Genomic DNA, 57,671 nt, shown 5'->3' with positions numbered 1-57,671 from the left:
CATAGCTACTTCTGTCTTACCAAATCCTACATCTCCACATAATAAGTGATCCATTGGTTTTGGCTTTTCCATTTCTCGTTTGATTTCTTCTGTAGCTTTTATTTGATCTGGTGTTGCCTCATATTCAAAGGCTTCTTCAAATTCTCTTTGTAGATCATCATCTTTACTGAACGCAAAACCAATATCTTCATTTCGCTTCGCATATAACTCAACTAATCGAGACGCAATTTCTTCAACCTTTTTAGAAACCTTTTCCTTCGTCTTTTTCCATTTGTTAGAACCCAATTGCGATAATTTGATGCCCACACCTTCTTTGGACACGTATTTTCTTACCAACTGAAATTGTGATAATGGGACAAATAATTCATCGCCTCCATTGTATAAAACATGTAAATAATCTAATGTCTTTCCTTTTATTTTTCGCGTTGTAATTCCAACATATTGACCAATACCATATTGTTCATGTACAACATAATCGTTTGGTTCTAGTTCAAGAATATTCTGTAAAATCTGACCTTGTTTAAATGTTTTCTGATAACGCTTAATTTGACTAGGATGATGAAATAATTCCTGTTGTGTATAAACAGAAATATCTTCATATGTAAATCCTTCATAAAAGTCATCTTCAATAAATGTGATATTCCTATGAATTGAATAAGCTTTTAAGGCTTCTTGCACTTTTTTTGTATGTTCCTCATCCAAAGAAATATAGATATTTTCCCCTTTTAGATTTTCTAGAATTTGAATCAATGGTTGATCTGATTTTTCTAATGTCTCTATTTTTGAGAAGATTGGATGTTTAAAATCTAAGAAATCATGGAACATCTGAATCGTATGTTCTTTTTCAAATGTAAATATGTCATGGAACATACCATACTTAGGTAAATATTGATGGGATTCAACCATTTCCTGAATAAAAGATATCGTTTCTTCATTCAATTTTTTATATCCACTTTCCACTTCTTCCTGACTTGAGAAAATAATGTGTCCATTGACATAGTCAGTTAATTTATTAGCATTTAAATAACTAAAATAAATATACAAATGTGGATCAATATCATAATTTTCTATAGAAATCTTATCTTTTTCAATATAATCCAATAAGAAGTCATAATCATCTTGAATTAATTTTGCCTGTTGTTTTTCTAATTCAGAATCAATTTCTTTTTGAAGATATTCAATCTGATCATCTGTAAACAATAAATCTGTAGCTGGATTAATCAATACTGAATCTATTGTTTGAATTGTTCGCTGAGTTTCTTCGTGAAATAAACGAATGGATTCAATCACTGTATCAAAAAATTCAATACGAATTGGATGTTCATATTCAAGGCAATATACATCAACAATTCCTCCACGACTTGCGTATGTACATGGACGATCTACATAATTGACCTTTGTATAGCCGGCACGATTTAGTTTTTGTTTCAATTCTGCAATCGTAATTTCTTGATCTACTTCAAATTTGAAACAAAGACTTTTAAATAATTCTTTATCGGGTAAGTAACGCAAAAAGGCCGCCGTATTACATACAATAATACGTGGCTTATCTTCTTTCACAAACTGAGTTAATACATAGAGTTGTTCTTGTTTATCTTCTGGACTTGAAGCGATGGCTTGTACACGCAAAGATTCTTCCATCACAAATAATAATGTATCATTAATAAGTGGTTTCAATCTTTGATAGAGTTGTTGCGCTTCATAACGATTTTTCTTAACTACAATTCGTGTTTGTTTATCCTGCATAAAAGCACTGGCCATACATAAAGCTTCTTCATTTGGAAATAAGTTACCAATATTATTGCCAAATTGAAGCATTTGTTGAGCTACTGGATTGGACTGTAATTTATTTAATATTGTATCTTTCAAAAATACCACCTTCTACTTCTTATTATACCTGTTCATTGTGTCACTAAAAGAGTGTTTTATTGAAAATTTAGCTGCTTTCGCGGCTTGTTCTAAAGCATGATTTAAATCCTCTTGTTGTTCTTGAGGAAATTTACCTAGTACCCAATCTACAACTGGAATCAATTTATCTTTACCAATTCCTATGCGAATACGATCAAATTCCTGTGTGCCAATATGAGAAATAATACTCTTGATTCCGTTATGACCACCAGCACTACCTTTTTGACGCAAACGAAGTTTTCCAACAGGCATATCCATATCATCATATAATACAAGGATATCTTCAGAAGGCACTTTATAGAAATCCATGCATTGTCTTAATGCGATACCACTATTATTCATATATGTGGTTGGTTTTAATAAAATTATGTCTTCTCCATCAATTTTCTTTTTCGCAAAATAAGCCGAAAACTTTTCCTGATTAAAATCCATTTCTAGCATTTGTGCCAATTTATCAATCGCCATAAAACCTGCATTATGACGTGTATTTTCGTATTCTCTACCAATATTCCCTAATCCAATAATAATTTTCATGAAGCCCTCCTTCAAAAAAATAACGGGATAATCCCGTTATTCTTCATCTTTTCCTGGTGTATATAAAATGTGTAAACGGCGTCCTTCGCCTTCACCTTCACTCTTAGTAGAAATATCGTTCATTCCTGCTAAAGCATTGTGAATTGCCTTTCTTTCATCGGCTGGCATTGGATCTAATACTGCATCTACTTTTGTACGACGTACATCTTTTGCGATGCGAACTGCCATTTTACAGATTTTTTCGTATCTTTCTTCCTTATAACCATTCACATCGATTAAAAGTCCGATACGCTTTTTGAATGCTGCACTTACTGCAGCTTTAACTAAACGATTGAATGCTTGTAAAGACTTACCCGCTTTACCAATCATAATCGCATTGTTTTTTGTATTTACAGTAATACGATAGAAACCATGATCATTTTCAATTTCAACAGTTCCATCTAATTCTGCATTGTCAAAATATGTTTGAATATATGACTTAATGAAATCTTCAATATCTTTTGGGCAATATGCTTCAATTTCAATTGTTTTTCCGATTCCTAAAAAACCACTTTTTTCTTCTGTAACTTCATAATGAAGTTCTTCTTTTGTACATCCTTTAGCATCGCAAGCAGCTGCTAAAGCTTCATCTAAAGTTTTTCCAGTAAATTTAGCGAATTCCATATGTTATACCTACTTTTTGTTCATAACTTTGTGTAGGATCAATGATTGACATACACGAATTACACTTGATACTAACCAATAGAATGACATCGCCATTGGCCATGAAATATACATAATACAGATCATTGCTGTCATAAAGTACATTGACATGTTCATGCTGTTAGCCATAGGATTTGTTTGTTCCTGTGCATATTTTTTAACTTTAACGTTATCTTTCTTATCTTGCCATTTCTTTAACCATTGAGGTATTTTCATTGATACAATATAGAAGATAACCATCAACACATAAATTGAGATATATGCGATATCGAATGCTTTAAATCCATCAAGTGGAGTACCTGCTAAAGAAATACCCATAAAGCTTCCGCTAACAACACTTACTGAACGCATTGTTGCATAATACATACCCATCATAATTGGTAGCTGAATGAAAGTAATTAACATTGAACCAAATGGGTGAATATCGTATTTTTGATAAATATTCTGCATTTCTTGAGCCATCTGCATTTTAGAACGTTCATCTGTTTTATCTTTATATTTATTTTGAATCTTTTGAATTTCAGGTTGAATTTCCTGCATTCTTTGTGTAGACATTTGTGATTTACGTGTAAATACAAATACAAGCATCTGAATTAACAATGTTGTTAAAATGATACCTACACCGGCATCTGTTTTTGATGAAATTAAGTTAATAATTTGTGCGATTGGCCAAACAATTAAACCTTCAAACCATCCTTTAGACATAGAATTTTTAAAAGTTGTTGGTTGAATTGTATATTGTCCATCTTTGATATTCTTTTTAATTTCTTTCTTTAATTTCTTATCAGAAATGTCTTTGTAATTGATTTTACTTGCATCAATTGTAGTTTCTTCACTTGCAATAATTTGGTCTGCTAATGTTTTTCCATCTCTACCTCTTGGATTTGCACAAGCCGTACATGTTAATAATACCAACATACATAGAAAGACCAATTTTGCTTTTTTCTGCAAAAATTGTTTCATTTTTTTATTCCTCTACTTTTTCAAAAATCTTTTATTTATCCGATTTTGATTTTCTTTCATTTCGTTTTTATTTTCTTCGAACGACTTATTTGCGTAGGCAGGTCGGACTATAATAATAAGATCATATCCCTCTTCAAATGTAAAAATATCATCTACTATACTACGAAGCTGTCTTTTCACTTTATTTCGACAGACCGCATTTCCTAATTTTTTGCCAACACTGATTCCGACTCTTGCATGGTCTAGTTTACGTTTTTGAAAATAACAAACAAAAGACGACGACTTAACAAATTGTCGATTCTGGATGATGGAAGAAAACTCATAGTTTTTTAATACACGAAATTCTTTTTTCATGTTATTTCCCTATCCAGACAAAAAAATCACCTAGCAGGTGATTTCTATGCGGATAAAACCTTTCTGCCTTTCGCTCTTCTTCTAGAAAGAACGTTACGTCCACCAACAGTTGCCATACGAGCACGGAAGCCATGAACCTTTTGGTGTTTTCTCTTACTTGGCTGATATGTTCTTTTCATCTTGATTACACCTCTCAGTCTTTTTCTTCATTCTAAATTTTCAAATAAGATTGCTCAGACATTATAAACATAAATTAAAATGATTGTCAATAAAATAATTGTCACTTATGCTTACTTTTCAGTATTTCATATACTTTTTGAATTAAACGATACATAAATGTATAAACCGGTATATCAAATTCTCCTATCATTTCATTTATAGTTGGATTAAAGTTATCTTTAAATTTTGTCAATCCATCATCTAAAGATCCTTCTACACCACCCATATTACTCCATAAACATCCTCTATCAAATGCTCATTTAAAGTTTTCAACATATTCTTTATATTGAGGCATAAATTTTTTGAATCTTTCGTCCATTCCTGCATACAACATTTCACAAGTATTTCCAAATTGAATACTTAAAATACCTGCAATCGCAATTTCTTTATCTTCTTGACCAAATTCATCAAAAATTTTCTTATATTCATTAATATCTTTATTTACACTTTGTAACTGATCTTCTAAACGATGTAACTTCTTTTTAGAATTTTCAGGTGTTGCAGCCATTTCTTTTTCAAGCTGTATCTTCTTTTCCTTTGCCTCTTGATCTAATTGATATACGTTGCAAGTCGCTAAAAAAGATGACGCTTCCTTCAGAATAATTTTCTAATAATGTCTTGAAATATTCTTTATCTCTTAACGCAACGCCTTTTCTTGATTCCGTCAATTCTACAAGTCGGCTGAATTCATCTAGCAATTCACCTTGTCCATGAATAATTTGAACATTTCTACGCTCTGCATCCTTAATTAAACGTTTCGTATGTTTTGGCAATGTTTCCTCTATATTTTCATATGAATATACATTCGATTGAAATCTAGGCTGTACTGTATCCGCAATACTCATTGTATAGCCATGATGTATAGCTTTACAGCTTTTGAATATTTTTAAATATGTATCTGTATCTTCGTATCGATTTGTATTATATGATTTTGAATCATAATCATTAACATGAATAGCTGGATCAAATTTAATAAAGATACAATATTCTTTTTTGGCGACCTTTTTTAATTGATCAAAATAATATTGAACAAGCACGTTATCCCTATAATCCATAATAGGACATCTGGGTAAATAGTACATACAAAATGATAATGGCAATCTTTTGATCAACACTAAACCTGTTGCGAATAATACATTGTCTTTATACACACCTGTATACATGTGATCCCAATTACTTTTTACTTTTGCCCAATTATAGCTTTGTAGTAAATTACAATATTCATGTTTTTTCACAAATTCATCAAATTCTTCACGGTTTATATCTTTAAAAAATAAATACGACATATCAAATTCCATCCTTACTAGGATATAATAGATAGTCGTACTTAAATCATACTTAAATTATTTGTGCTTTGCGTTTCTTTCCTTAATCTTCTTATAAAATTTAAATGCAACATTATACAATAATGAATTAACCGGAATATCAAATTCACCAATGTATTCATTGATTCTAGGATGATATATTTCTTTAAAATCAACAAGTCCTCCCTTAAGAGTTCCTTCAATTCCACCCATATTACTTGTTTTGCATCCAAGTTCAAAACATTTTTCCATTGTTTTATACCAAGTTAAATAGGGGCCCATCAAACGTTTAAAATCTTCATTCATTCCTGCATATAAAATTTCTGATGTATGTCCATATTTTACAGTTAGTGTTCCACAAACACAGACTGTTTCACCATATGTTTTCACATCTTCTTCATATTTACTGATTTTCTTCTCTAATGAGTCTTTTAATTCTTCCAAGGTAAAACGTTTCTTCTTTGCGTTCTCTGGACAACTTTCTAAATCTAGTAAACACTGTTCATATCTTTCTTTTGTCTCTTTTAACATGTCGTGGATATGGAAATAGGCTAAAGTGATAAATGCATCATCTGCATATGTATCTAAAAGTAATTCATAATACTCTTTTGTTCGTAAAGAAATTCCTTTTCTTTCCTCTGTACATTTCATGACTTTATCAAAGTCTTCTAATAATTCTTTGTGTCCAAATTGAATATCTAAATTTTGTTTCTGAGCAATTTTAATATTCTTTTTCCCTTTTTTAGATAGATTGTCCATTCCAAAATCATCCGCATACTCTACCATATTGTATCTTGGTTGAATGGTTGTATCAAAATCTTTATTGAATCCATAATGAATGGCTTTACATGATTTAATATTTTCAAACTCTTCCTTATAATTAAATTCTTTTCTTTCTTCGTCTAAGTGGAAGCTTGAAATTAAAATACTTGGATCAAATTTAATAAATAAACAATGTTCTTTTTTGGCAATTTTCTTTAATTCTGTAAAGTAAAAATTCAATAACTCTTTATTTTTATAATCTAAAATTGGTCCTCTAGGCAAATAAAACATAGAAAAAGAAAGTGGTAATGGACGAATCAATACCAACCCAGCAGCTACTAATGTATCCTTTTCATAAACCCCTGTATAAATGGAGTTCCAATTATTTTTTATATTTGCCCATTTGTAGCTTTGAAGCAAACTACAACTAGGATGATTTTCTACAAAGTAATCGTATTCTTTTTGATTTATATTCGATTTAAAAATATACATATACTTTTATACCCCTTTATATTCTTGCACTTCATTATAACATTTTATTAGTTTTACACAAAATGGTCTATATATTATCCACATATTATATACATGGATCTGTATTCTATTTTATTTTAATTCAAAATATACATATAAAATGTATATAAAATCATAAGTTATACAGTGGATAAAGACATTCTAAATCCATTCTCTGTATAACTTGGGAAAAGTCATTGAGAGCCTTTGTTTATCAATGATTTTCTATATATTTAATATGAATATAAAGTGAGTTATCCCGATTTTGTTCATTTTTTTTGCACATAAGTCCACATTGGGAAAAAATTTATCCCAAAAGAATAAATGGGGATAAGTGTAAAAATCGTGTATAATAGTAATACTGCAAGGAGGTTTTACTATGTCTACCATGTCTTATGCATCGATATGGAATGAAACTTTACAAAAAATACAAGAATCCAACTATTTTGATAGTCATACATTCAATTCATGGATTTCAAAAACAACTCTATTTAAAATAGAGGATAATATAGCTTACGTAGCCTATCGTTCTACAATCACTTTTAGTATTTTAAAGAAACAGAAAGAAAAAGAACTGTTTGAATCCACTTTAAGTGAGGTCTGGGGCGATACATTAACAATTCAGTTTATCCACCAAAGAGAGATGGAAAAGATGATGCCTGAAGAGGTTGTCAAACAAAGAACGAATGTTTTATTAGAAAATAAATTCAATCCTTCTTATACATTTGAAAATTTTGTCGAAGGTAATTCTAATGCGGAGGCTTATGCCGCATGTTTAGCTTGTTGTACACAAACGACTTCTCATCCATTCAATCCCCTTATGTTGTATGGTAATTCTGGCTTAGGTAAAACCCATTTACTACATGCGATGGGAAATTATTTAGCTAAGGAACATCCTGAATGTAAAGTAATTTATATGTATAGTGGAGATTTAGTTTCTTTATTGATTGAAGCTATGAAAACCAAAAATGTTCATGGCAATACTGTAGAAAGAGTCAAGGAACAACTTCTAGACTGTGATTATTTCTTAATTGATGATATTCAAAATTTGCAGCAACATTCTAGCAGTCAGGAAATCTTCTTCACTGTCTATAATCAGTTGATTCAAAAGAATACACAGATTATTATCACAAGTGATATGCATCCTAGTGAAATTAGTGGATTACAGTCTCGTTTAATTTCACGCTTTGTTTCTGGGCTTACAATCAGTATTTCTAAACCAGAATTCGAAACTAGCAAAGCGATTTTAAAGAAGAAAATCGAAGGTCGTGAAGAAAGTGTGAATATGAGCGAAGATGTTATTGATTATTTAGCTGGTAAATATTCAAATGACGTAAGAAATCTAGAGGGAACTTTAAATCGCTTGATATTTAATGCGACACTATTTAATCCAGATGTAATCGATATGGATTTTACGCGTAAAGTATTAGTTAAAGAACCTATTGTATCGCAATCGGATGAATTGACAATTAAAAAGATAAAGAAGGCTGTAACACGTTTTTATGGCTTATCTTACAAGGATTTAGAGGGTAAATGTCGTCAAAAATTTATTGCGAACGCAAGACATATCTGTGTTTACTTATCTAGAGACTTGCTTCATAAATCTTATGTATCTATTGGGCAAGAATTAGGGGGTCGTGATCATACGACAATTTCTAGTTCGTATGAGCGTGCTAAGAAATTGATTCAAAAAGATGAAGCTTTTAAAACAGCTGTTGAAAAAATTCGTAGCACTTTGGATTCTTAATTTATACACTGTATTCCTCATGGAATCCACATCCCAAAAATTAGCGTAGAGTACGTTTTTTAAAGGGTCTGTGCAATTTTTACACACTTATACAGTCCCTTATATTATAATTTATATATAAATATATTAATAAAAGGAGGATTTTATGCATTTTTCTATTGATCGAAAATATTTTTATGACAAGCTATCTATTGTTTCTAGAGCTATTAGTGTCTTTTCTCCATTACCTGCACTATCAGGTATTTGTATTGATTTAAAAGATGGTTCAATGATTTTAACTGGTAGTGATTCAAATATATCCATTCGTACTATAATTGTCCCTGGTGAATTGAATAATTTAGATATTGAAGAAGAAGGATCTATTATTATTGATTCTAAGTATTTGTTAGAAATTGTTCGTAAGTTGGATTGTAAAAATATTGAAATTGAAGTCATTGACTACTCTTTAGTTCGTATTTCTAGTGATAATGGTCAATTTAACTTAAATGGTATTCGTTCTAATGAATATCCTGATATTGATTTTACACAACCTAATCATCATTTTGTATTGAAGGCAACAGATTTAAAATCAATCGTTTCACAGACTGCATTTGCGTGCAGCGACAAAGATCAACGTCCAGTATTAACGGGGGTAAACTTCAATTCACAAAGTAATATGTTGTATTGTTCTGGAACAGATTCATATCGTTTAGCTAGAAAAACAATTGAATTGAATTCAAGTCAAGATTTTAATATCACAATTCCTAGTAAATCTTTAACTGAGGTTGTTCGTTCTATTTCGGATGATGATACAATCGATATTTATGCAGATTTTAAAAAAGCACAGTTTGTATTTGATAAAACAATTATCCAAACTCGTTTAATTGATGGAACTTTCCCAGATGTACAAAGAATTATTCCTACAAGTTGTGTATCTAAGATGTTGGTGGATTCATATGAAATTGCAGGTACAATTGATCGTACTAACTTCATTCGCAATGATAAAGTACATTTAATTAAATTGGAATGTTCAACAGCAGAAACTCATGTTAAGACGTATTCAAGTGAAATTGGAAACTCTGATGAAGTATTGACTAAGTGTGAATATGAAGGAGAAGATATTTCATTGACATGTAATGGTACATATATGTTGGATGCGATCAAGGCATTGGGATGCGAAAAAGTATTAATTGAATTTTCTGGATTTATGAAGCCTATCAAGGTATCAAATCCGGAAGATGCTTCAGTCTTAATGATTTTAGTGCCAATTCGTAGTTATGATTAAAGAAAATGCCGTTTAAACTCGTTTTAAACGGTTTCTTTTTTTATCGGTATCTCTGTACGCATAGCTATTTATGTCGTTTTATGATATAATTATAGTGCGAAAAGAGGTATTTTCATGGAATTTGAACTTATAGATGAGTATATTACATTAGCACAATTGCTAAAAGCTTGCGATGTTGTCTATAGTGGTGGACAGGCCAAGGAATATTTAGCAAACATGGAAGTATTAGTCAACGGCGTTAATGAAAATCGTCGTGGAAAAAAGATCTACCATGGAGATATTGTAGAAACTAATGGAATAAGGATTGAAGTGAAATGAATGTTGAAAAGCTGACATGTTTTCATTTCCGTAATTATGAAACCATGTCTTTTTCTTTTACACCAAAGTGCATTCATTTTTTATATGGAAAAAACGCACAGGGCAAAACGAACTTAATTGAAGCTATTTATTTTTTAAGTCATTTGCGTTCGTTTCGAACAAATCAATTGGACAGTATGATCATGCATGGGTGCAAAGAATTTTGTGTTCAGGCAACGGTGGAGTCTAATCACAGAAAAGAAGAATTGAAAGTGATTGTGGATCATCAAAAAAAGCATTTGTTTCGTTTTCAAAATCCAGTTAAGAAGTATTCGGATTTTATTGGAATTGAAAATGCGATCTTATTTTGTCCAGACGATTTATCTTTATTTACTTCATCTCCAAAAAATCGAAGACGATTCATTGATATGGAGTTAATGAAATTGTCAAAAACGTACACGGTTACGTTATCTTCGTATCAAAAAATTTTAAAGCAGAGAAATCAAGCTTTGAAACAGAGTAAAGTGGATGAGTGTTTAGTTCAAATTTATTTGGATCAGATGATAGATGTTCAAAAAATCATTATGAAACAAAGAAATGAATTTTTGAATTCTTTGATGATAAAAGCGCGTGAGCTATATCCATTCTTTTCAAATGAAAAAGAATATATAGATGCTAAGTATATAACGTTTATTGATTTGGATGGAGATATGAAGGAAGCTTATGCCAAGGTTTTTGAAAAAGAAAAAAAATATCATCAGACTTTGATTGGAATTCATAGGGATGATATTTTATTTGAATTGAATGGAAAACCTGTATGTGAAGTGGCCAGTCAGGGGCAGAAAAGAAGTTTTGTACTGGCACTTAAATTGGGGCTAGCCCAAATTATTTATGAAAAGAGTGGGCAATATCCAATTTTATTATTGGATGACGTATTTAGTGAACTGGATAATCTTAGAAAGCGACAATTAATTGAAAAGCTTCCTAATGATATGCAGATTTTTATAACAACAACAGAACGATTGAATATGCATTGGAATCGTGAAGTTCGGTTCTATGATATAGAACAAGGGAGAATCAAGGAGGTCTACAAATGAGTCAGGATGAATTACAAAAAGAGATTCTTGAATTTGAAGAATTAGAAACACAAGCTACACAAGTAGAACATTCGTATACAGCGGATGATATTCAGGTGTTAGAAGGGTTAGAAGCGGTTCGTTTGAGACCAGGTATGTATATTGGTTCCACTTCTGTACGTGGACTTCACCATCTAGTTTGGGAAATTGTGGATAATGGTATTGATGAGGCTTTGGCTGGTTTTGCGAATCGAATTGATGTGACAATTGAGCCAGGAGATATTATTGCGGTACGTGATAATGGTCGTGGTATGCCAGTTGGAATTCATGAAAAGACAGGAATTAGCGCAGTAGAAACAATTATGACGGTATTACATGCAGGTGGAAAATTTGGCGGAGGCGCTTATAAGGTTTCCGGAGGTTTGCATGGTGTTGGTGCCAGTGTTGTTAATGCGTTGAGTGAATGGTTAGAGGTTACTGTTTATCAGGATGGTAAAATCTATTTTATTCGTTTTGAAAATGGTGGACATGCGGTTGAGCCTTTAAAAATTATCGGAACAACAGAAGAAACAGGTACTTTAGTTCGTTTTAAAGCAGATCCAACGATTTTTAAGGATACAACAGTTTATGATTATGAAACGTTGAATTCTCGTTTGCGTCAGCTTGCCTTCTTAAATAAGGATATACGTTTAACTTTAACAGATAAAAGAACATCAGATGGTCCAAGTAATGACTATAAATATGAGGGTGGAATTATTGAGTATGTACAATTCTTAAATAAGAATAAGAGTACAATCAGTGACAAAGTCATTTATGTAGAGGGATTGCAGGATGGTATTCTTGCAGAAGTTGCTCTGCAATATAACGATGGCTATCAATCTAGTATTTATTCTTTCTGTAATAATATTCATACGCATGAAGGTGGATATCACGAAGATGGTTTCAGAATGGCTTTGACTCGTTGTATTAATGCCTATGCGAAAAATAATAATATGATCAAAAAGGATGAGAGTTTATCTCAGGATGACGTTAAAGAGGGATTGGTTGCGATTATTTCTGTTAAGCACCCGGATCCTCAGTATGAAGGACAGACAAAGACAAAATTAGGCAATAGTGAAGTTCGTAAGATTGTTTCAAATATTGCGGGCGAACAGATCAATCGTTTCTTCTTAGAAAATCCCGATATTGCCAAGGCTATCGTAGAAAAGGCAGAAATTGCCAGCAAGGCAAGAATTGCAGCAAAAAAAGCTCGTGAATTAACACGTCGTAAATCTGCGTTGGATGGAATTAGTTCATTACCAGGTAAATTAACGGATTGTTCAAGTAAAGATGCAAGTGAATGTGAAATCTATATCGTCGAAGGTGATTCTGCCGGGGGCAGCGCGAAACAAGGTCGTGACGCGAAAACACAAGCTATTTTACCTTTGCGTGGTAAGATTTTAAATGTTGAAAAAGCTAGAACGCATCGTATTTTTGAAAACCAGGAAATTCGTAGTATGATTACTGCTTTTGGATGTGGAATTCAAGAAGATGTAGATGTATCAAAATTACGTTATCACAAAATTGTGATTATGACCGATGCCGATGTCGATGGTAGTCATATTTGTACATTGATGTTGACTTTCTTATATCGTTTTATGAAACCTGTTATTGAAGGTGGATATGTTTATATTGCACAACCTCCTTTATATAAGGTGCAAAAAGGAAAAAAGATTGCCTATGCGTATAAGGAACAGGAAATGGATCAGTTGCGTGAAGAATTTAAAGATGGGTACAAAGTTCAGCGTTATAAAGGTTTAGGGGAAATGGATGCAGAACAGTTGTGGGAAACAACGATGGATCCACATCATAGAGTATTGAAACGTGTCACAATTGATGATGCGATGGAAGCGGACAGTGTATTTGATATGTTGATGGGTGAGGATGTAGAGCCTCGTCGTGAATATATTCAGGAAAATGCTGTATACGCTAATTTGGATTACTAGTAGGAGGTCCTTATGGAAGAAGAAAATAAGCGATATGACTATGTAGAAGATGTTGAAATATCCAAAGAAATGCGTACAGCCTTTCTAGATTATTCAATGTCTGTTATTGTTTCACGTGCATTACCAGATGTTCGTGATGGTATGAAACCAGTTCATCGTCGTATTTTGCATGCGATGAATCAATTGGGAATTACTTCAGGTGTTGCACATAAGAAGAGTGCACGTATTGTTGGTGAAGTTATTGGTAAGTATCACCCTCATGGGGATACAGCTGTATATGATGCAATGGTTCGTATGGCCCAGGATTTCTCTTATCGATATCCATTAGTGGATGGTCATGGAAACTTTGGTTCTCTAGATGGAGATGGAGCTGCGGCAATGCGTTATACGGAAGCTCGTATGTCAAAAATTTCTATGGAGATGCTGCGTGACATTCAAAAGGATACGGTCGATTTTATTCCAAACTATGATGGTGAAGAAAGCGAGCCAGTTGTGCTTCCGAGTCGTATTCCAAACTTGTTGATTAATGGTGCTGTGGGTATTGCGGTTGGTATGGCAACAAATATTCCACCTCATAATTTATCAGAAACGATTCAAGCCATTTTTGCGGTAATGGATGATCCGGATATTACAGTTCCTCAATTGATGGAAGTCATTAAAGGACCGGACTTCCCTACTGGAGGAATTATTTTGGGTCGTAAAGGTATTCGTCAAGCATTTGAAACAGGACGTGGATCCATTATGATTCGTTCTAAGTATCGTGTTGAAGAATTATCAAACGGAAAGAAACAGATTATTTTCTATGAAATTCCTTATCAGGTCAATAAGGCAAACTTAATTACTAAAATGGCTTCTTTAATTCGTGATAAAGCAATTCAAGGTGTTACTTATTTAAACGATGAAAGTAACCGTGAAGGTATTCGTATTGTAATGGAGCTAAAGAAGGATGCGCAGGAAGAAGTAATTTTAAATCAGTTGTTTAGATTAACACCACTTCAAACTTCATTTGGTATCAATATGTTGGCACTTGAAAATGGTCGTCCTAAACAATTGCCTTTAAAAGATATTATTCATGATTATATTGATCATCAGGTTGATGTAGTTGTAAGAAAAACACAGTTTGATTTAAAGAAGGCACAGGATCGTGCACATATCTTAGAAGGTTTACGAATTGCGATGGATCATATCGATGAAGTTATTCATATGATTCGTAGTTCTAAAAAAGATGAGGCCGGTTTATCTCAAGATTTATGTGATGCGTTTGGATTGAGCATGATTCAAGCTAAAGCTATCTTGGCAATGCAGTTAAGAAGATTGTCTGGATTGGAACGAGATAAGATTGAAAATGAATATCAACAATTATTATTGACGATTGAAGATTTGAAGGATATCTTGGCAAATCATGATCGTGTTCTTCAAATCATTCGTGATGATTTAACTGAAATTGATCAGAAATATGGTGATGAAAGAAGAACTGAAATTAGTGATGCTTCTGTTGATATGGAAGATGAAGACTTAATTCCAGTGGAAGATGTGATTATCACATTAACTGAGTCTGGATATATTAAGCGTCAGCTTGTAGATACATATCGTGCTCAAAATCGTGGTGGTCGTGGAATCAAATCATTGACATTAAATGAAGAAGATTCTATTGATACTATGATTTCGATGTCGACACATGATTTCTTGTTGTTGTTTACAGATAAGGGTCGTGTATATCGATTAAAAGGATACAATGTTCCAAGTGGATCTAGAACATCTAAAGGAATTCCAATTGTGAATTTAATGACTTTGGAAAAAGGTGAAAAAGTAAATGTTCTTGTAGCTGTTCCTAAGGATGATGAAAGTGAAACATTATTATTTGTTACAAAAAATGGTATTGTGAAACGTACATCTGTATCTGAATTTGAAAATATCAATCGTAATGGTAAGATTGCGATTAGTTTAAAACCAGATGATGAATTGCGTTTTGTGAAATTAACTACAGGACAAGATGAAGTAATTATCTCAGGGTCAAATGGTAAAGCTGTTCGATTCAATGAAGATCAAGTTCGTATCATGGGACGTAGTGCAAGTGGTGTATTAGGATTCAATTGTGATGGAAGTGAAGTTGTAGGTGCTGCACTATCAAGTGAAGGAGACACTGTTCTTGTTGTTTCTGAAAATGGGTATGGTAAGCGTAGTAAGTTCGAAGATTATCGTTTGACTTCTCGTGGTAAAAAAGGTGTTAGCACAATTAATATCACAGAAAAGACAGGTAAGCTAATGTGTATGCGTTCGGTTACTGGTAAAGAAGATGCGATGATTGTTGCGAGTGATGGAATCATGATCCGTGTAGCTTTAGAGAATGTAGGAATCTACGGAAGAAATACACAAGGTGTAAGATTGATCAACTTAAATGGAGATGCGAAAGTAACGCGTATGACATTGGTAGATCATGAAGAGCCTGAAGCAGAATCAGAAGAAAATATTGAAGAATAAAGCATGTAAGGAGTAGAATTATGATTTTACTCCTTTTTCATATGATAAATCAGATAGAAATAACCTGAATACACTATATAAATGACACGTTGATTGCCAATTTGATAGAATGTATATAAATTATTATAGAAAGAAGTGATATATGTGAACGCAAAAGATATGGGAATGTTTATCTGTAAGTTAAGAAAAGAAAATATGACGCAAATGGAACTCGTTCAACAGCTACATGTCACAGATAAAGCGGTTAGCCGACGGGAACGTGGAATAGGATATCCAGACATTCAATTGTTACCTGCCTTATCTGAATCTATGCATGTTTCTGTGCTGAATTGATATCATGTAAAAAGAGTTTGAATTACTCGAATGAATAAGTCACAAATATTATTCACAATTTAGATGTATACAAAATAGAAAGTTTAAGACAAGATAGAAAAGCAGATAAAATTTCCTTAGTATGTATGATCTTTGTTGCGGCATGTATTTATATTTCTGGTCATGGAAGCATTATAGGACCTTTGTGTATTGGTGCTATTTTTGCAATGGCAGTAATTGGCTTATATTATTTGTATTATGATAATTCAACAAAATGAATTTGTGCCTTCTTTTCTCTATTAGGATTACTTTTGTTTATTCAGTTATTAGTATTCATGGGAATGGATTATAGATGGATTTTCTTATATTTTAATGCTATATATAATTGTGATATTGAATATGATTTGTAGATAAGTAGAATCATATGATAAATCCGATCTAATGTGGCTATTTCACAGAATAAGCGGTTGACTTTAGCTTTGTTTTAATGGTATAAATGTGTTGAAAACAAAGATAAGGATAAGTAGATTATTCCATATATTAAATAGAGACAGTATGGTTGGTGAAAATACTGATATGAATAATTGAATAGCACCTTAGAGTGATCGAACGAAATTAGTAGTTTGATCCGGTACATACCGTTATCATGTTAAGAGATCATATATGTATATATATGGTAAAAAGGGTGGCAACGCGAGACATCGTCCCTTTATGGGTGCGAGTGTCTCTTTTTTTTTATATTAAGATTTTGGTTTCGGGACAGGAAAATATTGCATGTGATAAAATAACAAAATATCATAATATAACAGTGATAAGGTTATAATTGGAATGTTTGAATGATAAGAAATGTAGCATAGAATGAAAATATTCTAAATTGAATAAAAATGCAGTGTCAATGTGAATTTAATGTGAATATGAGAGAACACAGTGAAATATCACATGTTCAAATTGGCGATATAATGATACACATAAAATAAATCAGAAAGTCTCAAATCTATCTATAAAATATGTTCTAAATATAGTATAATAGAACCAGATAGAACAGGAGGAATTGTCTTATGAAGGTGTTTTTAATGTCACAAAGAATCTATTATAAAGATCTTGAACCAGAAGTAGAATTGTTCATAAAGAAGGATCTTGAACTGTATAATTGTATGCTTCATAGGGCATTCAAGATTTGTTTTGATCGTGCCTATAAGGACGTTACATATTTAGAAACTGATCAAAGGATTGAGTGTACATTATTGTGTGGCCTATGTGATCAATCGAAGAGACATGGGATTTGTTGATTAAATAAGATAAATAATCAGAACCAGAAGTTTATGATATCTTACTGGAAGATAGGTACATAGATCATGGATGAAATTCTGAAGTATTTATAAATAAAGCATACAATAAAAACTCCATCGATAAAGACTGAATGAATCGGGATACCGAATGATTCAGAAAGATGGAGTGGATATTGAAATGTTACCGGACGACTGGAAACGAACCGGGCATGTCATTTAGACGTGTGACTTTTTCGCAGAAAAAGTCTTTTCTTGTGCAGAGGAGGATATCATGTTAGATATGAAATTTGTCCGTGAAAATCCGGACATTGTCAAAGAGAACATTAAGAAAAAGTTCCAAGACTACAAATTGCCTTTAGTAAATGAAGTGTTAATGGAGGATAAAGAGCTTCGCCAAACACAACAACATGCGGATGATTTACGTGCAAATCGTAAAAAGATTTCTAAAGAAATCGGTAAGTTGATGGGCCAAGGTAAAAAAGAAGAGGCTGAAGAAATTAAGCAACAAATGGCTGAGATTGCTCACGAGCTAACAGCTTTAGAAGAAAAAGAAATTAAATTAAGAGAGTCTGTTACTGAAAAAATGATGCAGATTCCAAACATCATTGATGATAGTGTTCCTATTGGAAAAGATGATAGTGAAAATGTTGAATTAGAAAAATTTGGAGAACCTGTTGTTCCTGATTTTGAAATTCCTTATCACACTGAAATCATGGAACGTTTAAGCGGAATTGATTTAGATGCAGCACGTCGTGTAGCTGGAAATGGATTCTACTATTTAATGGGAGATATTGCTCGTCTACATTCAGCAATCTTAAATTACGCTCGTGATTTCATGATTGATAAAAAAGGATTTACTTATGTAATTCCACCATATATGATTCGTAGTTCAGTAGTTGATGGAGTAATGTCATTTGCGGAAATGGAAGGTATGATGTATAAAATCGAAGGTGAAGATTTGTATTTAATTGGTACAAGTGAACACTCTATGATTGGTAAATTCAAGGATACAATTCTTGAAGAAAAAGATCTTCCATATACTTACACTTCATACTCACCTTGTTTCCGTAAAGAAAAAGGTGCTCACGGTATTGAAGAACGTGGTGTATATCGTATTCACCAATTTGAAAAACAAGAAATGATCGTTGTTTGTAAGCCAGAAGAAAGTATGGAATGGTTTAAAAAATTATATATGAATACTGTAGAATTCTTCAGAACATTAGATATTCCAGTGCGTACATTGGAATGCTGTTCAGGAGATTTGGCAGATTTAAAATGTAAATCAGTGGATGTTGAAGCGTGGTCTCCACGTCAAAAGAAATACTTCGAAGTTGGAAGTTGCTCTAACTTAACAGATGCTCAGGCACGTCGTTTAAAGATTCGTGTGAAGGGAGAAAATGGAGAAAAGTACTTTGCGCACACATTAAACAACACTTGTGTTGCTCCACCTAGAATGTTGATTGCATTCTTAGAAAACAATTTACAGGCAGATGGATCAATCTTGATTCCAGAAGTATTACAACCTTACATGGGTGGTAAAAAGAAAATTGGTTAATCTTAAAAGCTGTCTTTGACAGCTTTTTTCTATTGCGAATTGAAAATGGATTTGATATAATAACTTGGCTACTACAATGATGTCTTATGAATCAGGTCAGGTCGGGAACGAAGCAGCCTTAAGTAAGCTCCATCATGTGTAGTAGTTTTTTATTTTTTGAGGATATGTGTATGGATGATGTGAAATGGATGAAGGAAGCTATCAAGCAGGCTAAAAAAGCAGAAAGCTATGATGAGGTTCCAATTGGATGTGTTATTGTGAAAGATGATAAAGTGATTGCTCGTGGATATAATAAGCGTGAGACTTTACAACAAAGTATTGCACACGCAGAAATTATGGCAATTCAAAAAGCATGTAAAAAATTAAATACATGGAGATTAGAGGACTGCATATTATATGTAACTTTAGAACCATGTCCTATGTGTGCAGGTGCGATTATACAATCTAGAATTAAAGAAGTTGTATATGGAGCATCCGATCCTAAAGGAGGTTGTGTGGGTACATGTACAAATTTGTTTGAAGTGTCTGAATTTAATCACCATCCTGAATATAGAAAAGGAATTCTTGAATCTGAATGTTCAGATTTATTAAAACATTTTTTTAAGAAGAAAAGAGATATGAAAAAGAAGCAGAAATCATAAATTTGAAAGATTTCTGCTTTTCATATATATTGTACTTCCCTATTTCAATCAATTGAACCTCATCACTGAAGTGACGAGATTCTTGGGAACAGGTTTCTATCGAAACCTTTCTTACCAAGCTATCCCCACAGTTCCTGCGGTTGTTTTTGTTTTTAGTTAATTTGCTAATATGCCTTGCATCAATATATTGATGGATGCATTTACATCTCTGTCATGTTCTGCATGGCATTTTGGGCATATCCATTCTCTTACATTTAAATCTTTTGTTTCTTCATTCTTATATCCGCAACAATGACAGGTTTGACTGCTCGCATAGAACGTATCCACTTTCTTGATTACCTTTCCATACCACTTTGCTTTATATTCTAGCTGTGTTGTAAACTTTGACCAGGATACATCCGATATAGACTGGGCTAGATTGTGGTTTTTAAGCATGTTGTCGACTTTTAAGTCTTCAATGCAGATAATGTCATATTCTCTAATGATTCTAGTAGATAATTTGTTCACAAAATCCATCCTTTGATTCGCTATCTTTTCATGAAGTCTTGCGATCTTGATCCTGTTTTTGATCCAGTTGCGGCCGCCCTTTGTTTTTCGTGACTGCTGCTTCTGTAGCTTTTTCAGTTTCTCAATCGACTTCTTCAGATATTTTGGATTTTCTACCTTGTCTCCATTACTCAATATGATAAAATCCTTGATACCTAGATCTATACCTGTTTCATTATATGTCAGTGGAAATAAGACTTCTTCTACATCCGTATAACATAGTGAAACATAATACTTTCCACTCGGTACTTGTGATACCGTTGCACTCAATAGTCTTCCCTTTGGCGTTCGTGTTTTCTTTATCTTTACAAGACCAATCTTAGGAAGCTTGACCTTATTTTCATACAGTTCAATATTTCCATTCGTATATTTTGTTGTATACGAATAACGATGTGTCTTCTTCGATTTGAATCTAGGATATTCAGCTTTTTTCTTAAAGAAATTGATATAAGCCGTATCCAGATTCTTTACACTGGACTGTAGAGCCACAGAATCCACTTCCTTAAGCCATTCATATTCTTTCTTTAAAGAAACTAGATCCTTAGCACATGCCGAATAACTTAACGTGATTCCATCTTTTTCATAGGCATTCCTACGTTTTGCCAGGTAATGATTATATACAAAACGAGTACAGCCAAAAGTCTTGGCCAGCAATATTCTTTGTTCTCTGTTTGGATACATACGATACTTGAATGCCTTTTCCATGATGATTTCTCCTTATTGATTCGCTATTTTCTTTTTTGACTTCTTATATACTCTATAATCTGTTCTTCTGTATTTTCAGAAACTGTAGCTACAAAATAAGAAGGATTCCATAGATGTCCACCCCATAACTTGGATCTTAGATCATCCCCAAACTCTTTCATCAAGAGTCTGGCCGATACACCCTTCATAGCTTTTATAATATTTGGAATGTAATGCTGCGGCGTACAATTGATCAGCATACGGATATGATCTTCCTCTATATTCATTTCCAGAATTTGAAAACCATTATCCTTTGAAATCTGAGTCAGCAGCTCTTTTAATTTTGTTGAAACCTTTCCGTTCAAGACATCACGACGATACTTTACACACCATACGATATGATACTGTATAGAATAGACATATCCTCTACCCTTAATAACTTCTATATGTTTTTCCTCATCAATATTATAACATATGTATATACTTAAAATAATATATTTATCATTTATTTTTAATTTATTTATCTAACATCTGCACATCTAATGCATCTCATGACTAAAGTCACGAGTGTTCTTAGATTGCACTATAAAATAGGTAAAACTATGATAAAATAAGATACAGATAAACATATAGAAAGGATTTTACGAATGGCATATCAAGCGTTATATAGAAAATATAGACCAACGAATTTTGATGAAGTTGTTGGACAAACACATATAATTCAGACATTAAAAAATGCGATTGTTCAAAATCGTATTGCTCATGCTTATTTATTTTGTGGTCCTAGAGGAACAGGAAAAACTTCAATCGCAAAAATATTTGCGAAGACATTAAATTGTACAAATAGTCAAGATGCTCCTTGTGGAGTTTGTGAGAACTGTAAAATGGCTGCGAATGGAAGTCATCCAGATATCATTGAAATTGATGCCGCCAGCAACAATGGTGTAGATGAAGTAAGAAATTTGATTGATAAAGTGAAGTATGCTCCAATGCAGGGAAAATATAAAATTTATATTATTGATGAAGTTCATATGATGACATCTGGAGCATTCAATGCATTGTTAAAAACAATCGAGGAACCGCCTGCTCATGTAATTTTTATTTTTGCAACTACAGAACCGAATAAAGTTTTGCCAACTATTATTTCTCGCTGTCAAAGATTTGACTTTAATAAAGTAAGTATGCATGACATTAAATATAGATTATCTGTTGTTTGTAAAAACGAAGGAATTGAAATTGATGAGAATGGATTAACGTTAATTGCTCAATTAGCTGATGGAGGAATGCGAGACGCTTTATCCATATTGGATCAATGTGTTGCATACTGTTCATCTCATATTGATGCGAATGATATTCGTAAAATTTATGGTGTCGTAACATCTGAAGATATTGGAAAATTATTTTATTCAGTATATAAAAAAGATGTAGATAGTTTTGTGAAAGATATTCAGAAATATTCAGATATGGGAATGGATATTAAGCGATTGACAGCAGACTTTATTCATATGTTGAAGGACAGTCTGATTTTAGATTATTCGGAAAATTCAACTCTAGTTTCGGATATGAACAAAGATATGATTCGGAAATATTTCAAATTAGCACCTATTAATTTCAGAATTAAGTGTATGGAAGAATTAATGGATACATATAATAAATATACATATGCATCTAACGCACTAGATTACTTAGAAGCCTCTTTATTAAAGATTTCAAGTTATTCATATGAATCGAAAACACATATTATTGATTCAGATTATAATGATTTTAAAGAGATAGAGGAAGAAGAAAACTATGAAACATCATATGACGATACTTCTGATAACTCAGATATAATTGAGAAAAACATTCAAAAAGATGATAATAATGGGGTTTTAGAAAAATTTGAAATTTCTGATGTTTCACGTGAAACATTAAAACAGTCAGAAAACACAAATAATAAAATCATATTAAACGATGAATTTGTCATTCAATTGTTAGTTGGAGCTACAAAGATGGAAAGAAGTATTGATACGAATAAGTTCAATAATATAGGACAATTCATATCAAGTTTAGAATTTGGAAAATATGCGGCTACATTGAGAAACAGTAGTATTATGGCTAGTGGATCTAATTATATTGTCGTATGTGTATCTAATGAAATCTTTGCGAAACAAATAAATGAATTTGAACTGAATTATGGATATGAAGATTTTATGGAAGTGTTATTAGGAAAAGCAAAGAAAGTATTCGCATTAGATAAGACACAACAATCTCGTGTAAAGGATGAGTTTAAAGAAAGAATGATTAGTGGTAATCTTCCAGAACCATATCAAGTTCGTTTAAAAAGAAAAGACAAAGAATCTGAAAATAATATGAGCATTGAAGATCATATGAAAAGTTTGTTTCCTAATATAGAAATAAAAGAAGATTAGAAGGTGAAGCATGTATCCAAAAACATTTGATGATTTAATATATGAATTTCAGAAATTACCAGGAGTAGGTGCTAAAACGGCAGAGAGATATGCATTTACTGTTTTAGGTTGGTCCGATGAAGAAATATCTGAATTAGCAGAAACGCTAGTAAATTTAAAAAAGAAAGTAAAGAAGTGTACGCGATGTGGTAATTTAACAGAAGATGAGCTTTGTGAGTTTTGTAAGAATTCTAATAGGAATCAGAATATCATATGCGTGGTACAAAATCCGAAAGATATATCAGTAATAGAGTCTATGCAGCAATATAATGGTGTATATCATGTGCTAGATGGATTGATCAACACTCAAAAAGGAGTATTACCTGATCAATTGAATATAATGACTCTTTTAAATAGAGTGAATGAAAGAACAGAAGAAGTTATATTGGCTCTAGATCCTACAGTAGAAGGAGAAACAACTGCTTTATATATATCTAAATTATTAGAAGGGAAGTGTAGGGTAAGCAGACTTGCCCATGGTATTCCTGTAGGTAGTCATTTAGACTATACAGACGCCATGACGTTGTTAAAAGCGTTTGAAGGACGTAAAAGTTCTTAAATATGCTTAATCGTATGAAGTATGTATGATTTTTCATACGATTTTTTATGTTTATAGGAAAAGAAGTGCAAAATTCATATCGAATGCATTATTCATATGAACAGAATAGTATTTTATATAGTAAATTTTATAACGCAACATAATAGTACTTTAAATAAAGATCATTCACATAATTATTACATGGAGAGAAAGAAACTGGACAAACATACTTCTGAGCGTTCATATGAAATGATTATGATTTTTCATATCAAATTATTATAATATCACTTTCATGTGAAAATAAGAAAAACAAAAAATGTAAAATATGAATTTAAATATGAATTAAAAATATGTATGAAGATGTTCATATGAATGTAAAATGATGTGTACATTAATCATATGAAATAATTCATTGAATATTTTAAATTATATGAACTAAAATTTTTCATATGAATGGAATAATTAAATTCATGTGATATAGATATGAAAATATAAAATATGAAATCGTATGTGATTTTTATAAATAAGTATATATGAAGGTTCATGTGAGAAATATATGAAAAATTAAATAGTATTTTAAAAAGTAATAAATAATATAGGAAATTCATATATAGGTATGGCATTCTTGACAAAACTATGATAGACTTATCGTGACTCGTTAGGTTATTATTATGAATTTCATAGGAAGGGGACGTGAATATGCCTGAAGAAGCATCAGCAATTGATGTATATTATGATATGGATATTGCGCAGATATGCCAACATTTCAATAAATCAAGAAATACAGTAGATAAAGCAATTGCAAAATTGGTAAAAGATAATCCAGATAAAGATTGGAAATACAAAAATCCGGCCACTCGCCGTATTACAATTAAGGCTGAAGGTGTTGAAAGATTATCTACTTATTTTAGAAAAGAAAAACATGAATTATCTACAGTTGAAATGGAACTTCGATTTGAAAACGAAAAGCTTAAAGCCATTATAGAAGAAAAAGAGAAGGCACAAGCCCAGATTGAACAATTATATCAAGAAAAGCTTAAATTAGAAATCGAAAAAAGTAAACAAACTTTCCTATTAGAAACGCAAACAAAAGATGAGAAAATTTCTGAATTAGAATCTGAAAATCAGAAATTAAAAGAAGTAGAAGAACTTTATAATAAAAATAAAGAAGAAATTGAAAATTATAAGAAAAAAGAAGAAGAATATAATTCTAAATCCTTCTTCTATCGTTTAACACATAAATTTTAATCATTTAATGCTCTAGCAATTTTGCTAGGGCAATTTTTTACCCATTTTAAGCCATACTTTTCTAATATAGAATTAAAAAAATGGATTCCATCATGATCGGATGTGTATTCATACTCAATTTCATAATCTGTATGATTTTTATAATGTGTCTTATCTAAACATAATTCTCCGTTTTCAAATGCATATACATTTCTTAATGTAGTAAAACTAGCTGTCGGATGTAAATTTTTAGGAATTTGATAATGTTTGAACCAATTTAATATTTCTGGGTCTTCAATCTCATTAATATTTTCTGCAGATATTTCTTTTTCGAATTCATAGTGTGTGTATTCATCTTTTCTGATTTTTAAAGTGAATATTTTTTTATCTTGAATTGTTCGAATCCGGACTGCACCACGTTGTTTTTTTACATCTTGATTCTCTGTATCAAAGTATGTATTTGTCTGTGTTATTGGATTATGAAAATCATATGAATGGAGTAATTCATTATAAACTCCTTCATTAATCAATAATTTCAATTCTCTTTCAATATTATCGTACATTCATATCACCCATAAATATGTTACAATAGATTTAACAAAAGAGGAAGTGATTTGATGCGTTTCAGTATAGTAGACAGAGGAGACGATAACTCAAAAAGAGTTGCAGAAACTCTAAAGAAAAAATGTATAGATATTGGATGGGAATATAATGATGAAAAATCTGAAGTTATTTTTTCTGTTGGAGGAGATGGTACTTTATTAAGAGCAATTCACACTTATATAGATAGATTGGATGAAATTCAATTCGTTGCGATACATACAGGTAATTTAGGCTTTTTTACCGATTATACACAAGATGAAGTGGATCATTTGGTTTATGATTTAAAACATAATCAGCCAAAAATTGAAGAGTTTAATTTACTTCAAATGGACCTTCCTCAAGTCAATGAAACATTATACGCATTAAATGAAGTTCGTATTGAGAGTTTAGCTAAAACATTGGTTCTTGATATTTCGATAGATGATGAATTTTTTGAAAGTAGTCAAGGCTCAGGTATTTGTGTGAGTACACAATCTGGTTCTACTGCTGTGAATAGAGCACTTAAAGGTGCGGTTGTGGATCCAGGTTTAAAAGTTTTACAGCTTTGTGAAATCATGCCTATCTCACATAAGAACCATCATTCTTTAAAAAATCCATACATTATGAATGATACGCGAAAAATAGGAGTTAGAGGAGATACGCTTGCCTATGCACATGTATGTTATGATCACTTAGAAAGAGATTTAGATTCAATTTCTGAAATAATTATTCATTCGAGCACAAAAAAAGTACGATTCGCTAGATACCGTACTTATTCATATTTGACTCGACTTAAGAATTTATATTAATTAACTTACGTCTTATTGAACGATTCAAACGAATCGTTCTTTTTGTTGACGGTGAAATGTTTAAAATAATTGCGAATGAAATGAAGTAAGAAAGAATACTACTTCCTCCATAAGAAATCAACGGTAATGTGATACCAGTGATTGGAAGTAATCCAACAATCATCCCTGTATTTTGTAGTTGTTGATATAGCAGCATTGCGATAATACCGATTACAACAAAACGATCTTTTTTATTTTTGGTTGCGTAAGCTATTTTACATAAATAAATATCTAATAATAAACATAATAACAAGATAAATGTTGTTCCAATAAAGCCGAAGCATTGTCCGAAAGCAGCAAAGATAAAATCGGTATGTGCTTCTGGAATAGAGACGATATTTGCCTGTAAACCATATCCAGTTAATCCGGCACTACCTAATGACAATAACGCAGTATATAACTGGTTCGAACTACCTCGAATGTTACTTTCTGGTTCTAACCAAGCATCAATTCTCTGTAGTTTGTATGAAGATATAAATGAAGCAAGAATATTAGGGTATTCGAAATATAAGAATAAGAAGGTTCCAACGACAATAACTATAAAGGCGAAAATACCAATAATATACTCTTTGCGTATACCACTACAACAGACTAAAATGAAAATATTGAATACGATTATAATACAAACACCAGTATCTGGTTGCGTCATAATCAAAAATAATGGGGGGAATAATATTTTTGCGATTTCCCACAACAACATCAAGTCATCTTTATGTGTTGGATTTGGATGTGCATTTTGATGATCAACAATAATTTGTGAGACTAAAACAATTAAAACAATTTTAATAAATTCACTTGGCTGAAAACTACCAATTAAAGGCAGTTGAAACCATGAAATAGCACCATTAACTTCACTGGCAAAAGGAAGTGTGATACCCACTAAATTAAATAATAAGCGTGAGAAAAATAAATAAATAAGACATAGCATTAAAATTTTATAAGCCATATCCATATATGAATATATTTTTTTGTTTTGAAGAATTGAAAGGAAAAACATTGCGACAAATCCTACAATAAACCAAAATAACTGACGATATAAGTAGGAAATTCCGCTTCCAAATTTTATCAGGTTAAAAGAATTGTATAGTGCAAAACAACTTGTCATACCAAAAAGGATAAGAATTAGAATCAAACCAATATCAATTTGGATGGATTTGTTTTTCCATTGAATTGTTTGTTTCATTAACAAAACCTCCTTATTCAGTATTTTTAATTATAACATAATTATCTCGAATTTTTGGTATAATAGTCATGTTAGGATGATGATTTATGGCAGAAAAAAAATATACACCAATGATGCAGCATTACTTGAAAATGAAAGAAGAAAATCCAGAATCGATTTTGTTTTACCGCTTAGGAGATTTTTATGAAATGTTTTTTGAAGATGCAAAATTGGTTTCTCAAGAATTAGATTTAGTATTAACAGGAAGAAGTGCTGGCGTTGAAGAAAAGGTACCTATGTGTGGTATCCCTTTTCATGCTGCAAATTCATATATTCAAAGATTAGTCAAAAAAGGGTATAAAGTGGCTATTTGCGAACAATTGGAAGATCCGTCTAGCGCAAAAGGATTGGTGGACCGAGGAATTATTAAAATAATTACACCTGGAACTTATATGGATGCAACAATGGATGCTAAGTCAACAAATTATATGGCATCTTGTGATGTTTCAAGTTTTGAAATTACAGTCATATATTGTGAATTAAGTACAGGGGAATTAAAGTATCAAACGCTACAAAGATCTTTGGTGGCGCTACAAAAGGCTCTTTTGGAACAAAATGTAAGTGAGCTTGTTTGTCCGATGACAATGGATAAAAAATGGATGGCTGCCCTAGAAGAGATGGATACAATGCTCATTTCAAAGCATAAAAAGGCAAATATTGATCCTGAGGATCTACCTTTATTAAATGGAATTGAATCCGAATCTTTGAAAGAAGCATTTGCACTTTTAATGGCCTATTTAAAAGATACACAAAAACAACGGATCGATCATTTTTTACCCATAGAATCTATGGACAAAGATAAAGTGCTTGTTATGGATTATGAAACAAAGAATCATTTGGAGTTGGTTTCAAGTCAATCTTCGAATGCCAAGGCAGAAAGTCTATGGTCTTTTATGGATAAGTGTCAAAGTGCAATGGGATCAAGAATGTTAAAACGATGGATTGAATATCCGTTGATTGATGCAGAAAAGATTGCGAAAAGACAAGTGGCGGTCAAAGATTTAAAAGAAAACTTTATGTTAAGAGAAAATCTAAAAGAACATTTAGTGTATGTATATGATATGGAAAGACTTGCGAGTCGTATGGCTTATGGGAATGCAAGTCCTAGAGATGTACTTCAACTTGTAGCAACATTAGAACACGCAAAGCCTATTTTAGATTTAGCGTCTTCGTTGAATTCATATCCAGAATTTAATGATGTGCCAGACTGCCAAGAATTATACAATGAAATAAAAAATGCGATTATAGAAAATCCACCATTAACACTAAAAGAAGGTGGAGTCTTTAATGATGGATACAATCAAGAATTGGATGAAGTTCGAAAAATAGCAAAACAAGGAAAAGACTTTATTCTGGAATTAGAAGCGAAAGAACGTGAAAGAACAGGGGTTAAATCATTAAAAGTAGGATATAACCGTGTATTTGGATATTATATTGAAGTTCGAAATGGAAATTTAGATAATATTAAAGAAGAATTTGGGTATCACCCGAAACAAACACTTGCAAATGCGACACGATTCATTACACAAGAGTTAAAAGAAAAAGAAGAACAAATTCTACATGCACAAGAGACAAAGGTAAAACTAGAACAAAGTTTGTTTAATGATTTATTGATGCGAATCAAAAGAGATCTATTTGATTTGCATGCATGTGCACAAGCATTATCTACAATTGATGTCCTTGTATCTTTGGCAATTCTTGCCAGTGAAAAAGGATATGTATGTCCAGTTTTCCATCCAGGTTACAATGTTAATGTGGTAGAGGGTAAGCACCCAATTTTGGATGATCGTATGAAAAAGAAGAGATATGTTTCAAATGATTGGAAAATGTCAGAAGAAGAACATATACAATTGATTACTGGACCAAACATGGGTGGTAAATCTACATATATGCGACAAAATGCCTTACTTGTAGTTATGGCACAAATGGGAAGTTTTATTCCAGCTAAAACAGCACAACTTCCAATTTTTGATCGAATCTTTACAAGAATCGGCGCATCGGATGATATATTGACAGGAAAAAGTACATTTATGGTGGAAATGATGGAAGCCAATACAGCTTTACGTTATGCTACAAAACATTCCTTGATTTTATTTGATGAAATTGGTCGTGGAACTGCAACTTATGATGGTATGGCTCTAGCTCAAGCAATGCTTGAATATATTGATGAAGCAATCGGAGCAAAAACATTATTTTCGACGCACTATCATGAATTAACGGAATTGGCGGAAGAACATCAATCTATGCGCAATGTACATGTTGATGTTCGTGAAGAAAAAAATGAGATTGAATTTAGATATCGTGTTATTGAAGGAAAGGCTGATAAATCTTATGGTATCAATGTTGCTAAACTCGCACATTTACCAAAAGTGGTTTTAGACAGAGCTTCACAACTTTTATTGAATTTTGAAAATCAAGATAACAATCAAAATTATCAACCAAGTTTATTTGTGATGGATCAAGTTCAACCAGAAAAGTCACAACTTTTACAACAACTACAAGAATTAGATATCGACTCAATGACTCCTAGAGATGCTATGGATTGTCTTTATGAGTTAAAAAAACTAAGTGAAAAAATCGAATCATAAATATGAAATTCATATGAATAGAGGTGTGAAGTATGGCTAAGATACATGTATTGAGTGAACATTTGACAAATATGATTGCGGCTGGTGAAGTCGTAGAAAGACCGGCTGGAATTGTAAAGGAATGCGTTGAAAACAGTATTGATGCAGGTGCTACAGTCATAGAAGTTGAAGTATACCAAGGTGGTATTGAACGAATTGTGATCACAGATGATGGCTGTGGAATGGATCATGAAGATGCACATTTAGCTTTTATGCGACATGCTACAAGTAAAATGCATTCAGAAGAAGAATTATTCAATATTCAAACTATGGGATTTAGAGGGGAAGCTTTACCAAGTATTGCTTCTGTTGCCCAAGTTGAATTGCAGACAAGCAATGGTGAAGAAGGAACTTTATTAAGATATAACTATGGAAGTCTAGATGTTGATGAAACTTGTAATTGTCCACGAGGAACAAAATTAGATGTTTCTGGATTATTTGTTAAAACACCCGCAAGATTTAAACATTTAAAGAGCATTTCTTATGAATTTTCTGTAATTGCCGATTTAATGAATAAAATGGCATTATCCCATCCACAGATTCGATTTCAACTTTCTCATGAAGGAAGAGTTGTATTTCAAACAAGTGGCAATGGAAATATCCAAGAAATTCTATACCAAATGTATGGTAAAGAAGTAGCGCAGAATGCAATTCCATTTGAAGGAAACAATGAAGATTTTCATATTCATGGATATGCAATCCAGCCCAAAATCAATCGGGCCACAAAATATTTTATGTTTTTAACTTTAAATACAAGGTTGATTCGCAGTGTCGCAATCCAAAAAGCAATTCTAGATGCATATAGTGATTATATGCCGCCGAATCGTTTTCCAATCGTTGTTTTACAAATGGATTCAGATACACAATTGGTTGACGTAAACGTACACCCTAATAAATGGGAGGTTCGTTTGTCAAAACAAGGCGAAATGCTAGATTTAATCAAGACAACAATTCAAGATGCTTTAAATGCTTCTTTAAAAACAGTAGCTGTTAGTAAAACTGAAAAGAAGAGTGTTGCATTTGAACAGCCAGAAATACAATATTCATATCCTGTTAAGCAACAGCCAAAAGAGAATAAATCGATTGAACAAAGTTTTAAAAATTATAATCCAGTAGTTATCAAAGAAAAAAAGGAGCAGATACAGATATATGAAGAAAAACCAGCTCCTGAAATAAAAATACAGGAAGAACCGATTTCATATCCAATTCCTAAAGAAGATAAGAATGATAAAGGTCCAGAATTCTTTTTGCACCTTCAAGTATTAGCTCAATTGCATGATTCCTATATCTTATGTAGTAATGAAGAAGGTTTGGTTATCGTGGATCAGCATGCTGCTCAGGAAAGATATCATTATGAGCAGTTAAACGAAAAATTATTGGTTCAATGTACAAACAAACAACCGCTTATGGTTCCTATTCAATTGGACGTCTCAAGTAATGTATTGGCTCAATATATGACCATTAATGAAAAAACTGCATTCTTTGGAATTGAATTTGAACCATTTGGAACGGATCAATTGATTCTTCGTGAAATTCCATTATGGTTTCATGATGTGGACCAAAAACAATTCTTACAAGATTTATTAGATTATTTTGTGGAAAATCAAGACGTAGATATGGCAAAACTTAGAAAACATATGATTGCGACTATGGCATGCCATAGTTCAATTCGTTTTAATCGACCATTATCTATGCAGGAAATGGAGCAAGTTATTTTAGATTTACAAAAGTGTAAACAACCATATCACTGTCCTCATGGAAGACCTACAGTCATTATGATGAGCGATGGAGAGTTGAGAAAGGAATTTGAACGTGGATAGACAAAAAGTTTTAGCAATCGTAGGACCAACTGGAATTGGAAAAACAAGCCTTTCTGTATGGTTAGCCAAACAATTGGATGGAGAAATTATTTCCTGCGATAGTATGCAAGTATATAAAAAAATGGATATTGGCACGGCCAAAGTAACACAAGAAGAAATGCAAGGCATACATCATGAATTGATTGATGTTCAAAATTATAATGAACCTTACAATGTAAAGGTTTTTCAAGAAAAATGTCGTACAGCTATCGAAGATGTTGTAAAAAGAGGAAAGTTTCCTATTTTATGCGGAGGAACAGGACTTTATTTAAAAGCAGCATTATATGACTATGAATTTCAAGAAGAAAATGAAGATATCGCCTATACAACTTTTTTGAATTCGAAAACGAATGAAGAATTGGTTGCAATGTTAAAAGAAAAAGATGAAAAAGCTCTAGAAAAAATTCATCCAAACAATCGCAAGCGATTGATTCGTGCTCTACAAATTTGTCATAGTGGTACTTCAAAATCAGAACAAGAAGACAAACAACAGCATATTCCATTATATGATGTGTATTTTTTAGGTTTAGATGTGAATCGAGAAATTTTACATGATCGAATCAATAAAAGAGTAGATATTATGTTCGAGAATGGTTTGGTCAAAGAAGTAGAAGAATTATTCTCAAATCCAAAAACATGGAAATATACAAGTTTTCAAGGTATTGGATATAAAGAGTTTAAAGATTATTTCTTAAAAGAAAAGAGTATCGATGAAGTAAAGACAGCTATAAAAACACATTCTAGACAATATGCGAAAAGACAATATACATGGTTTAAGAATCAGATGCCTGTACATTGGTTTGAAGCACAGAATAGAGATGAAATATATAGTGCAGTAAAGGAATGGTTGATGGATGAAGACAAATGAGAGAAGTGAATTGTTGCTGGGAAAAGAAGCATTAGAAACGCTAAATGATAAGACAGTCCTTGTTGTTGGAGTTGGAGGAGTCGGTTCTTTTTGCGTAGAGGCCTTAGTAAGAACAGGAATAGGTCATTTAATTCTTATAGACAAAGACTGTGTGGAACCAAGTAACATCAATCGACAATTAGTAGCAACTTTAGATACAGTAGATCAAATTAAGGTCAATGTATTGAAAGAAAGAATTAGTACACTAAATCCTAATTGTATTGTAGATACATATGCATATTTTTATGATCAAACAAAAGATGATGAAATTTTTTCGCAACCCATTGATTTTGTCGTAGACTGTATTGATTCCATTCAGAGTAAAAAAGATTTGATGCAAGCATGTATTGAGCGAAATATACCGTTTTTATCAAGTATGGGAATGGCTAGACGTAAAGATCCTACAAAATTAGTAGTTACAGAGGTAGAAAAAACAAGTTATGATCCAATGGCTAAACAGATTCGTCAGTGGAAAAGAAAAAATCGTATACGCAATAAAATCTGGGTGGTAGCATCTTTAGAACAACCGATTCCAGTAGAGTCAGGACAACCATTGCCTAGTGCTATTTTTGTACCAGCAAGTGCCGGATTGGTACTTGCCAGTGAATGTGTACAAAGATTGATTGAGTCATAAAGAGGTAATAATTATATGAAGGATGTATTTATTGTAAATCCCAAATCAGGGAAAAACAGTCAATATGAATTAATACAAGAAATCAAAGAGCATTTTCAAGGAAAACGTATTATCATTGAAAAAACAAAAGGCCCTGAACATGCGACGTTTATCGCAAAAAAGTATGCTCTATCCAATGAACCTGTACATTTGTATGTGTGTGGCGGAGATGGTACTTTGCATGAAGTTATTAATGGATGTGCCGAAAAAGAAAATGTGACTATTTCTGTGATTCCAATTGGAACGGGGAATGATTTTGTGAAATATTTCGAAGGTTTAAAACGTGAAGACTTTTTAAATCTGGCAAATTATTCAGATCCAGAATATATGGACTGTGATTTGATTAAAGTGAATGGAGAATATTCAATAAATACAGTTTCTTTTGGATTTGACGTGGAGGTTGCACGTCAGGTAAATGCACTAAAAAAGAATATAAAGACAGAAGGAATTATACCCTATGTTTTATCAACATTGATAAGTTTAAGAAAACCAATAGGTCAAGACTATCAAATTCAGATTGATACTAAAAAATTACCAAAAGGGAAATATGGATTCCTTGTGTTTGCGAATGGAAAATACTATGGTGGAGGATTTAAACCGTGTCCAGAAGCCAATATTGATGATGGCTGGATAGATGTTTGTTTGATTTCAGATGTAAAGAGACATCAAATAGTTCGATTGGCAAAGAAATATCAAGAAGGAAATCACCTTCAATATAAAGATTTAGTTATGATGTATCAAGCTAAAACAGTTCATTTAGATACAGAAAATGAAATGATTTATGCGAATATGGATGGAGAAGTAAAAGGATTTAAAAATCCAACAATAGAAATTGTAGAGAAAGCGATTCGACTTGCTCTTCCTAGAATATCGTGAGTATGATACAATATTCAAAAATATAGGGAGTGTGAAAAATGGACTCGGATTTATGGATACAAATCCTTGAATTAGTTATTTTATTAGCTTTATCAGGCTTCTTTTCTTCAGCTGAAACAGCAATGGTTTCAGTTAGTAAGATTCGCTTGAGAACTTTAGAAGATGAAGGAAATAAAAAAGCATCATTAGCTTTAAGAATATTAGAAAATCAATCAAAAATGCTAAGCGCTATATTGATTGGTAATAACTTAGTGAATACTTCAGCTGCAAGTATTGCCTCATTGATTGCTTATTCCTTTGGTGGAGCAGCCGTTAGTATTGCTACTTTTATCATTACTTTTTTAATTTTGGTTTTTGGAGAAATTACACCTAAAACATGGGCAACAGTGAATGCAGATCAACTCGCAATTACGTATGCTCCGATTATTTCACTTTTGATGAAAGTTTTAACACCGATTATTTGGTTTGTGAATTTATTTAGTTCAGGTATTTTAAAATTAATGGGCATACGAAATCCAAATCAAAATATATCTATGACTGAAAGTGAGTTGCGTACAATTGTAGACGTTTCTCACGAAGAAGGTGTCATCGAAGAAGATGAAAAAGATATGATCAATAAAGTGTTTGATTTAGGGGATGCCAAAGCTAAAGATGTTATGGTACCTCGTGTACATGTTGTAATGGCAGAAGTGGATAGTACATATAAAGACTTATTGGAAATATTTAGAGAAGAAAAGTTTACGCGTATTCCTATCTATCAAGATAAAATTGATAATATTATTGGTATCGTCAATATGAAAGACTTGTTGATGTATGATGATTTTTCACATTTTGATATGCAAAAGATTCTTCGTAAACCAAAGTTCACATATGAAAATAAAAAAGTATCAGAATTATTGATTGAAATGAAACAATCCACATTTAATCTTGCGATAGTCATGGATGAATATGGAGAATTTTCAGGCATCGTTACGCTAGAAGATATCATTGAAGAAATCGTCGGCGATGTTCAGGATGAATACGATGCACACGAAGAAGAAAATATTGTAAAATTAAATAATCAAACATATGATGTCAAAGGATATTTAAGTTTACATGATTTAAACGATTATTTAGATTTAGATTTAGATAGTGAAGACTTTGATTCAGTCGGAGGTTTAGTAATCGATGTACTTGGTCGTTTACCACAGACAAATGATGAAACGACTTTACCAAATGGAATTCGCATTAAAGTCTTGAAAGTAGAAAAAAATCGTATAGAATCTGTACGATTGATTTTACCAGATACATTAACACAAAAGGATGTTTAACTACATGTACGTAGTAAACATCCTTTATTTATTTTCAGTAATATATTTGTTGAAAGCCTTCGCAATAGCCTGGGCAACCTTCTTTTGATTTGTTGAATTTTCAAGCTTTTGTATTTCCTTGGTATTCGTACTAAAACCAGCTTCAAATAATATGGCTGGAATTTTTTGCTCATCAACCACATGTAGAGGATAAAATTCAGTTGTAAGAGTACCACGATCATGTGTCCAATCTAAAACAGATAAGTTTTTACATATATATTCTGTGATCTGTTCACTTGCTTTGTCGTCTTGACGAATATAAGAAACATATCCAGAACAAGTAGGATCTTCATTTGAATTGATATGGAATGAGAAGAAATAATCGGCTTTTTCTTTTTTTGCCATCTCAACTCTCGCTTTTAAATCCTCTGATTCATCTTCTGGCCACGTTACTTTATCGCTTGTACGAGTATAGACAACTTTGATTTCTGGATTTATTTTTTTTAGTTGTTTACCTGTTTCTAAAGCTAAAGCCAAAGTTAAATCTTTTTCGGTAGTACCATCTTCTGCAACGGTTCCCCCATCATAACCACCATGTCCAGCATCAATCATGACAGTCGCAATCGTTTCGTAATGTTTATTGCCTGTTTTTGCCTTTGAATCTGAATTAGAAGTTGAGTGATTGGATAATAAAATTACGAAAATTCCTATAATCAAACATATACATGCCAAAACAATAAGTAGGTTTTGTGGTTTCAATTTTCTTTTCTTTGAATTTTGCATGGAATTAGTATAGCACTGTTTAAAAAATTATTCAAAAATTGCGTGTCCAATTCGAACTGTATTCGAACCATGCTTAACTGCTAACTTATAATCTTGAGACATACCCATGGATAAAGTGTCTATATCTGGATATTGCTCTTTTAGCTCTAAATAAAGGGTATGCATCTGTTCAAATTCAGATTCTACTAATGCTTGATCCTCTGTTTTTGAAGCAACACACATAATTCCTTTAATTTGAATATGTTTAAATTCTTGCAATTGAGAAATAAAGTTTTTAGCACCCTTAAAAGGATATCCCGTTTTGTTTGGATCTTCCGAAATTTTTAGTTCTACCAATACCTTTTGAATAATGCCATGTTTATTCGCCTGTTTTTCAATTTCTTCAGCAAGTTTCAATGAATCCAAGCTTTCAATCACATCAACCTTTCCAACAATATACTTTACTTTGTTTGTCTGTAGATGCCCAATAATGTGCCAAGTATATTTTGGATCATACTTATCTATAAATTCCTGTACACGATTTTCTCCAAAAGTAGTTAGACCCATTTTTGCGACTTCATCAATTTCTTCCTTTGTACGCGTTTTAGATACAGCCACTACATTAAAATCTTGTGCTTTTAGTTCTTCAATCAACTCTTTATTCATATTAAAAACAGTCCTTTCAATATCAATCTAATTATAATCAAAGAAAAAAAAGAAGCAACATTTGCTTCTAGTTAAATAGCTTTCCAAACAACCATTTTATAGTTGGTCCACAATAACAAATTTGTCAAAAGAAAGCCATTGGAAAATTAAATAAAATAGTCATAAACCAAACTGGAATAATTTGGACACCTGGTGTTTTGAATAGAATGGTCGCAATCAAACACATGATTGGACACATATTACAAATAATGTAGAAAGAAATCGCAAGTGTGATAAAGAAAAGACGATCCTTCGGTGTTACAACTTTAAAGGCAAAGTGATGTGCTAGTTTATCAACAAAGAAATATTCTAAAATAAAAGCAATCGGCCACATGATAACCAATTCATGAAAGGCTAACAAAAAGACTTGATTAGACATTCCACCCATATTAAGTGCGATGTTGTAAAAAATCATGGCATAAACCATTAAAAAAGACATGAATAAAGTGAATACAATATTTTCGAATTTTGTTTTTGGCATATATTTTCTCCTCCTAAATGACTTTTTGTGTTGTCAATCAAAGACATTTCCAATATGTACCAAAAAGCGAACGCTAGTAAGAATATCATAATTTTTTTGCTTTTGTAATAAAAAATCAGTAAGAATCACTCTTATTGATAAATAGGGAAAGTCAATATAATAGTAAATAAATCATTTGTTTCGTCTTGATAGAAAGTTCCACGATGGATTTCTATCATTTTTTTGACACTCTTTAAACCAATTCCATTACTTTCGACTTTATCCAAATGATGATTGATTGAATTCGTAAAACTCATTTTAAATTGATCTTCTTCAATCGTTGTTTGAATCACAATATCTTTCCAAGGATCACAATATTTTTGAATATTTGAGAATATATTGTTTAGTATTCTTTGCATCATCGCAAAATTCGCATCCATAGATAGTGAAGTTTGTAAAGGTTCATATAAAATATGAAGATCCATTTCTCTTAAATACTGAATATGATCAACCAATGTATCCATGACTTTTTGAACAGGAATACTCGATAAATCCGAATTATATTCTGTTGAAAAGACAAGAGAATACTCAAACATTTTATTGGAAAGATACGTGATTTCTTCAACCTTATCTAAACATTTTTGAAGATATTGATCACGAAATTTAATATTATCCCTTTTTAAATTCATGATTTCAAGGTACCCCTTTAATGTTGTTAGTGGAGTTCTTAAATCATGGGATAAAGAAGAAATTAATTCTTTATTCGCAACACGAGCCTGTTGTTCATTGTCCATTGTTTGTAGAAAGGCAATACGCATTTGATTCAAATCCTGAGCTAAACGTCCAATCTCATCTTTATCACTAACTGTAATTTCATGATTCCAATCACCAATCGCTAAAGTAAACACATCTTCCTGTAAATTTTGAATGGACTGAATTCGTTTACGGATAAAGCTTTGTAGGATAATCAAATAGAAAGAGAAGGAAACCAAAAGGGAAAGAATAATATAAGGAATTTGGAATGGAATCATTGGAAAAGAAGTGATATATAAATAAACGGATTGGTTTTTAAAATGTATTGGGTAATCATAGTACAATGGGGCTTCCAAGACATCTAAATCATCAAAACTATATAAAAACAATAAATTATTGTTGCTTAAAGGAGATGTGTCCGTAAAATAGATTCCATCCTGATCATATAATTCCACATACGCATGATTGAGTGCATTTTCTTTAAATATATGATTGATGACTTTTTTGTTTTCTTTCGTTAAATCAAAATTTTGGAGTTGTTTTTCTAATTTTTTAACATAAGAAGAATAATCTTCCGATAGATAAAAAGTATCCATTAAAAACTCAAAGACAGCACTGCGATTTAAATATAGAAATGAAAAAGAAGTTAATACCAACAATGTTGCACAAAGAAAAGAGAACATCATACGACTGGATAAGGAATAGAAGACGTTTTTCTTTGAACGGAGTGGTTTAAGATTTTTTAAAAGTAAATAAAAAAGAATGGTTATAATAAGACTTAAAATACAGTCGAAAATACGATAAGAATGATAATAATTTATGAAAGATGGATACCACTCAATACAACTCATTTTACTTGAACTCTTTATAAAAACATTATACTTTTGTGTATTTTTTAAAGGAGCACGGCCACAAAACGCAAGTATAGAATCGATGACTTCATCATCTGGTTTATTTGATTTTGTTTTATATAAAATGACTTGATAACTTCCCTTTTTTAATAATTGATTTAAATCTTTACGAATTTGAGTGTGGTTCATAAAATCCACTTGTTCTTGTTCATCTAAATAAGCCTTCGCCTCTTTGACTTCGTCTTTAGATAAAGTATCCGAATACTTATAATGAGTATTTAAATAATCGTATACGACAAATCTTTGAGAATATATTGCGAAAAAACACAATAAAAAAACAAGAAGGGAAAGATACAGTCTCGTTATTTTTTTATTCAAAACGATACCCCTTTCCCCAAATTGTTTTTATGTATACTGGATTGGCGGGATCCTTCTCGATTTTCTTTCTAAGATTACGAATATGAACCATGATTGTATTATTTGCTGAATAATAATACGGCTCATTCCATGCTTTTTCATACAATTGTTCAGCTGAAAAAATTTGTTTAGGATTCTTCATCAACGTACTCAAAATATTAAATTCAATATCCGTTAATTCAACTTCCTTTCCATTGACCTCTGCATTTTGTTGGGCATAACGCAAAGTAAGACCATCCATACTTAAATCCTTTTCTGTATCAAGTAATAATTCTTCTTTTTTTCCTTTATAAACTTGATAACGACGAAGTAAGGCTTTGACTCTTGCCGTTAATTCACTATACGAAAAAGGCTTTGCCAAATAGTCATCGGCACCACTTGAAAAACCAAGCGTCTTATCCGAATCTAATCCTTTGGCTGTTAAAAATAAGATAGGGACATTGCTTGTTTCACGAAGCTTTAAACAAGTCTGGTAACCATTCATATTCGGCATCATAATATCAAGAACAATTAAATCGATGGAAGGATCAAACAATTGAAGGACCTCATTTCCATCTTTGGCTCCAATCACTTCATAGCCTTCGCCAGTTAATAAAATTCTTAATATTTCACGGATTTCTGCATTGTCATCCGCCACTAAAATACGCGTTTGCATGTTCACATCCCTTTCTTTTATTATATTTTACCCCAATTACTATAGGGTTTCCAATTTTCATAAGGCAACATATGATGTAAATGATCCATCACTTTCGATTGAGAAGAATACAATTGAATGATATCCAATTTCTTATCATAATTTTTCTTGGATAAACTTTTTTCATTCTCCAATTCAACCTTGTTTTTCTTTGATGTATACTTACCAAAATATATAAGCTGATCTGCCTTATCTTCCTTTTCTAAAATCATAGTAACATACTTAGATACCTTTTTATGATGTATATGTCCATATTCTCCATTTGGATTATGCGTTACAATTTTGTCCCAATCCTTAGAATCGATTTCTTTTTTTATCTCTCTTTGAATATCCTTTTTACAAGACTTCCAGTTATCACGCTTACCCTTTGTTTTATCAGGAAAAGATAAAATAATTCCTTTAGAATGTGTCTTCTCCATTACCTTCATAAATTCTTTTTTTCTTTTTTTATTGTTTCCATTCGTAATACATAAAACCGTGTAATTTCCATTGATTAAATGAGATCCACCCCAAATTGTTTCATCATCCGGATGGGCCACAATCATTAAAGATGCAGGCTCTTGGGCATGAATTACGGATGTATTTAGACAAAGCATTAAACTTAAGATGCATAATAGTAACTTTTTCATTTTCATCACCAAAAAAATTCTATCAAACATTTCTTAACACTCTACTTATGCATTTCTTAAATCTTCTTAATATATTTAGGAAAGTTTAATATTTCCTTTTGTCGATACTTAAGATTTATTTTGTATAGTAAAACCATGAAAAAGAGAGATACGTTTTACATTACAATACTATTTATATTACCCATTTTATTTGTACTCTGTGTATCCACATATTCCATGTATGGATCAAAGTTAGATTGGTTATCCCAACATATATCTTTGGCAGACTATTTTCGACAGACCCAACAATTACTTCCAGACAGTTTTGAAAATCTTCAAGGACAAACCAATGCCTTTAGTTTTTCATATTATGGATTATTAAGGCCAGACGTTTTAGTTTCTTATTTATTTCCAAACATTCCAATACATTTCTTTATTATAGGTTATGCAACACTTCTATGGTCATCTACAGGAGGACTTTGTTATTGCTGGCTAAGAAATAAAGGATACAAAGATTCAATTTGTTTCTTTTCAAGCATATGTTGCATATGCGCCAATTGCTTCTTTCAGTCCCACCAACAAATCATGTTTATAGAAATTCTTCCCTTTTTGTTTCTTTCAATGATTTTAGTAGATAAAAATAAAAGACAATGGATTAGCCTATGTGTATGTATGGCACTTTTCCATAACTATTTCTATACGCCAGGCATGATATTGATTCTGCTTTTATATGATTATGATCAAAACCATACGATAAAAGATATTCTGATTCCGATTCTTATTGGTATTGGTATGGCTACAATTTTATGGCTACCAACTGGATATTTGATTTTAAACAATCATAAATCTGTTGTACAAACCAACCTATTTAATTTATTAATTCCAAACTTTACTCTAAAAGGACTTGTCTATGATAGCTATGGATGCGGATTGACTGTGATTAGCTGGATTGCCCTATTTCAAGGAATTCAATTTGAAAAGACAAGGAAACTATCGATTCTGTTGATTTTAATGTTTGTTTTCCCGATGTTCTCTTATATATTGAATGGAACTTTATATGCACGCACAAAAATATTGGTGTTATGTTTACCACTCGTGCTTATGATCCTTTCCTATTGGTTACAAGAAAGAAAGTTGAATAAAGGTTTACTTGTTTTAGCTGGTTTATTTCTTTGCACAAAAACAACACTTCTTGGATTATTAATTTCACTTGTGTTTATTGGCTATTACTTTATGGATAAAAAAGAATGTTTAATGATGTATGCCCTTGTACCTATGATTGTCTTTACAGGATTCAACTACAATCAGTGTTTAGATTTAAAACTCTATAATTCAATGTATTCCAAGGATAAACAAAAATTGATGCAAAGAAACGATTTGAATCAACGAACAGCCGATTTAGATCAGGTGGGTTATAGTGTCAATCGTATCTATGATCCAAAAGAAATGAAGGCATCAAGTTATACGTCAACAAGCAATTCTTTATATAACACTTTCATTTATGACATTATAAAAAGCCCTATTTCCCAATCCAATCGAACAATCATAACGGATAGTGAGAATTATTTATATTTGAGTATGATGGGGATTCAAAATGTATTGCATAAAGACTCTAATTTATATGGATATAAAGAAGTAGATAGTAAAGGAAAATATAAATTATTAAAGAATAAAAATGTATTTCCAATAGTCTATGTCACAAGTGATACGTTGAGTGAATCTAAGTTTGATAAACTTTTTTATCCATATAATTTGGATACCATCTATAATCGCACGATTGTGAATGGTAAAACAAGTAATGAGTATGCCTCAAAGATGAAACTTATAAAGAATTTAGATCAATCGATTTTGATTCAGAACAAAAAGAAAACGAAAAAAATAATACCCATTAATTTCGATGCTAAAAATAAACTGATCTGTATTGATTTTGATATAAAGAATTATACGAATAAAAAAGTTTTTATATCTATAAACGGAATGAAGAATACATTGTCAAAAAAACATTCTGTGTATCCAAATGGAAATAAACATTTTACGTATATTCTTTCTAAAAAAGAATTAAAACAATTTGATGTTACTTTATCCAAAGGAAAATATAAGATATCCAATATTCGTGTTTATACATGTGATATGAATGTGTTTAATCGAGTAGTAACGAAAGTAAAACCATTAAAGACAGCTTCTATTTATAAGGGGAAAGTAACAACTTCTAAAGATGGATATTTAGTAACTTCATATCCTTATGAAAAGGGATATGAAATATATATGGATGGAAAGAAGCAGAATGTAGAAATTGTGAATAAGGCTTTTGTGGGATGCAAAATAAAAAAAGGAAGCCATACAATTACAATTCAATTTCATGCACCATTTAAGAATGCAGGACTTGGTATAAGCGTCCTTTCAATTATGATAGGAGGATTTTGGATATGGAAAAAGTCAAAGAATTTATAAGCTATGGAATTGTGGGAGTTATGACAACTCTTGTGAATTATATTGTTTATTGTATTTGTTTAAAAATAGGAATCGATTGGCTGACAAGCAATAGTTTTGCTTGGATGGTAGCCGTTATCTTTGCGTATTTTTCAAACCGTAAAGTTGTATTTCATTCAAGTAATGGTATGAAAAAAGAGTGTATTGAGTTTTTTGGACTTCGATTTATGACATTACTTGTTGAAAACCTACTATTGGCTATTTGTATTGATGGCGTACATATTTCAAATTTATTATCTAAGATTTTAGTCAGTGTGATTACTGTTTTGGCCAATTATTTCTTGTGTAAATCCCATATATTTTCTAAGAAGGAGGAAATGTTGTATGAACAAAATTAGTGTTGTCGTTCCTTGTTTTAACGAAGAAGAAGTGCTTTCTATGTTTTATAAAAAGACAAGTGAAGTATTAAATGAAATAGAGGACATTACCTATGAATTGTTGTTTGTGGATGATGGATCCAAGGACCATACCAAAGATATATTAAGAGCATTAAGCTTAAAGGATGATCGTTGTGAATTTGTTTCTTTTTCTAGAAACTTCGGTAAAGAAGCTGCCATGTTTGCAGGATTAAAGAAATCAAGTGGCGATTATGTTGTGATCATGGATGCCGATTTGCAGCATCCTCCTGTATTATTAAAAGAAATGTATAAGGCGGTTAGTGAAGAAGGCTACGATTGTTGTGCAGGAAAAAGAGTAGACCGTACGGGTGAAGGTAAGATTCGTAACTTTTTATCGCATACTTTTTATAAAGTGATGCAGAAGATGTGCAAAATGGATATGAGCGATGGTTGTGGTGATTTTCGTATGATGTCAAGACAAATGGTGGATGCGATTCTAGAATTAAAAGAATACAATCGCTATATGAAAGGATTGTTTTCTTTTGTAGGATTTGATACAAAATGGATTGAATTTCATAATGTACAACGAGCTGCAGGTAATTCTAAATGGAATTTCTCTAAACTATTCGCATATGCGATGGAAGGTATGTTTTCCTTTTCTACAGCGCCGATTGTATGGATTGGTAATATTGGAACAGCCATTATGATTGCATCGATTTTAATGACTTTGTTTGGATTGTTAGTACATGTCACGTCCATGTTTCATTTAGTATGTTTGATTCTGTTTTTGAGTGGGCTTCAAATGTTGTTTGTGGCCATTTTAGGTCAATATATGACAAAAGACTATATGGAAAGTAAACAAAGACCGATCTATATAGTAAAAGAAACCAGCAAGAATTTAAGCTAGTCTCTTAATGTGATTTCAATCACCGTGTCAATTGGATCTGGACAATGGTGTGAATTAGAATCAATATGGATAAATGTATAGTCAGGAAAACTTTCTGCGTTCCAAGGCGTTTGAATTTTGATTTGAGAATGATCAGACAATCTTCTCATGTCTTGGATTTTTTCTTTTCGAATTTTAATAGGTATATCAAAAATACTCTCATCTAGAATATGCGCATAAATTTTATTTCCCTTTTGTGTGTATCTTCCCCATTCTGGTTTTTCTAATTCACTTTTTGTGCATCCATAAATAGAAGCTTCGTTGAGTTTCATCCATTCCCTGATTTCATTCAATACATGGATAGATTTTTTAGGAAATTGCCCTCTAGCATCCGGTCCCACATTTAAAATCATATTTCCACCCTTGGATACACATTCAACTAGAGTACGGATGATTAGCTTAGCAGATTTATAATTCGTGTCCTTAGCGCAATATCCCCAATGTTCATTCATGGTGATGCAAGCTTCCCAAGGCACAGATAAGCCTTGAGGAGGAATCATTTGTTCAGGTGAAGTAAAATCACCGGCTGTAAAACTAGGATGTGCATCCATAATGGTTCCAGGATGTACACCATCACCTTCTAAACGATTGTCGATGATCATGTCTGGCTGGTAAGTTCTTGCCATTGTTACGATTTTGTGGGCATCCCATACATCTTTTGTCATATTGTCATAAGAAAAGTCAAACCACATGATATCCAACTTTCCATAGTTTGTAAGTAATTCCTTGATTTGAGTATGCATATAATTCAAATAGTTTGAAAAACAAATTGGTTTATCATATTTTGCATTGTTTCTTTCTGGATGATGACGATCTTTATAGTGAGGGTAGTCAGGATGATGCCAATCAAGCAGGGAATAATATAGACCAACTTTTAATCCTTCTTGTCGAAAGGCATCTAAAAATTCTCTGACATAATCATGATTTGCCTTCCAATCTGTAGTCTTTGTATCAAACATACAATATCCATCGTGGTGTTTGGCAGTCATTACGGCATATTTCATACCGGATTTTTTGGCCAATTTAGCCCATTGGTGTGGATTAAATAGATCTGGATCAAATTCATTCGCAAAAGGAATATAATCTTCTTCTTTCATTTCTTCGTTGCTTCTGACCCATTCACCTCGTGCTGGAATGGAATAGATTCCCCAATGGATAAAAAGTCCGAATCTAGATTTTTGAAACTCTGTAATATTCATAAGATCTCCTTTAGAAAAGTGGTTGTTGTAGCTGCTTTCTTTGTAGTGCAATGCCTGGTTTGGATAAGATTTCTTTGGTTCTAGAAATATCCTTTAACCAAGGATCTATATCTTCTTTTTCGAGTATGACTGGCATTCGAGAATGCACAGGTTTTACATACGTATTGGCATCCGTGGTAACAATGACAAGGTGATCATCAATAAGAATTCCTGCAAAATAGAGAATGTGATCGCAATAAAATTCCACTTTATTTTTACCTAAATCCCATTCGTAGAAACTTCCTGCAGGCACAATACAATGCATGGAATCTTTAAATAAAGGCTTTTCTAAGAGCGTTTCTTGTCTAGCGTTTAAGATTAAATTGTTAGTTTTATACCCAAATGGCACCATTTTCTTTTGGTTTCGAGTAAGTACAAGACATTTGTCACTTGGATGAATGTCTTTTTCTTCTAAACCAAAGGCTTTGGCTACTTTGGGTGTATATCGAAAGCTTGTACACATACTAGAAGTATATCATAAGAAAGAGGTTGTAAATAAACAGATAAAAAAGGGCATAAAAAAAGGAAGAATAGATCTTCCTCTTAATGTTCCTTTGTATGATCAAAAGCCATGCCTAGAATGGTTTCAATATGTTCATCATCTAATGAATAGTAGACTGTCTTTCCTTCTTTTCTAGATTTGATGAGTTTAGAAAGGCGTAGTGCCTTTAATTGATGTGATACGGCAGATTTCGTCATATCGAGTACGTTGGCTAAATCCGATACGCACATTTCGCTTTGTTGAAGGGATAATAAAAGCTGAAGACGGGTACTATCGCCCATGACTTTAAAGAAATCTGATAGGTTCATAATTTCATCAAAGGCCGGCATGTTTTCTTTTACTTCTTGTACTAATTCTGTATTTTTAGGCTTGCAATCACAATGTGTACCAATCATATGTTCTCCTTTTTTCTTTATTATAGTTGAATGATTGAACAATTGTCAAAAAAGTTATTGACATCATGTTTGAATCCTATATAATGAAAGTGTAAAAAGTTGAATGTATGTTCAACTATTCAAATGTGGAGGAAAATAATATGAAAAAGAGTTATAAGATTGATGTAGATTGTGCAAACTGTGCAAATAAAATGGAAGTAGCTGCTAATAATACAGAAGGTGTAAAGAATGCGATTGTAAACTTCATGATGTTAAAGATGAATGTTGAATTTGAAGATGGAGTTCAGCCTAAAGAAGTCATGGCTCGTGTTTTAGAAAACTGTAAAAAAGTTGAAGATGATTGCGAAATTTTCTTTTAATGAAAAGTAAGATGCGAAAGCATCTCTATTTTTCAATTATTATAGTTGAATGATTGAACAATTAATGTTTTGGAGAGATAGAGATAAGTATGAACAAGAAACAGAAGAAGATGTTAAAGCGAATTATTGTTGCGAGTATTCTTTTTATTATAATTAAGGTCGCAAAACTACCCGAATATATTGAAATTCCTTTGTTTCTAGTGGCCTATCTAGAAATTGGGTATGATATTCTTCTTAAGGCTTTTAAAGGAATCAAAAACCGTCAGGTATTTGATGAAAATTTTTTGATGGCTGTCGCGACAGTAGGGGCTATTGGTTTGAAATCTTTTGATGAAGCAACAGCTGTTATGTTGTTCTATCAGATTGGGGAATGGTTCCAGAGTTATGCGGTAGGTAAGAGTCGTAAAAACATCACGGAATTAATGGATATTCGTCCGGATTATGCCAATGTTGAAGATGAGAATGGAAATCTTGAACAAGTAGATCCAGATGAAGTTGAGATTGGTACAATTATTGTGGTTAAACCTGGTGAAAAAGTGGCTATCGATGGAATTGTGGTTGAAGGAAGTTCTACTCTAAATACAGCGGCTTTAACAGGGGAAAGCTTGCCTAGAGAAGTGAGTGAAAATGATGAAGTGATTAGTGGCTGCATCAATATGACAGGCTTATTAAAAATTAAGACAACAAAAGAATTTGGGGAATCCACTGTATCAAAAATTTTGGATTTGGTTGAAAATGCGTCAAGTAAGAAATCTCGTTCAGAAGCGTTTATTTCCCGCTTTGCGAGAATTTATACGCCAGCCGTATGTTATAGTGCTTTGGCATTGTTCTTACTTCCACCAGTATTCAATTTGATTATGTCAAATCCTGCTGACTTTGGCACATGGCTATATCGTGCCTTAACATTCCTAGTTATTTCTTGTCCATGTGCATTGGTAATCAGTATTCCTTTGAGTTTCTTTGCCGGAATTGGTGGCGCCAGCAATCAGGGTGTTTTGGTAAAAGGATCGAACTATTTAGAAGCTTTGGCATCCTGTAAATATGTTGTATTTGATAAAACAGGTACAATGACACAAGGTGTATTTGAGGTTGCAGGCATTCATCATGCGAATATTCCAGAAGAGAAATTATTAGAGTATGCGGCAATGGCTGAAAGTTATTCGACGCATCCTATTTCTAAAAGTTTATTAAAGGCGTATGGAAATACCATTGATAAATCTCGTATTGAAAATGTAGAAGAAATAAGTGGTCATGGAGTTAAAGCTGTAATGGATGGAGTGCAAGTACTTGCAGGTAATGATAAATTAATGAAGATATATAATATTCCTTATCAAGAATGCCATTCTGTAGGAACCATTGTACATATGGCTATTGATGGTAAATATGCAGGTCACATTGTGATTTCGGATATGTTGAAGCCACATGCCAAAGAGGCAATTGAAGCATTGAAGAAGGCTGGCATTAAACAAACAGTTATGTTGACTGGGGATGTAAAAAGTGTTGCCGATAAGGTAGCTTCTGAATTACATATTGATCAAGTATATTCTGAATTATTGCCTCAAGATAAGGTGAATAAAGTTGAAGAGCTATTGTCTTTAAAACAATCGAAAGAAAATCTTGCCTTTGTCGGAGATGGAATCAATGATGCTCCTGTATTATCAAGAGCCGATATTGGTATTGCGATGGGTGCTTTAGGTAGTGATGCAGCCATTGAGGCAGCTGATATTGTTTTGATGGATGATGATCCATTAAAGATTTCTAAAGCCATTAAGATTGCGAAGAAATGTATTCATATTGTATATGAGAATATTTATTTTGCGATTGGTATTAAACTCGTTTGTTTAGTTTTGGGTGCCATTGGTATTGCGAATATGTGGGTTGCGATTTTTGCGGACGTTGGCGTTATGATTATTGCCGTATTAAATGCGATTCGTGCATTAAATGTTAAAAATTTGTAAGGAAATCTTAGGATTTCCTTATTTTCATATTGTGTTAAATTTGTTTTAGTTGTATCTTTGTCTTGTATGCAGAAAAGGAGATTCGAGATGCAGGAATTAAAACCAATTAAAGAAGGAAAAGTACGTGAAATTTATGACAATGGGGACAACCTTATTATGGTTGCGACAGATCGTATCAGTTGTTTTGATGTAATTCTAAACAATGAGGTTACAAAAAAAGGAACTGTTTTAACACAGATGTCAAAATTCTGGTTTGATTACACAAGTGATATCTTACCTAATCACATGATTAGTGTGGATACAAAAGATATGCCGGAATATTTCCAACAAGAAAAATTTGAAGGAAAATCAATGTTATGTCGTAAATTGAACATGCTTCCAATCGAATGTATTGTTCGTGGTTACATCACAGGTAGTGGATGGGCTAGCTACAAAGAAACAGGAAAGGTTTGTGGTATTGAACTTCCAGAAGGATTACAAGAATCACAGCAACTTCCAGAACCAATTTATACGCCTAGTACAAAGGCTGAAATTGGTGATCACGATGAAAACATTTCTTTTGAACAAAGTATTGTGCACTTAGAAAAATACTTCCCAGGACATGGTGAAGAATATGCAACTAAGATCAAAGATTGCACAATCGCTTTATATAAAAAATGTGCTGAGTATGCTTTAAGCAAAGGAATAATTATTGCGGATACAAAATTTGAATTTGGTTTAGACGAAAATGGTAATATCGTTATTGGCGATGAAATGTTAACTCCTGATAGTTCTCGTTTCTGGCCTGCAGACGGATATGAAGCGGGTCATTCGCAACCATCATTTGACAAACAATTTGCGCGTGACTGGCTAAAGGCAAATCCAGGTAATGACTGGACACTTCCTCAAGAGATTGTGGATAAGACAATTGAAAAATATCTTCAAGCTTACACAATGTTGACAGGAAAAACATTATAATTAAGGAATACCCATAAGTTGAATGCTTATGGGTATTTTTTTGAAAACTGTATTTTTTGATGCCTAATTATATTTGAAAACCGTAAAATATGATGTTAATAATCACTTGAAAACCGAAGAACGCTATGTTTAAATGAGGAATAGATATTAGAAAATAATAATTATTGAATATATATGGTGAGGAAAAATATGAAACAAGGTGTATTTATAACATTTGAAGGAAATGATGGATCAGGAAAAACAACCGTATGTAAAGCGGTACAAGAAGAATTGATTAAAATGGGATACGACTGCATTTATACTCGTGAGCCAGGCGGAAGCAAGATTGCAGAATCCATTCGTAATATATTATTAGATGTAAACAATACAGAAATGGATGATCGTACAGAAGCATTATTATATGCGGCAAGTCGTAGACAACATTTAAAAGAAGTTGTTCTTCCAGCATTGGAAAATAAGAAGATCGTATTGTGTGATCGCTTCATTGATTCAAGTCTGGCATACCAAGGAATTGCACGAGGCATAGGTTTAAAAGAAGTATGGGATATCAATCAGTTTGCGATTGATGGATGTATGCCTGAAAAGACTCTATTTTTATCCGTTAGTGTAGAAACGGGTGAAAAACGTATGAATCTTCGTGGTGACTTGAATCGTTTGGACCAAGAAGAAAGTTCATTCCACAAAGATGTGCGTCAAGGCTATGAAACATTAGTAACCATGTATCCAGAGCGTATTAAAGTGATTGATGCCGAGCCTTGTAAGGAAGAGGTTTTAAAAAGTGCTATGGAATGTGTCTTAAAGGTAATCAAAGAATATGAATAAAGAGTATCTAAAAAAAGCACAGCCAATCGTTTATCAGACATTGTCAAATGCTCTAAAAAACAAAAGAGTTGCGAATGCCTATTTATTTCACGGACCAAAAGGTTCAAGTAAATTAGAAACAGCCATCTTGTTTGCACAAAGTATTGTGTGCGAACATACAGATTTTGATGGTTTTGCGTGTCAAGAATGTGAAAGTTGTAAACGCATAGAGAATGAAAAATCTTTAGATTACATGATTGTATCGAATGATCGTATTAAAAAGAAAGATATAGTGGATTTACAGGCGTTTTTTGAATCGACGAGTGCAGGAAAACAAAATGCCAGAATCTATATTCTAGATCATTATGATAAGGCTACGCCAGATGCTTCAAATAGCTTGTTGAAGTTTTTAGAGGAGCCAAGTGAAGGGATTTATGGTATATTAATTGCGGATGAAAAATCCAATGTATTACCTACTATTCAATCTAGGTGTCAGGCTATTCATTTTAAACCGGAAAGCTGTGAATACCTGTTGCTTGAAAATACAAGTGAAGAAAACGCGAAGATGTTGGCCGAATCTGGATATACGTATGATAAGGCTATTGAATTGTTGTCTTTGCCTGATTTTGAAGTGTTAAAACAAGTTGCACTTGAATATATTGAGCATGCATCTTCTTTTGCACAAATTGAAAAGATGCAGACAAGTGTATTTGTGAATAAGTCTGAATGCATGGATAAGGATTGGATACAATTGTGGATTCAATGGGTTTTATTCTATGTAAAAAATGATAGGGTAAATTTACCTTTAGAAAAAAAAGTAAAACTATATTCGATTTTGGTTGAGAATATGGATATGTTGTATCGACCAGTCGATTTAGGTTTATTTATGGATAAGCTTTATTATGATATTAGGAAGGCTGTGATTTAGTGAATACAGAAGGAAAAGTAACATATAAATACATTGTTTATATTCAGTTTGAAGAATCAAAAAAAGCCTACACTTTTGGATCAAATGTAAAATACTATACAAATGATATCGTTGTTGTAGAAACAGTACGTGGACAAGAATTAGGAAAGGTTTGTGTCCCTACCGTTGATTTTGATGCTTCCAAAGTAAAAGGTGATATCAAGCCGGTATTGCGTAAGGCAACACCCGAAGATATTAAGTGTAAAGAGGAAAATGTAGAAAGAGCTAAAGAAGCTATGAAGATTTGTCACGAGTGTGTCGCAAATTTGAAGTTGGATATGCATTTGATTAGTTCTGAATATACATTGGATCGTACCAAAGTTATTTTTACATATGTATCTGATGATCGTGTAGATTTTAGACAACTGTTGAAAGATTTAGCACAACACTTACATTGTCGTATAGAATTAAGACAAGTAGGACCAAGAAATAAAGCTAAAATTGTCGGTGGAATTGGAAACTGCGGTATGGAATGCTGCTGCTCAAGATTCATGTCAGATTTTGATACAGTATCAATCAATATGGCTAAAAACCAGTTGTTGGCATTGAATATTCAAAAGTTGAGTGGACAGTGTGGAAAACTAATGTGTTGTTTACGTTTTGAAAATGAAGAATATACAAGAATGCGTAAGGATTTGCCAAAAATCAATTCAACTGTGACATATAAGGACAAGAAGTATCGTATTTCAAGTATGAACGTTCTTCAAAAACAGGCTAAGTTAGAGAACAAAGAAGAAGTCTTGTTTGTGGATTTCAAAGAATTGTGGCCAGACAAGGAATTAAATAATGATTAGACAGAAGAGTTTTGAATCGGATGTTTCCACATTGTATTTGGTTCCTACACCTATTGGAAACTTGCAGGAAATGACACCTAGAGCTTTGGATATTTTAAAAGAAGTGAGTGTCATTGCAGCTGAGGATACGCGTAACACAAAAAAACTTTTAATGGCTTATGGAATTGATACAATGTTGATGTCGCATCATGAACATAATCAACAGGTCAGTATTCCTAAAATCATTGAACGATTAGAAAATGGCGAAAATGTTGCGGTAGTTTCCGATGCAGGCTACCCTTTGGTTTCAGATCCAGGACAGAAATTAGTTCAAGAAACCATTTCGCATGGATTTAATGTGGTTTCTGTTTCAGGTGCCAACGCAGCTATGAATGCATTGGTTGCGAGTGGATTGAGTTGTTATCACTATTTGTTCTATGGCTTTTTAGACAATAAGAGTTCAAAAAGAAAGAAACAGCTAGAAGAAATCAAAACAATTCCTTATACAACTATTTTCTATGAAGCACCTCATCGTATTGAGGATACTTTACAAGATATGTTGGAAGTATTGGGAAATCGTCAAATGTGTTTAGCTAGAGAACTTACAAAAGTGCATGAAGAATATATTCGTGGTACCATTGAAGAAGTGTTAGAAGTAGCGGCTACTTGTAAAGGTGAAATGGTTATTGTCATGGATGGCTTTAAACAAGATGACGTTGTATTTGATATGTATACAGCCATTACGAAAGTGGATGAATATATTGAATCTGGAATGCGTACAAAAGAAGCGATTGGTTTAGTTGCTAAAGAAATGGCTTGCAAAAAGAATGAATTATATGAAGCTTATCATAAAAGATAGGCTTTTTTCTTTTATATAAAGTAAATTATGTTGTTACAGAAATTAAATGAAAAAGTAATTGAAATAGTTACAGAAAATACTATAATAAGTTACTGAAAAGAGAAGAGGAAGTATAATGGATAAGAGAAGTGTATGTGCCCTAGGTATGGCATTTGTACTTGCAGGATGTTCTGCAGGTGGATCAGGTTCTGGTAAAGAACAAACATTAACAGTTGGATTGTTTACAGAAATGAATGGAGATTTTTCTCCGATGTATTATCAGACCGTTAACGATCACAATGTGGTTAACTTGGTATATCAAGGATTATTGGCATATGACAAGGATGCCAATTTAGTTCCAGAATTAGCAGAGGATTTACCTACTATTAGTGATGATGGAACAACAATGACATTTAAATTGAAGAAAGGTGTTAAATTTAGTGATGGATCTAAATTTACTTCAAAAGATGTAAAGGCAACGTTTAGCGTTATGGCCGATCCAAGCTATACAGGACGTTTTTCAAGTAATGTTGATTTCTTAAATGGATATAGCGAATATCATGATGGAGACGCCAAAGATGTCTCAGGTATTGAAACACCCGATGATTATACAGTAGTATTCCATATGGCAAAGCCAAAAATCGATGCAGAATCGACTTTGGGAACACAAAAAATTTGTAGTGCAAAAACATTGAAGTATAAGAAGGGAAAAACTTCAAATGTGGAAAAGAACAATAGTAATCCTATTGGAACAGGTCCTTATAAATTAAAATCATTCTCTAAAACAGAGGGAGCTTCATTGGATCGAAATGAAAATTTTGAAGCTAAGGATGGAGAATACCAAATTTCTAAGATTATGATCAAGAAAACAGAGACTTCGACTGAAATCAAAGAATTGGAAAATGGAACTGTCGATTATATTCCAGATGTAGTGGAAGCGAATAAAATCAACACAGTAGCCAAAGACAAAGATAAAGGGTTGACTATGGATTCGTATCCAAGTGATCGTGAAGACTTCTTGTTTATGAATACGGTTGCAGGTGCATGTCAAGATCAAGCAGTACGTCAAGCTTTGGCTTATGGATTTGATCGTGAAGCCTATATCGCAAGCTATTATAAATTAGATGATAAAGATGCTAAATTGGCATATGTACCAGGCTTGTTTGGTAACCCAGTATCTGGCGGAAATGGTGCATATGTTCGTGGTGAAGAAAAAGTTGATGGGGCTACTTACTATGATTATGATGTAGAAAAAGCTAAACAAATCTTAGATGATGCGGGATGGACTGTTGGTAGTGATGGTATTCGTGAAAAAGATGGTCAAAAATTAAGCATTAAGTTCTTGGCTACAAAAGAAAAAGATGCGATGGATACAATGATTCCTATGTTACAAAAACAATGGGGAGAACTTGGTGTCGACTTCAAGGCAAACACAATGGAATTTAATACAGTTATTGCAACTGTAAGTGATGATTCAGCTGTTGGTGATTGGGATGTATCTTATTTAGGAAACTCTTTTACAAGCCCTGAAGATACAAGCGTTGATTACTTTATTCAATCACAAGGCGTAAATAACCTTGCTCGTTTAAAAGATGATGAATTAGATTCATACTTAGCTGCAGGTGCTTATACAGCTGATAAAGAGGCTTCAGCTGCTGCTTACTTAAAGGCTTATGTTCGTCAAGCGGAACTATGTGCATACTTACCAACAGATGGAGTGCAAACATATTGTTTGCGCAATAAGAAAGTAAAAGGTTTGAAGACTTCTTCTACATTTATTTGGTCACAATCAATGGCTACAGCCTATATTGATGATTAATAGTAAAAGGGGCTATAACAGATAAAAACGTTTTAGTTTAAAAAAAGGACCAAATTCAAGATTTAAAAAAATCTAAACTGGAGATACTACTCGTATGTGCTGGTCATAATCTAAGAGGATATCACACTCGAAAACTAGAATTTCAGAAAAACAACAAATTAAACTAAGGCTCTAGGAGGTAAAAAAATAATAAATTGAAAAGAAAGGAGCTAAACTCCATAAGTAATAAAAATTACTTGTTCGTTACGGCTCCTTTTTAAATTGTTATGACTTGAATGTTTTGATTGTTTAGTTCTTGAACGTAAGAAGAATCAATAGAATGATCAGTTATAACAGTTTTTATTTTCTCTTTTAAATTTAATGGTACAACACCACGCTTAGAAAATTTATCGCTTCCTGTTAGTACGATTATTTGTTCGGCAGGGTCTCCTATGTATCAAAATGTAACGATTGCAGGCCAAATAATAGATAAAAAGGATGCAGTCAATGGTTTGAGTTTTTTAGTTTTGAAATCTGTTGCACAGACAAGATTGACACAACCAAATTTAACTGTGCGCTATCACAAGAATATCAATAAACATTTTTTTGGATGTATGTGTAGAGGTTATGCGTTTAGGCTTTGGAATGCCAGCATTAAACAATGACGAAATTATAATTCCTTCCTTTATGGATTAGCAAGTTAAAGAGGAGGATGCCTATAATTATAGTGCCATAGGCTGTGTAGAAACAGCAGTTCCAGGTAAATGGGGTTACCGTTGTACGAGAATGTCTTATATCAATTTTCCAAGAATGTTTTTGGGTATGATGAATAACGGTGTGGATCTTACAAGTAATAAACGTTTTACAAAAGGATATGGCTATTTTACGGAAATGGAAAGTTATGAAGAACTTTTAAAAGCATGGGATAAAACAATAAGGGAAATTACTTGATATAGTGTTATAGTAGAAAATGTAATTGATAAGGCCTCTGAAAGAGATGTGCCAGACATTCTTTGTTTGGCTTTGACAGATGATTGTATTGCCAGAGGCAAAACAATCAAAGAAGGGGGAGCGGTCTATGATTTTATTTCAGGACTTCAAGTAGGAATTGCGAATATGGCAGATTGCTTGGCAGCTATAAAGAAGTTGGTGTATGAAGAAAAGAAAATCACAAGACAAGAGCTTTGGAATGCAATCTTAGATGATTTTTCATCACCTGAAAACAAAAAAATTCAGGAAATGTTGATTCGTGAAGCTCCAAAATATGGAAATGATGATGATTATGTCGATCAGTTAATTGTGGAAGCTTATGATTCTTATATTGAAGAAATCGAAAAATATCCGAATACACGCTATAATAGAGGACCAATTGGCGGAATTCGTTACGCAGGAACTTCTTCAATTAGTGCGAATGTTGGACAAGGTATGTCAACGATGGCCACGCCAGATGGACGAAATGCATTCGAACCTTTGGCAGAAGGTTGCAGTCCAGCGTATAATAGCGATAAAATGGACCTACAGCTTTGTTTAAAAGGGTGTCTAAGCTTCGTACAAATAAAATTACGGGTGGCGTTCTGCTAAATCAAAAAATGACACCTCAAATGTTGTCGACTGAAGAAAATCGACAAAAATTAGAATTGTTGATTAAAACTTTCTTTAATCGTTTACATGGATATCATGTGCAATATAACATTGTTTCTAAAGACTATATAAAAATAGTTGGGGTCTAGATACGCTATAAGATTACATAGGGTAATGTGCTAGGCAGCTTAAAATTCGCTCCAAAGTATTTTGGGGCGTTTTTTGTTATACTTGAATTGAAAGGATAAT

General features: G+C 32.5%; 54 protein-coding genes, 1 other RNA gene, 2 pseudogenes and 1 other annotated feature (1 of these 58 running past the window's edge). Of the genes and pseudogenes, 35 read left to right on the top strand and 22 right to left on the bottom strand.

Annotated features, from left to right (window positions below):
- The 9 genes and pseudogenes from mfd to FYJ55_RS01210 all read right to left on the bottom strand — a co-directional run.
- Positions 1–1,878 carry the 5' portion of a transcription-repair coupling factor gene (mfd, locus tag FYJ55_RS01255; RefSeq protein ID WP_326831828.1) on the bottom strand. It extends 1,518 nt beyond the left edge of the window, so the window shows 1,878 of its 3,396 coding nt (coding positions 1–1,878); it begins with the start codon at positions 1,876–1,878; its stop codon lies off the left edge, out of view.
- A gap of 3 nt (positions 1,879–1,881) precedes the next feature.
- A complete protein-coding gene (gene pth / locus FYJ55_RS01250) occupies positions 1,882–2,442 on the bottom strand; it encodes an aminoacyl-tRNA hydrolase (protein ID WP_154555293.1) in 561 nt (186 codons plus the stop codon).
- A 36-nt stretch (positions 2,443–2,478) separates the two neighbouring features.
- The gene (locus FYJ55_RS01245; RefSeq protein ID WP_154555292.1) at positions 2,479–3,105 is read right to left on the bottom strand and encodes a Jag family protein; all 627 of its coding nucleotides are present in this window, start codon (positions 3,103–3,105) and stop codon (positions 2,479–2,481) included.
- 9 nt (positions 3,106–3,114) lie between these two features.
- A complete protein-coding gene (locus FYJ55_RS01240) occupies positions 3,115–4,107 on the bottom strand; it encodes a YidC/Oxa1 family membrane protein insertase (RefSeq protein WP_154555291.1) in 993 nt (330 codons plus the stop codon).
- A 12-nt stretch (positions 4,108–4,119) separates the two neighbouring features.
- Positions 4,120–4,461 (bottom strand): ribonuclease P protein component, encoded by a 342-nt coding sequence (gene rnpA / locus FYJ55_RS01235; protein WP_117571459.1) that lies wholly within the window; start codon positions 4,459–4,461, stop codon positions 4,120–4,122.
- Positions 4,462–4,505: 44 nt separating this feature from the next.
- Complete coding sequence (gene rpmH, locus FYJ55_RS01230; RefSeq protein ID WP_003865695.1) at positions 4,506–4,640, bottom strand: 50S ribosomal protein L34; 135 nt, start codon at positions 4,638–4,640, stop codon at positions 4,506–4,508.
- A 101-nt stretch (positions 4,641–4,741) separates the two neighbouring features.
- Positions 4,742–5,188: pseudogene (locus FYJ55_RS11235) on the bottom strand (peptidoglycan bridge formation glycyltransferase FemA/FemB family protein).
- A gap of 7 nt (positions 5,189–5,195) precedes the next feature.
- Positions 5,196–5,966 (bottom strand): peptidoglycan bridge formation glycyltransferase FemA/FemB family protein, encoded by a 771-nt coding sequence (locus FYJ55_RS11230; RefSeq protein WP_195836630.1) that lies wholly within the window; start codon positions 5,964–5,966, stop codon positions 5,196–5,198.
- Positions 5,967–6,023: 57 nt separating this feature from the next.
- Positions 6,024–7,238, bottom strand: a complete 1,215-nt coding sequence (locus FYJ55_RS01210) for a peptidoglycan bridge formation glycyltransferase FemA/FemB family protein (RefSeq protein ID WP_154555287.1) — start codon at positions 7,236–7,238, stop codon at positions 6,024–6,026.
- 397 nt (positions 7,239–7,635) lie between these two features.
- Here FYJ55_RS01210 and dnaA point away from each other — a divergent pair, with 397 nt between their 5' ends.
- The 11 genes from dnaA to tadA all read left to right on the top strand — a co-directional run bounded on the left by dnaA (position 7,636) and on the right by tadA (position 19,903).
- The gene (dnaA, locus tag FYJ55_RS01205; protein ID WP_199519649.1) at positions 7,636–9,003 is read left to right on the top strand and encodes a chromosomal replication initiator protein DnaA; all 1,368 of its coding nucleotides are present in this window, start codon (positions 7,636–7,638) and stop codon (positions 9,001–9,003) included.
- A gap of 145 nt (positions 9,004–9,148) precedes the next feature.
- Positions 9,149–10,267, top strand: a complete 1,119-nt coding sequence (gene dnaN, locus FYJ55_RS01200) for a DNA polymerase III subunit beta (RefSeq protein ID WP_154555286.1) — start codon at positions 9,149–9,151, stop codon at positions 10,265–10,267.
- A 114-nt stretch (positions 10,268–10,381) separates the two neighbouring features.
- Positions 10,382–10,585 (top strand): S4 domain-containing protein YaaA, encoded by a 204-nt coding sequence (yaaA, locus tag FYJ55_RS01195; protein ID WP_154555285.1) that lies wholly within the window; start codon positions 10,382–10,384, stop codon positions 10,583–10,585.
- Positions 10,582–11,661 carry a DNA replication/repair protein RecF gene (gene recF / locus FYJ55_RS01190; RefSeq protein ID WP_154555284.1) on the top strand — a complete coding sequence of 360 codons (1,080 nt, stop codon included), beginning with the start codon at positions 10,582–10,584 and terminating at the stop codon, positions 11,659–11,661. The genes yaaA and recF overlap by 4 nt, the downstream gene beginning before the upstream one ends.
- Positions 11,658–13,625: a DNA topoisomerase (ATP-hydrolyzing) subunit B gene (gene gyrB / locus FYJ55_RS01185; protein ID WP_154555283.1), complete on the top strand. Its 1,968-nt coding sequence runs from the start codon at positions 11,658–11,660 to the stop codon at positions 13,623–13,625. The genes recF and gyrB overlap by 4 nt, the downstream gene beginning before the upstream one ends.
- A 12-nt stretch (positions 13,626–13,637) precedes the next feature.
- Positions 13,638–16,106, top strand: a complete 2,469-nt coding sequence (gyrA, locus tag FYJ55_RS01180) for a DNA gyrase subunit A (protein WP_154555282.1) — start codon at positions 13,638–13,640, stop codon at positions 16,104–16,106.
- Between the two features lie 144 nt (positions 16,107–16,250).
- Positions 16,251–16,439 (top strand): helix-turn-helix domain-containing protein, encoded by a 189-nt coding sequence (locus FYJ55_RS01175; RefSeq protein ID WP_229771021.1) that lies wholly within the window; start codon positions 16,251–16,253, stop codon positions 16,437–16,439.
- 480 nt (positions 16,440–16,919) lie between these two features.
- Positions 16,920–17,130, top strand: a binding site (T-box leader).
- A 346-nt stretch (positions 17,131–17,476) separates the two neighbouring features.
- On the top strand, positions 17,477–17,707 hold the full coding sequence (locus FYJ55_RS01170) for a hypothetical protein (RefSeq protein ID WP_154555281.1): 231 nt from the start codon (positions 17,477–17,479) through the stop codon (positions 17,705–17,707).
- A gap of 271 nt (positions 17,708–17,978) precedes the next feature.
- Positions 17,979–19,262, top strand: a complete 1,284-nt coding sequence (gene serS, locus FYJ55_RS01165; protein ID WP_118114428.1) for a serine--tRNA ligase — start codon at positions 17,979–17,981, stop codon at positions 19,260–19,262.
- Between the two features lie 65 nt (positions 19,263–19,327).
- Positions 19,328–19,413: signal recognition particle sRNA small type (gene ffs, locus FYJ55_RS01160), an RNA gene on the top strand.
- Between the two features lie 13 nt (positions 19,414–19,426).
- Positions 19,427–19,903: a tRNA adenosine(34) deaminase TadA gene (gene tadA / locus FYJ55_RS01155; RefSeq protein WP_407651009.1), complete on the top strand. Its 477-nt coding sequence runs from the start codon at positions 19,427–19,429 to the stop codon at positions 19,901–19,903.
- A gap of 156 nt (positions 19,904–20,059) precedes the next feature.
- Here the strand turns inward: tadA and tnpB are convergent, their stop codons facing one another.
- Together tnpB and tnpA are read right to left on the bottom strand one after the other, a co-directional pair.
- The gene (tnpB, locus tag FYJ55_RS01150) at positions 20,060–21,154 is read right to left on the bottom strand and encodes an IS200/IS605 family element RNA-guided endonuclease TnpB (RefSeq protein WP_154555280.1); all 1,095 of its coding nucleotides are present in this window, start codon (positions 21,152–21,154) and stop codon (positions 20,060–20,062) included.
- A 23-nt stretch (positions 21,155–21,177) separates the two neighbouring features.
- The gene (gene tnpA / locus FYJ55_RS01145; protein ID WP_326831829.1) at positions 21,178–21,579 is read right to left on the bottom strand and encodes an IS200/IS605 family transposase; all 402 of its coding nucleotides are present in this window, start codon (positions 21,577–21,579) and stop codon (positions 21,178–21,180) included.
- Between the two features lie 201 nt (positions 21,580–21,780).
- Between tnpA and dnaX the strand changes: the two genes are divergently transcribed.
- The 3 genes from dnaX (at position 21,781) to FYJ55_RS01130 (ending at position 25,369) form a co-directional block, all read left to right on the top strand.
- A complete protein-coding gene (dnaX, locus tag FYJ55_RS01140) occupies positions 21,781–23,544 on the top strand; it encodes a DNA polymerase III subunit gamma/tau (RefSeq protein ID WP_154555279.1) in 1,764 nt (587 codons plus the stop codon).
- A gap of 10 nt (positions 23,545–23,554) precedes the next feature.
- The gene (gene recR, locus FYJ55_RS01135; protein ID WP_117925506.1) at positions 23,555–24,142 is read left to right on the top strand and encodes a recombination mediator RecR; all 588 of its coding nucleotides are present in this window, start codon (positions 23,555–23,557) and stop codon (positions 24,140–24,142) included.
- Between the two features lie 678 nt (positions 24,143–24,820).
- The gene (locus FYJ55_RS01130; RefSeq protein WP_117571061.1) at positions 24,821–25,369 is read left to right on the top strand and encodes a hypothetical protein; all 549 of its coding nucleotides are present in this window, start codon (positions 24,821–24,823) and stop codon (positions 25,367–25,369) included.
- Here FYJ55_RS01130 and FYJ55_RS01125 read toward each other — a convergent pair.
- Positions 25,366–25,911: a CYTH domain-containing protein gene (locus FYJ55_RS01125; RefSeq protein ID WP_154555278.1), complete on the bottom strand. Its 546-nt coding sequence runs from the start codon at positions 25,909–25,911 to the stop codon at positions 25,366–25,368. The two genes, FYJ55_RS01130 and FYJ55_RS01125, sit on opposite strands and share 4 nt — an antisense overlap.
- A gap of 54 nt (positions 25,912–25,965) precedes the next feature.
- Between FYJ55_RS01125 and FYJ55_RS01120 the strand changes: the two genes are divergently transcribed.
- Complete coding sequence (locus FYJ55_RS01120; protein WP_154555277.1) at positions 25,966–26,739, top strand: NAD kinase; 774 nt, start codon at positions 25,966–25,968, stop codon at positions 26,737–26,739.
- Here FYJ55_RS01120 and FYJ55_RS01115 read toward each other — a convergent pair.
- A complete protein-coding gene (locus FYJ55_RS01115) occupies positions 26,723–27,961 on the bottom strand; it encodes an FtsW/RodA/SpoVE family cell cycle protein (protein ID WP_154555276.1) in 1,239 nt (412 codons plus the stop codon). The two genes, FYJ55_RS01120 and FYJ55_RS01115, sit on opposite strands and share 17 nt — an antisense overlap.
- 86 nt (positions 27,962–28,047) lie before the next feature.
- Between FYJ55_RS01115 and mutS the strand changes: the two genes are divergently transcribed.
- From mutS to FYJ55_RS01085, 6 genes are read left to right on the top strand one after another with little or no spacing between them, the layout of a single operon-like run.
- Complete coding sequence (gene mutS / locus FYJ55_RS01110) at positions 28,048–30,588, top strand: DNA mismatch repair protein MutS (RefSeq protein ID WP_154555275.1); 2,541 nt, start codon at positions 28,048–28,050, stop codon at positions 30,586–30,588.
- A 32-nt stretch (positions 30,589–30,620) separates the two neighbouring features.
- On the top strand, positions 30,621–32,447 hold the full coding sequence (gene mutL / locus FYJ55_RS01105; RefSeq protein WP_154555274.1) for a DNA mismatch repair endonuclease MutL: 1,827 nt from the start codon (positions 30,621–30,623) through the stop codon (positions 32,445–32,447).
- The gene (miaA, locus tag FYJ55_RS01100) at positions 32,440–33,354 is read left to right on the top strand and encodes a tRNA (adenosine(37)-N6)-dimethylallyltransferase MiaA (RefSeq protein ID WP_270499427.1); all 915 of its coding nucleotides are present in this window, start codon (positions 32,440–32,442) and stop codon (positions 33,352–33,354) included. The genes mutL and miaA overlap by 8 nt, the downstream gene beginning before the upstream one ends.
- Positions 33,341–34,027 (top strand): tRNA threonylcarbamoyladenosine dehydratase, encoded by a 687-nt coding sequence (locus FYJ55_RS01095; protein ID WP_154555272.1) that lies wholly within the window; start codon positions 33,341–33,343, stop codon positions 34,025–34,027. The genes miaA and FYJ55_RS01095 overlap by 14 nt, the downstream gene beginning before the upstream one ends.
- A 15-nt stretch (positions 34,028–34,042) precedes the next feature.
- On the top strand, positions 34,043–34,942 hold the full coding sequence (locus FYJ55_RS01090; protein ID WP_154555271.1) for a diacylglycerol/lipid kinase family protein: 900 nt from the start codon (positions 34,043–34,045) through the stop codon (positions 34,940–34,942).
- Positions 34,943–34,980: 38 nt separating this feature from the next.
- Entirely contained in the window at positions 34,981–36,252 is a 1,272-nt protein-coding gene (locus FYJ55_RS01085; protein ID WP_154555270.1) for an HlyC/CorC family transporter, read from the top strand.
- A gap of 24 nt (positions 36,253–36,276) precedes the next feature.
- Here FYJ55_RS01085 and FYJ55_RS01080 read toward each other — a convergent pair whose 3' ends face one another.
- From FYJ55_RS01080 to FYJ55_RS01055, 6 genes are all read right to left on the bottom strand, one after another.
- Entirely contained in the window at positions 36,277–36,948 is a 672-nt protein-coding gene (locus tag FYJ55_RS01080) for an N-acetylmuramoyl-L-alanine amidase family protein (protein ID WP_195836629.1), read from the bottom strand.
- Between the two features lie 93 nt (positions 36,949–37,041).
- Positions 37,042–37,659 carry a YggS family pyridoxal phosphate-dependent enzyme gene (locus tag FYJ55_RS01075; RefSeq protein WP_154555268.1) on the bottom strand — a complete coding sequence of 206 codons (618 nt, stop codon included), beginning with the start codon at positions 37,657–37,659 and terminating at the stop codon, positions 37,042–37,044.
- Positions 37,660–37,783: 124 nt separating this feature from the next.
- Complete coding sequence (locus tag FYJ55_RS01070) at positions 37,784–38,179, bottom strand: DUF2798 domain-containing protein (RefSeq protein ID WP_154555267.1); 396 nt, start codon at positions 38,177–38,179, stop codon at positions 37,784–37,786.
- Between the two features lie 131 nt (positions 38,180–38,310).
- A complete protein-coding gene (locus FYJ55_RS01065) occupies positions 38,311–40,140 on the bottom strand; it encodes a histidine kinase dimerization/phospho-acceptor domain-containing protein (RefSeq protein ID WP_154555266.1) in 1,830 nt (609 codons plus the stop codon).
- Positions 40,133–40,834 carry a response regulator transcription factor gene (locus FYJ55_RS01060; protein ID WP_154555265.1) on the bottom strand — a complete coding sequence of 234 codons (702 nt, stop codon included), beginning with the start codon at positions 40,832–40,834 and terminating at the stop codon, positions 40,133–40,135. The genes FYJ55_RS01065 and FYJ55_RS01060 overlap by 8 nt, the downstream gene beginning before the upstream one ends.
- Positions 40,835–40,854: 20 nt before the next feature.
- The gene (locus FYJ55_RS01055) at positions 40,855–41,502 is read right to left on the bottom strand and encodes a PIG-L family deacetylase (protein WP_229771020.1); all 648 of its coding nucleotides are present in this window, start codon (positions 41,500–41,502) and stop codon (positions 40,855–40,857) included.
- Between the two features lie 600 nt (positions 41,503–42,102).
- Here FYJ55_RS01055 and FYJ55_RS01050 point away from each other — a divergent pair.
- From FYJ55_RS01050 to FYJ55_RS01040, 3 genes are read left to right on the top strand one after another with little or no spacing between them, the layout of a single operon-like run.
- Positions 42,103–43,932: a YfhO family protein gene (locus tag FYJ55_RS01050; protein WP_195836628.1), complete on the top strand. Its 1,830-nt coding sequence runs from the start codon at positions 42,103–42,105 to the stop codon at positions 43,930–43,932.
- Positions 43,908–44,309, top strand: a complete 402-nt coding sequence (locus FYJ55_RS01045; RefSeq protein ID WP_154555262.1) for a GtrA family protein — start codon at positions 43,908–43,910, stop codon at positions 44,307–44,309. The genes FYJ55_RS01050 and FYJ55_RS01045 overlap by 25 nt, the downstream gene beginning before the upstream one ends.
- Complete coding sequence (locus FYJ55_RS01040; protein ID WP_154555261.1) at positions 44,296–45,216, top strand: glycosyltransferase family 2 protein; 921 nt, start codon at positions 44,296–44,298, stop codon at positions 45,214–45,216. The genes FYJ55_RS01045 and FYJ55_RS01040 overlap by 14 nt, the downstream gene beginning before the upstream one ends.
- Here the strand turns inward: FYJ55_RS01040 and FYJ55_RS01035 are convergent.
- The 3 genes from FYJ55_RS01035 to FYJ55_RS01025 form a co-directional block, all read right to left on the bottom strand.
- Positions 45,213–46,454 (bottom strand): alpha-L-fucosidase, encoded by a 1,242-nt coding sequence (locus FYJ55_RS01035; protein ID WP_229771019.1) that lies wholly within the window; start codon positions 46,452–46,454, stop codon positions 45,213–45,215. The genes FYJ55_RS01040 and FYJ55_RS01035 overlap by 4 nt on opposite strands.
- 10 nt (positions 46,455–46,464) lie before the next feature.
- Positions 46,465–46,956, bottom strand: coding sequence for an SOS response-associated peptidase family protein (locus tag FYJ55_RS01030; RefSeq protein ID WP_154555259.1), 492 nt, complete (start codon positions 46,954–46,956; stop codon positions 46,465–46,467).
- A gap of 80 nt (positions 46,957–47,036) precedes the next feature.
- Positions 47,037–47,390 carry an ArsR/SmtB family transcription factor gene (locus tag FYJ55_RS01025; RefSeq protein ID WP_040466407.1) on the bottom strand — a complete coding sequence of 118 codons (354 nt, stop codon included), beginning with the start codon at positions 47,388–47,390 and terminating at the stop codon, positions 47,037–47,039.
- 140 nt (positions 47,391–47,530) lie between these two features.
- On the opposite strand from FYJ55_RS01025, the gene FYJ55_RS01020 reads away from it, so the two are divergent.
- From FYJ55_RS01020 to FYJ55_RS11530, 11 genes and pseudogenes are all read left to right on the top strand, one after another.
- Positions 47,531–47,749 (top strand): cation transporter, encoded by a 219-nt coding sequence (locus FYJ55_RS01020; protein WP_154555258.1) that lies wholly within the window; start codon positions 47,531–47,533, stop codon positions 47,747–47,749.
- A gap of 89 nt (positions 47,750–47,838) precedes the next feature.
- Positions 47,839–49,707 (top strand): heavy metal translocating P-type ATPase, encoded by a 1,869-nt coding sequence (locus FYJ55_RS01015; protein WP_154555257.1) that lies wholly within the window; start codon positions 47,839–47,841, stop codon positions 49,705–49,707.
- 87 nt (positions 49,708–49,794) lie between these two features.
- Complete coding sequence (locus tag FYJ55_RS01010) at positions 49,795–50,664, top strand: phosphoribosylaminoimidazolesuccinocarboxamide synthase (RefSeq protein WP_154555256.1); 870 nt, start codon at positions 49,795–49,797, stop codon at positions 50,662–50,664.
- 189 nt (positions 50,665–50,853) lie between these two features.
- Positions 50,854–51,486 carry a dTMP kinase gene (gene tmk, locus FYJ55_RS01005; RefSeq protein WP_154555255.1) on the top strand — a complete coding sequence of 211 codons (633 nt, stop codon included), beginning with the start codon at positions 50,854–50,856 and terminating at the stop codon, positions 51,484–51,486.
- Positions 51,479–52,393, top strand: coding sequence for a DNA polymerase III subunit (locus FYJ55_RS01000; protein WP_154555254.1), 915 nt, complete (start codon positions 51,479–51,481; stop codon positions 52,391–52,393). The genes tmk and FYJ55_RS01000 overlap by 8 nt, the downstream gene beginning before the upstream one ends.
- Positions 52,393–53,226, top strand: coding sequence for a regulatory iron-sulfur-containing complex subunit RicT (gene ricT / locus FYJ55_RS00995; protein ID WP_256269388.1), 834 nt, complete (start codon positions 52,393–52,395; stop codon positions 53,224–53,226). Before FYJ55_RS01000 ends, ricT begins: the two co-directional genes overlap by 1 nt.
- A complete protein-coding gene (rsmI, locus tag FYJ55_RS00990) occupies positions 53,219–54,064 on the top strand; it encodes a 16S rRNA (cytidine(1402)-2'-O)-methyltransferase (RefSeq protein WP_117925774.1) in 846 nt (281 codons plus the stop codon). Before ricT ends, rsmI begins: the two co-directional genes overlap by 8 nt.
- Positions 54,065–54,179: 115 nt before the next feature.
- Positions 54,180–55,862, top strand: a complete 1,683-nt coding sequence (locus FYJ55_RS00985) for an ABC transporter substrate-binding protein (protein ID WP_154555253.1) — start codon at positions 54,180–54,182, stop codon at positions 55,860–55,862.
- A gap of 431 nt (positions 55,863–56,293) precedes the next feature.
- On the top strand, positions 56,294–56,506 hold the full coding sequence (locus FYJ55_RS11535; protein WP_268234123.1) for a pyruvate formate lyase family protein: 213 nt from the start codon (positions 56,294–56,296) through the stop codon (positions 56,504–56,506).
- Between the two features lie 67 nt (positions 56,507–56,573).
- A pseudogene (locus FYJ55_RS11380) lies at positions 56,574–57,422 on the top strand (pyruvate formate lyase family protein).
- On the top strand, positions 57,377–57,571 hold the full coding sequence (locus FYJ55_RS11530) for a glycine radical domain-containing protein (RefSeq protein WP_456152214.1): 195 nt from the start codon (positions 57,377–57,379) through the stop codon (positions 57,569–57,571). Before FYJ55_RS11380 ends, FYJ55_RS11530 begins: the two are co-directional and overlap by 46 nt.
- The last annotated feature ends 100 nt before the right edge of the window (positions 57,572–57,671 follow it).

Origin of the sequence: Holdemanella porci (genome assembly GCF_009696075.1) — a bacterium.
GTDB lineage: Bacteria > Bacillota_I > Bacilli_A > Erysipelotrichales > Erysipelotrichaceae > Holdemanella > Holdemanella porci.
The sequence above is the reverse complement of the archived record's forward strand: the minus strand, read 5'-3'. Positions and strand labels throughout refer to the sequence as shown.

Coding starts and splice junctions, on each gene's coding strand:
- pth (WP_154555293.1), bottom strand. CDS start 2,442: ATGAAAATTATTATTGGATTAGGGAATATTGGTAGAGAATACGAAAAT.
- FYJ55_RS01245 (WP_154555292.1), bottom strand. CDS start 3,105: ATGGAATTCGCTAAATTTACTGGAAAAACTTTAGATGAAGCTTTAGCA.
- FYJ55_RS01240 (WP_154555291.1), bottom strand. CDS start 4,107: ATGAAACAATTTTTGCAGAAAAAAGCAAAATTGGTCTTTCTATGTATG.
- rnpA (WP_117571459.1), bottom strand. CDS start 4,461: ATGAAAAAAGAATTTCGTGTATTAAAAAACTATGAGTTTTCTTCCATC.
- rpmH (WP_003865695.1), bottom strand. CDS start 4,640: ATGAAAAGAACATATCAGCCAAGTAAGAGAAAACACCAAAAGGTTCAT.
- FYJ55_RS11230 (WP_195836630.1), bottom strand. CDS start 5,966: ATGTCGTATTTATTTTTTAAAGATATAAACCGTGAAGAATTTGATGAA.
- FYJ55_RS01210 (WP_154555287.1), bottom strand. CDS start 7,238: ATGTATATTTTTAAATCGAATATAAATCAAAAAGAATACGATTACTTT.
- dnaA (WP_199519649.1), top strand. CDS start 7,636: ATGTCTACCATGTCTTATGCATCGATATGGAATGAAACTTTACAAAAA.
- dnaN (WP_154555286.1), top strand. CDS start 9,149: ATGCATTTTTCTATTGATCGAAAATATTTTTATGACAAGCTATCTATT.
- yaaA (WP_154555285.1), top strand. CDS start 10,382: ATGGAATTTGAACTTATAGATGAGTATATTACATTAGCACAATTGCTA.
- recF (WP_154555284.1), top strand. CDS start 10,582: ATGAATGTTGAAAAGCTGACATGTTTTCATTTCCGTAATTATGAAACC.
- gyrB (WP_154555283.1), top strand. CDS start 11,658: ATGAGTCAGGATGAATTACAAAAAGAGATTCTTGAATTTGAAGAATTA.
- gyrA (WP_154555282.1), top strand. CDS start 13,638: ATGGAAGAAGAAAATAAGCGATATGACTATGTAGAAGATGTTGAAATA.
- FYJ55_RS01170 (WP_154555281.1), top strand. CDS start 17,477: ATGAAGGTGTTTTTAATGTCACAAAGAATCTATTATAAAGATCTTGAA.
- serS (WP_118114428.1), top strand. CDS start 17,979: ATGTTAGATATGAAATTTGTCCGTGAAAATCCGGACATTGTCAAAGAG.
- tadA (WP_407651009.1), top strand. CDS start 19,427: ATGTGTATGGATGATGTGAAATGGATGAAGGAAGCTATCAAGCAGGCT.
- tnpB (WP_154555280.1), bottom strand. CDS start 21,154: ATGGAAAAGGCATTCAAGTATCGTATGTATCCAAACAGAGAACAAAGA.
- dnaX (WP_154555279.1), top strand. CDS start 21,781: ATGGCATATCAAGCGTTATATAGAAAATATAGACCAACGAATTTTGAT.
- recR (WP_117925506.1), top strand. CDS start 23,555: ATGTATCCAAAAACATTTGATGATTTAATATATGAATTTCAGAAATTA.
- FYJ55_RS01130 (WP_117571061.1), top strand. CDS start 24,821: ATGCCTGAAGAAGCATCAGCAATTGATGTATATTATGATATGGATATT.
- FYJ55_RS01125 (WP_154555278.1), bottom strand. CDS start 25,911: ATGTACGATAATATTGAAAGAGAATTGAAATTATTGATTAATGAAGGA.
- FYJ55_RS01120 (WP_154555277.1), top strand. CDS start 25,966: ATGCGTTTCAGTATAGTAGACAGAGGAGACGATAACTCAAAAAGAGTT.
- FYJ55_RS01115 (WP_154555276.1), bottom strand. CDS start 27,961: ATGAAACAAACAATTCAATGGAAAAACAAATCCATCCAAATTGATATT.
- mutS (WP_154555275.1), top strand. CDS start 28,048: ATGGCAGAAAAAAAATATACACCAATGATGCAGCATTACTTGAAAATG.
- mutL (WP_154555274.1), top strand. CDS start 30,621: ATGGCTAAGATACATGTATTGAGTGAACATTTGACAAATATGATTGCG.
- FYJ55_RS01095 (WP_154555272.1), top strand. CDS start 33,341: ATGAAGACAAATGAGAGAAGTGAATTGTTGCTGGGAAAAGAAGCATTA.
- FYJ55_RS01090 (WP_154555271.1), top strand. CDS start 34,043: ATGAAGGATGTATTTATTGTAAATCCCAAATCAGGGAAAAACAGTCAA.
- FYJ55_RS01085 (WP_154555270.1), top strand. CDS start 34,981: ATGGACTCGGATTTATGGATACAAATCCTTGAATTAGTTATTTTATTA.
- FYJ55_RS01075 (WP_154555268.1), bottom strand. CDS start 37,659: ATGAATAAAGAGTTGATTGAAGAACTAAAAGCACAAGATTTTAATGTA.
- FYJ55_RS01070 (WP_154555267.1), bottom strand. CDS start 38,179: ATGCCAAAAACAAAATTCGAAAATATTGTATTCACTTTATTCATGTCT.
- FYJ55_RS01060 (WP_154555265.1), bottom strand. CDS start 40,834: ATGCAAACGCGTATTTTAGTGGCGGATGACAATGCAGAAATCCGTGAA.
- FYJ55_RS01055 (WP_229771020.1), bottom strand. CDS start 41,502: ATGAAAAAGTTACTATTATGCATCTTAAGTTTAATGCTTTGTCTAAAT.
- FYJ55_RS01050 (WP_195836628.1), top strand. CDS start 42,103: ATGATTTTAGTAGATAAAAATAAAAGACAATGGATTAGCCTATGTGTA.
- FYJ55_RS01045 (WP_154555262.1), top strand. CDS start 43,908: ATGGAAAAAGTCAAAGAATTTATAAGCTATGGAATTGTGGGAGTTATG.
- FYJ55_RS01040 (WP_154555261.1), top strand. CDS start 44,296: ATGAACAAAATTAGTGTTGTCGTTCCTTGTTTTAACGAAGAAGAAGTG.
- FYJ55_RS01035 (WP_229771019.1), bottom strand. CDS start 46,454: ATGAATATTACAGAGTTTCAAAAATCTAGATTCGGACTTTTTATCCAT.
- FYJ55_RS01030 (WP_154555259.1), bottom strand. CDS start 46,956: ATGTGTACAAGCTTTCGATATACACCCAAAGTAGCCAAAGCCTTTGGT.
- FYJ55_RS01025 (WP_040466407.1), bottom strand. CDS start 47,390: ATGATTGGTACACATTGTGATTGCAAGCCTAAAAATACAGAATTAGTA.
- FYJ55_RS01020 (WP_154555258.1), top strand. CDS start 47,531: ATGAAAAAGAGTTATAAGATTGATGTAGATTGTGCAAACTGTGCAAAT.
- FYJ55_RS01015 (WP_154555257.1), top strand. CDS start 47,839: ATGAACAAGAAACAGAAGAAGATGTTAAAGCGAATTATTGTTGCGAGT.
- FYJ55_RS01010 (WP_154555256.1), top strand. CDS start 49,795: ATGCAGGAATTAAAACCAATTAAAGAAGGAAAAGTACGTGAAATTTAT.
- tmk (WP_154555255.1), top strand. CDS start 50,854: ATGAAACAAGGTGTATTTATAACATTTGAAGGAAATGATGGATCAGGA.
- FYJ55_RS01000 (WP_154555254.1), top strand. CDS start 51,479: ATGAATAAAGAGTATCTAAAAAAAGCACAGCCAATCGTTTATCAGACA.
- rsmI (WP_117925774.1), top strand. CDS start 53,219: ATGATTAGACAGAAGAGTTTTGAATCGGATGTTTCCACATTGTATTTG.
- FYJ55_RS00985 (WP_154555253.1), top strand. CDS start 54,180: ATGGATAAGAGAAGTGTATGTGCCCTAGGTATGGCATTTGTACTTGCA.
- FYJ55_RS11535 (WP_268234123.1), top strand. CDS start 56,294: ATGTATCAAAATGTAACGATTGCAGGCCAAATAATAGATAAAAAGGAT.